Origin of the sequence: Phyllobacterium sp. SYP-B3895 (assembly GCF_009647635.1) — a bacterium.
GTDB classification, from domain to species: domain Bacteria; phylum Pseudomonadota; class Alphaproteobacteria; order Rhizobiales; family Rhizobiaceae; genus Phyllobacterium; species Phyllobacterium pellucidum.
In genome coordinates, this window is record NZ_WJIG01000001.1 from 338,947 (window position 1) to 396,617 (window position 57,671).

The 57,671-nt window shown below is 59.6% G+C and carries 47 protein-coding genes and 1 pseudogene (1 of these 48 running past the window's edge); 34 read left to right on the forward strand and 14 right to left on the reverse strand.

Annotation, left to right across the window (positions count from 1 at the left end; translation table 11 throughout):
- On the reverse strand, window positions 1–958 hold the 5' portion of the coding sequence (locus GF108_RS01690) for an alpha-D-glucose phosphate-specific phosphoglucomutase (protein WP_370462088.1). Its footprint begins 674 nt before the window's first position; the window shows 958 of its 1,632 coding nt (coding positions 1–958); its start codon is at window positions 956–958; its stop codon lies beyond the left edge, outside the window.
- Between the two features lie 271 nt (window positions 959–1,229).
- Between GF108_RS01690 and GF108_RS01695 the strand changes: the two genes are divergently transcribed.
- Window positions 1,230–4,331 carry a GH92 family glycosyl hydrolase gene (locus tag GF108_RS01695; protein ID WP_153666623.1) on the forward strand — a complete coding sequence of 1,034 codons (3,102 nt, stop codon included), beginning with the start codon at window positions 1,230–1,232 and terminating at the stop codon, window positions 4,329–4,331.
- A gap of 77 nt (window positions 4,332–4,408) precedes the next feature.
- Here GF108_RS01695 and GF108_RS01700 read toward each other — a convergent pair whose 3' ends face one another.
- Window positions 4,409–5,026, reverse strand: coding sequence for a L,D-transpeptidase (locus tag GF108_RS01700; RefSeq protein WP_027230592.1), 618 nt, complete (start codon window positions 5,024–5,026; stop codon window positions 4,409–4,411).
- 180 nt (window positions 5,027–5,206) lie between these two features.
- Between GF108_RS01700 and GF108_RS01705 the strand changes: the two genes are divergently transcribed.
- Complete coding sequence (locus GF108_RS01705; RefSeq protein WP_153666624.1) at window positions 5,207–5,701, forward strand: MmcB family DNA repair protein; 495 nt, start codon at window positions 5,207–5,209, stop codon at window positions 5,699–5,701.
- A 56-nt stretch (window positions 5,702–5,757) separates the two neighbouring features.
- On the opposite strand, the gene GF108_RS01710 is transcribed toward GF108_RS01705, so the two are convergent.
- From GF108_RS01710 to hrpB, 3 genes are all read right to left on the reverse strand, one after another.
- Window positions 5,758–6,321, reverse strand: coding sequence for an ActR/PrrA/RegA family redox response regulator transcription factor (locus tag GF108_RS01710; protein WP_027230594.1), 564 nt, complete (start codon window positions 6,319–6,321; stop codon window positions 5,758–5,760).
- Window positions 6,322–6,388: 67 nt separating this feature from the next.
- On the reverse strand, window positions 6,389–7,690 hold the full coding sequence (locus GF108_RS01715) for an ActS/PrrB/RegB family redox-sensitive histidine kinase (protein WP_153666625.1): 1,302 nt from the start codon (window positions 7,688–7,690) through the stop codon (window positions 6,389–6,391).
- Between the two features lie 83 nt (window positions 7,691–7,773).
- Window positions 7,774–10,221: an ATP-dependent helicase HrpB gene (gene hrpB / locus GF108_RS01720; protein WP_370462044.1), complete on the reverse strand. Its 2,448-nt coding sequence runs from the start codon at window positions 10,219–10,221 to the stop codon at window positions 7,774–7,776.
- A gap of 174 nt (window positions 10,222–10,395) precedes the next feature.
- Between hrpB and GF108_RS01725 the strand changes: the two genes are divergently transcribed.
- The 7 genes from GF108_RS01725 to GF108_RS01755 all read left to right on the forward strand — a co-directional run bounded on the left by GF108_RS01725 (window position 10,396) and on the right by GF108_RS01755 (window position 18,294).
- Window positions 10,396–11,508, forward strand: coding sequence for an S-(hydroxymethyl)glutathione dehydrogenase/class III alcohol dehydrogenase (locus tag GF108_RS01725; RefSeq protein WP_153666627.1), 1,113 nt, complete (start codon window positions 10,396–10,398; stop codon window positions 11,506–11,508).
- A complete protein-coding gene (locus GF108_RS01730; protein WP_153666628.1) occupies window positions 11,508–11,981 on the forward strand; it encodes a GNAT family N-acetyltransferase in 474 nt (157 codons plus the stop codon). The genes GF108_RS01725 and GF108_RS01730 overlap by 1 nt, the downstream gene beginning before the upstream one ends.
- 23 nt (window positions 11,982–12,004) lie before the next feature.
- Window positions 12,005–12,664, forward strand: coding sequence for a DUF1345 domain-containing protein (locus GF108_RS01735; protein WP_153666629.1), 660 nt, complete (start codon window positions 12,005–12,007; stop codon window positions 12,662–12,664).
- 11 nt (window positions 12,665–12,675) lie between these two features.
- On the forward strand, window positions 12,676–13,512 hold the full coding sequence (gene fghA / locus GF108_RS01740) for an S-formylglutathione hydrolase (protein WP_153666630.1): 837 nt from the start codon (window positions 12,676–12,678) through the stop codon (window positions 13,510–13,512).
- 370 nt (window positions 13,513–13,882) lie between these two features.
- The gene (locus GF108_RS01745; protein WP_153666631.1) at window positions 13,883–15,808 is read left to right on the forward strand and encodes a peptidase; all 1,926 of its coding nucleotides are present in this window, start codon (window positions 13,883–13,885) and stop codon (window positions 15,806–15,808) included.
- A 146-nt stretch (window positions 15,809–15,954) separates the two neighbouring features.
- Window positions 15,955–17,892 (forward strand): hypothetical protein, encoded by a 1,938-nt coding sequence (locus GF108_RS01750; RefSeq protein WP_210386046.1) that lies wholly within the window; start codon window positions 15,955–15,957, stop codon window positions 17,890–17,892.
- A 12-nt stretch (window positions 17,893–17,904) separates the two neighbouring features.
- The gene (locus GF108_RS01755; RefSeq protein WP_153666632.1) at window positions 17,905–18,294 is read left to right on the forward strand and encodes a hypothetical protein; all 390 of its coding nucleotides are present in this window, start codon (window positions 17,905–17,907) and stop codon (window positions 18,292–18,294) included.
- A gap of 518 nt (window positions 18,295–18,812) precedes the next feature.
- Here the strand turns inward: GF108_RS01755 and GF108_RS01760 are convergent.
- From GF108_RS01760 to GF108_RS01770, 3 genes are all read right to left on the reverse strand, one after another.
- Window positions 18,813–20,012 (reverse strand): Mrp/NBP35 family ATP-binding protein, encoded by a 1,200-nt coding sequence (locus GF108_RS01760; protein ID WP_153666633.1) that lies wholly within the window; start codon window positions 20,010–20,012, stop codon window positions 18,813–18,815.
- Window positions 20,013–20,110: 98 nt separating this feature from the next.
- Window positions 20,111–20,812: a GntR family transcriptional regulator gene (locus GF108_RS01765; protein ID WP_370462045.1), complete on the reverse strand. Its 702-nt coding sequence runs from the start codon at window positions 20,810–20,812 to the stop codon at window positions 20,111–20,113.
- Window positions 20,809–22,191, reverse strand: a complete 1,383-nt coding sequence (locus GF108_RS01770) for a formimidoylglutamate deiminase (protein WP_153666634.1) — start codon at window positions 22,189–22,191, stop codon at window positions 20,809–20,811. Before GF108_RS01770 ends, GF108_RS01765 begins: the two co-directional genes overlap by 4 nt.
- Window positions 22,192–22,275: 84 nt before the next feature.
- Between GF108_RS01770 and hutI the strand changes: the two genes are divergently transcribed.
- From hutI to GF108_RS01860, 18 genes are all read left to right on the forward strand, one after another.
- Window positions 22,276–23,469, forward strand: coding sequence for an imidazolonepropionase (hutI, locus tag GF108_RS01775; protein ID WP_153666635.1), 1,194 nt, complete (start codon window positions 22,276–22,278; stop codon window positions 23,467–23,469).
- 2 nt (window positions 23,470–23,471) lie between these two features.
- The gene (gene hutH / locus GF108_RS01780) at window positions 23,472–25,013 is read left to right on the forward strand and encodes a histidine ammonia-lyase (RefSeq protein ID WP_153666636.1); all 1,542 of its coding nucleotides are present in this window, start codon (window positions 23,472–23,474) and stop codon (window positions 25,011–25,013) included.
- Window positions 25,010–25,813: an N-formylglutamate deformylase gene (gene hutG / locus GF108_RS01785; RefSeq protein WP_153666637.1), complete on the forward strand. Its 804-nt coding sequence runs from the start codon at window positions 25,010–25,012 to the stop codon at window positions 25,811–25,813. Before hutH ends, hutG begins: the two co-directional genes overlap by 4 nt.
- On the forward strand, window positions 25,813–27,483 hold the full coding sequence (gene hutU / locus GF108_RS01790) for a urocanate hydratase (protein WP_153666638.1): 1,671 nt from the start codon (window positions 25,813–25,815) through the stop codon (window positions 27,481–27,483). The genes hutG and hutU overlap by 1 nt, the downstream gene beginning before the upstream one ends.
- A complete protein-coding gene (locus tag GF108_RS01795) occupies window positions 27,483–28,028 on the forward strand; it encodes a HutD family protein (RefSeq protein ID WP_153666639.1) in 546 nt (181 codons plus the stop codon). Before hutU ends, GF108_RS01795 begins: the two co-directional genes overlap by 1 nt.
- 78 nt (window positions 28,029–28,106) lie before the next feature.
- Entirely contained in the window at window positions 28,107–28,487 is a 381-nt protein-coding gene (locus GF108_RS01800) for a hypothetical protein (protein WP_153666640.1), read from the forward strand.
- Between the two features lie 81 nt (window positions 28,488–28,568).
- Entirely contained in the window at window positions 28,569–29,930 is a 1,362-nt protein-coding gene (locus GF108_RS01805) for a PepSY domain-containing protein (protein WP_153666641.1), read from the forward strand.
- A 23-nt stretch (window positions 29,931–29,953) separates the two neighbouring features.
- Window positions 29,954–30,478 carry a copper chaperone PCu(A)C gene (locus GF108_RS01810; RefSeq protein ID WP_153666642.1) on the forward strand — a complete coding sequence of 175 codons (525 nt, stop codon included), beginning with the start codon at window positions 29,954–29,956 and terminating at the stop codon, window positions 30,476–30,478.
- Window position 30,479: 1 nt separating this feature from the next.
- On the forward strand, window positions 30,480–31,070 hold the full coding sequence (locus GF108_RS01815) for an SCO family protein (RefSeq protein ID WP_153666643.1): 591 nt from the start codon (window positions 30,480–30,482) through the stop codon (window positions 31,068–31,070).
- 434 nt (window positions 31,071–31,504) lie between these two features.
- Complete coding sequence (locus tag GF108_RS01820) at window positions 31,505–32,011, forward strand: hypothetical protein (RefSeq protein WP_153666644.1); 507 nt, start codon at window positions 31,505–31,507, stop codon at window positions 32,009–32,011.
- A gap of 12 nt (window positions 32,012–32,023) precedes the next feature.
- On the forward strand, window positions 32,024–32,218 hold the full coding sequence (locus tag GF108_RS01825) for a hypothetical protein (RefSeq protein ID WP_153666645.1): 195 nt from the start codon (window positions 32,024–32,026) through the stop codon (window positions 32,216–32,218).
- Between the two features lie 301 nt (window positions 32,219–32,519).
- Window positions 32,520–33,551, forward strand: a complete 1,032-nt coding sequence (locus GF108_RS01830; RefSeq protein WP_113281183.1) for a sulfate ABC transporter substrate-binding protein — start codon at window positions 32,520–32,522, stop codon at window positions 33,549–33,551.
- Between the two features lie 4 nt (window positions 33,552–33,555).
- Window positions 33,556–34,416, forward strand: a complete 861-nt coding sequence (gene cysT, locus GF108_RS01835; protein ID WP_027230615.1) for a sulfate ABC transporter permease subunit CysT — start codon at window positions 33,556–33,558, stop codon at window positions 34,414–34,416.
- Window positions 34,406–35,290: a sulfate ABC transporter permease subunit CysW gene (cysW, locus tag GF108_RS01840; RefSeq protein WP_027230616.1), complete on the forward strand. Its 885-nt coding sequence runs from the start codon at window positions 34,406–34,408 to the stop codon at window positions 35,288–35,290. The genes cysT and cysW overlap by 11 nt, the downstream gene beginning before the upstream one ends.
- Window positions 35,291–35,301: 11 nt before the next feature.
- Window positions 35,302–36,339 carry a sulfate/molybdate ABC transporter ATP-binding protein gene (locus GF108_RS01845; protein WP_153666646.1) on the forward strand — a complete coding sequence of 346 codons (1,038 nt, stop codon included), beginning with the start codon at window positions 35,302–35,304 and terminating at the stop codon, window positions 36,337–36,339.
- Between the two features lie 283 nt (window positions 36,340–36,622).
- Window positions 36,623–45,256 carry a GH36-type glycosyl hydrolase domain-containing protein gene (locus tag GF108_RS01850; RefSeq protein ID WP_153666647.1) on the forward strand — a complete coding sequence of 2,878 codons (8,634 nt, stop codon included), beginning with the start codon at window positions 36,623–36,625 and terminating at the stop codon, window positions 45,254–45,256.
- A 117-nt stretch (window positions 45,257–45,373) separates the two neighbouring features.
- Window positions 45,374–45,808, forward strand: a complete 435-nt coding sequence (locus tag GF108_RS01855; RefSeq protein ID WP_027230617.1) for a Fur family transcriptional regulator — start codon at window positions 45,374–45,376, stop codon at window positions 45,806–45,808.
- Window positions 45,809–46,000: 192 nt separating this feature from the next.
- Window positions 46,001–46,477: a hypothetical protein gene (locus tag GF108_RS01860; protein WP_153666648.1), complete on the forward strand. Its 477-nt coding sequence runs from the start codon at window positions 46,001–46,003 to the stop codon at window positions 46,475–46,477.
- Window positions 46,478–46,509: 32 nt separating this feature from the next.
- On the opposite strand, the gene ptsN is transcribed toward GF108_RS01860, so the two are convergent.
- From ptsN to lptC, 6 genes and pseudogenes are all read right to left on the reverse strand, one after another.
- Window positions 46,510–46,974 carry a PTS IIA-like nitrogen regulatory protein PtsN gene (gene ptsN / locus GF108_RS01865; protein WP_027230619.1) on the reverse strand — a complete coding sequence of 155 codons (465 nt, stop codon included), beginning with the start codon at window positions 46,972–46,974 and terminating at the stop codon, window positions 46,510–46,512.
- 63 nt (window positions 46,975–47,037) lie between these two features.
- Window positions 47,038–47,631, reverse strand: a complete 594-nt coding sequence (hpf, locus tag GF108_RS01870) for a ribosome hibernation-promoting factor, HPF/YfiA family (RefSeq protein WP_036813481.1) — start codon at window positions 47,629–47,631, stop codon at window positions 47,038–47,040.
- A 215-nt stretch (window positions 47,632–47,846) separates the two neighbouring features.
- Window positions 47,847–49,484: an RNA polymerase factor sigma-54 gene (gene rpoN / locus GF108_RS01875; RefSeq protein ID WP_153666649.1), complete on the reverse strand. Its 1,638-nt coding sequence runs from the start codon at window positions 49,482–49,484 to the stop codon at window positions 47,847–47,849.
- A 155-nt stretch (window positions 49,485–49,639) separates the two neighbouring features.
- Window positions 49,640–50,368, reverse strand: a pseudogene (lptB, locus tag GF108_RS01880) (LPS export ABC transporter ATP-binding protein); the annotation flags it as partial.
- Between the two features lie 118 nt (window positions 50,369–50,486).
- Window positions 50,487–51,083 carry an LptA/OstA family protein gene (locus GF108_RS01885; protein ID WP_153666650.1) on the reverse strand — a complete coding sequence of 199 codons (597 nt, stop codon included), beginning with the start codon at window positions 51,081–51,083 and terminating at the stop codon, window positions 50,487–50,489.
- A gap of 56 nt (window positions 51,084–51,139) precedes the next feature.
- Complete coding sequence (gene lptC, locus GF108_RS01890; RefSeq protein WP_091920303.1) at window positions 51,140–51,877, reverse strand: LPS export ABC transporter periplasmic protein LptC; 738 nt, start codon at window positions 51,875–51,877, stop codon at window positions 51,140–51,142.
- A gap of 258 nt (window positions 51,878–52,135) precedes the next feature.
- Between lptC and sppA the strand changes: the two genes are divergently transcribed.
- The 7 genes from sppA to lspA all read left to right on the forward strand — a co-directional run bounded on the left by sppA (window position 52,136) and on the right by lspA (window position 57,438).
- A complete protein-coding gene (gene sppA / locus GF108_RS01895) occupies window positions 52,136–53,122 on the forward strand; it encodes a signal peptide peptidase SppA (protein ID WP_153666651.1) in 987 nt (328 codons plus the stop codon).
- Window positions 53,123–53,207: 85 nt separating this feature from the next.
- Complete coding sequence (locus GF108_RS01900; RefSeq protein ID WP_027230624.1) at window positions 53,208–53,492, forward strand: integration host factor subunit beta; 285 nt, start codon at window positions 53,208–53,210, stop codon at window positions 53,490–53,492.
- Window positions 53,493–53,533: 41 nt separating this feature from the next.
- On the forward strand, window positions 53,534–53,866 hold the full coding sequence (locus GF108_RS01905; protein ID WP_153666652.1) for a lipopolysaccharide assembly protein LapA domain-containing protein: 333 nt from the start codon (window positions 53,534–53,536) through the stop codon (window positions 53,864–53,866).
- Window positions 53,867–53,899: 33 nt separating this feature from the next.
- The gene (locus GF108_RS01910) at window positions 53,900–54,877 is read left to right on the forward strand and encodes an ornithine cyclodeaminase family protein (protein WP_153666653.1); all 978 of its coding nucleotides are present in this window, start codon (window positions 53,900–53,902) and stop codon (window positions 54,875–54,877) included.
- 144 nt (window positions 54,878–55,021) lie between these two features.
- Window positions 55,022–56,056, forward strand: a complete 1,035-nt coding sequence (locus GF108_RS01915; RefSeq protein WP_370462089.1) for a class I SAM-dependent methyltransferase — start codon at window positions 55,022–55,024, stop codon at window positions 56,054–56,056.
- Entirely contained in the window at window positions 56,053–56,922 is an 870-nt protein-coding gene (locus GF108_RS01920) for an RNA methyltransferase (RefSeq protein ID WP_153666655.1), read from the forward strand. The genes GF108_RS01915 and GF108_RS01920 overlap by 4 nt, the downstream gene beginning before the upstream one ends.
- 12 nt (window positions 56,923–56,934) lie before the next feature.
- The gene (gene lspA / locus GF108_RS01925) at window positions 56,935–57,438 is read left to right on the forward strand and encodes a signal peptidase II (RefSeq protein ID WP_153666656.1); all 504 of its coding nucleotides are present in this window, start codon (window positions 56,935–56,937) and stop codon (window positions 57,436–57,438) included.
- Window positions 57,439–57,671: the final 233 nt, after the last annotated feature.

Consider the following 57,671-nt stretch of genomic DNA (forward strand, 5'->3'; position numbering starts at 1 on the left):
GCGCAATGCCCTTGAGGCCCGCCTTGTAGCCGGGGGCCAGATGGGCATTGGCTGCAAGCATCGCCAGCGAATCGGATGGAGTGATGAAGATGCCCTTGCCGATGATCAGGTTGCGGTCGCCGTCACCGTCGGACGCGGCCCCGAAATCCGGGCCGTCCGGCGACATCAAAAGGTCATAGAGATCCTTGGCGTAGACGAGATTGGGATCGGGATGATGCCCGCCGAAATCGGGCAGCGGCACGAAGTTGACGCATGTGCCTTCCGGCGCGCCAAGGCGCTTTTCAAGAATCTCCTTGCCATAGGGGCCGGTCACCGCGTGCATCGAATCAAAGCGGAAGGTGAAACCAGATTTGATGAGATCGCGTATCGCATCAAAGTCGAAGAGCTGTTCCATAAGCGCCGCATAGTCGGCAACCGGATCGATGATTTCGACCTGCATGCCGGCGATTTCGCGCTTGCCGATCGTATCGATATCGATATCTGCAGCTTCCGCTATAACATATTGCTTGATCGCCTTCGAACGCGCGAAAATCGCCTCGGTGATCTTCTCCGGCGCCGGCCCGCCATTGCCGATATTGTACTTTATGCCGAAATCCTCGTTCGGACCGCCTGGATTGTGGCTGGCCGAAAGAACGAGGCCGCCAAAGGCCTTGTATTTACGGATCACGTTCGATGCCGCGGGCGTCGAGAGGATGCCGCCCTGCCCGACGAGCACGCGGCCGAAGCCGTTGGCGGCCGCCATCTTCAAGGCAATCTGCACCACATCGCGGTTGTAGTAACGGCCGTCGCCGCCGATAACGAGCGTCTCACCCTTATATCCTTCAAGCGCATCGAAAACCGACTGGATAAAGTTTTCGACATAGTTCTTCTGCTGGAAGACCGGGACTTTCTTGCGCAAGCCGGACGTTCCGGGCTTCTGGTCGTCGAATGGTGTGGTGGCAATGGTTTTGAACATGATGACCTTCCAGTTTCTGCGCATCTGCCTCAATCTATTGGGGCGGGACGTAGCAGGTCAACATGACGATTTTCAGATGAGCCAAGCATGTTTACGACCTTCGTAGAATTGACAGGCCTTACGCCCTTGGTGCCTTTCGCTAACCAGGAGGTAAATTGGCGAGGCGCCCGTCCGGTCGCAGATTTCGAACCGGCGAGGATGTTGATATTGTCCGGCGATTACCGCCGACGGATGTTCATCTTGCACATCATACTTAATTCATTGGGAGGAAATTATGAGATCACGGACCGCATTCGTGGCGGGTCTGGTTGGAGTATCGTTGCTGGCGGGTTGCAATAACGACAGCAAGACAGACAGCAACAACGACACAAGCAGTTTCGAACAGACGATTGCCCAGCAGGCCGGCGAGATTCAAAGCCTGAAGGATGGCCAGAGCAAGCTTGAGGCGGCAGCCGGCAGTTTGGGCACAACGCTAACGCAAGGCGTTGCAGACCTGGAGCGCGCGCAGACCGTCATCACCGAGATGCAGGCAAAACTTGCAGCCAAACCTGACGGCGATCCGGAGGCCATCAAGGCACTGCAGGCGACGCTGACGCAATTGCAGAACGACCTTGCGGCAAAACCTGCCGGTGATCCAAAGGCTGTCAAGGCGCTTCAGGACACACTTGCTGAGGTGCAGGCGAAACTTGCAGCCAAACTGGACGGCGATCCCGTCGCTGTCAAGGCGCTTCAGGACACAATTACCGAGGTGCAGGCGAAACTTGCAGCCAAACCTGACGGCGATCCTGTCGCTGTCAAGGCGTTGCAGAACGCGCTTGCCGAGGTGCAGGCGAAACTTGCAGCCAAACCTGATGGCGATCCAGTCGCTATCAAGGCGTTGCAGGACGCGCTTGCCCAGGTTCAGAAGGACCTTCTGGCCAAACCGAGCGGCGATCCGGAGGCCATCAAGGCGCTGCAGGCGACGCTCGCGCAGTTGCAGAAGGATCTTGCAGCCAAACCGGCGGGCGATCCTGCAACACTGAAAAACATCCTCGCCCGTCTTGCCGAAATCGAGATGACTCTACGACGTCCGGATCAATCGGACATGGCACTAACCCAGTTTGTCGATCCGATGATCGGAACCGGGCAGGTCCCTCCGACCGATACCGGAAGCAAGGAGGACCTGCTTGGTGGGTTCACTACGCCATCGGCAAATGCCCCATTCGGAATGATTGCATGGGGTCCCGATACGCCGGGAGTTCCAGGAACGTGGAGCCCGCCCGGCTATCACTACCCGCAAGCATCGATCACCGGTTTCAGCATGACACATCTCAGCGGCGTCGGTTGTCCTTCCGGCGGCGCTATTCCCATCATGCCGCAGATCGACGCAAAAGAAGGCACCATTCCCTTCAGCCACAATGACGAGGTTGCAAGGGCGGGATACTACTCTGTCAAAATGTCGAATGCCATTCGAACAGAACTGACAAGTACAGTGCGCAGTGGATTGGGACGCTTCACCTATCCCGAGGGCAAACCCGCGCTCTTGAAAATTAAGGCCAGCACGAACTACACCGGATCCTCTTCATCCATCGCAGCCAGCGAAGCAGACCGCACCGTCTCCGGTTATGCAACTGGAGGCGCGTTTTGTGGCAGCGGAAGCAGTTACAAGATATATTTCTATGCCACGCTCGACCAGGCTTTCACCGCGGCTCAAAGCGGCAACAGTATCACGCTCACCTTCGCGGCGCCCCCGCCGTCCGCTCCGGTCAAGGCGTTGATGAAGGTCGGCATTTCCTATGTCAGCGTCGCCAATGCCAAGGCAAACCTCGAAGCGGAGGGCGGACCGCTTACTTTCGAACAGGCCCGCGAGCAAGCGGATGCGGCATGGAACAAGCGGCTGAATGCAATCCAGGTTACCGGTGGGACCAGGGACGAAAAGACGAAATTTTATTCGGCCATGTATCATGCTTTCCTGGCGCCATCCGTATTCAGCGATGTGAACGGCGAGTACATCAGCTTCAATGACGCCGGCACCACAAAAAAGGCCCCGGAGGGCCATGTCCAATATACAACTTTTTCGAGTTGGGACACGTACAGGTCGCTTGCGCCGCTCCAGGCTCTGCTTGCGCCCGATGAAGTCGGGGACATGATGCAGTCGCTGGTTTTCGACGCGGAAGATTGCGGCGGGACATTCCCGATGTGGGCGGAGGGAAATACCAGCAGCAACATCATGCCTGGTGACGGCGCGTCGATTATCGTCGCCCAATCGAACGCCTTCGGCGCATCAGGCTTCGACAGGCAGAAGGCGCGCAAGATCATGCTCGATACGGCGTTTGGCCGCGCCACAGAATGCCGGACTACGACCAACCTGCCGGGTCTCAAGGGCTATATGGAGCGAGGCTATCTCGCCGGGGGTGACGGCGAGGGTCAGCCGACATCCACAAACATGGAATATGCCAGCAGCGACTTTGCCGTCTCTCGATACGCGAGCGGCGTCGCTGCGACGGATCCCCAGATCGTCGCCGGAGCAGAAGCGGACGAGCCGAAGACCCTTCTTTCGCGTTCGGGCAACTGGGCCAACCTGTTCAACCCGAACTGGCGCAATGTCGTTGGACAGCCCTATCCGCAACTGCAACCAAGGAACAAGGACGGAACCTGGCGATCATATCTACCAGTCTCAAGCTGGGATAATGACTACCGCGAAGGCAATGCCGAGCAATATACCTTCATGGTCCCGCACGACATTCGCGGCATGCTCGCCAAGCTGGTGATCGATACGGACAAAGACAAGGGAACCGAAAAGGACGGGATTGCCCGCCTGGATGAGTTCACAAAGAACCTCAATGGCGGCTGGAGCTATCAACCCGCGAGATTGTGGATTGGCAACGAACCGGGCTTCCTTACGCCGTGGCTCTACAACTGGACGAGCCAGCCATACAAGACGCAGGCGTTGGTCCGGCGCATCGTTGACGAGCAGTTCGCGGTTTCGCCTTCGGGGTTGCCGGGAAATGATGATGAAGGCGCGATGTCCGGCGTCTATATCTGGGGAGCCCTCGGCCTTTATCCGGAAATACCCGCTGTATCCGGCTTCGCGCTGCACAGCCCGCTATTTTCCGAGGCGAGGATCAAGCTCGGCAACGGCAAGGTCCTCACGATCGCGGCCGACAAGACACCGCTCAAATATATCCAGAAACTGACGGTGAACGGGGCAGCCCATGACAGTCCATGGATCGACCTCGACAAACTATCATCGGGTGCGCGCCTGGAGTTCACGTTGAGCGACAAGCCAAGTTGCTGGGGTTCAAACCCGCCGGCCGCGCTGCTGCCGCCATCCTTCGCACCGGACGGCACACAGACGCCGCGGCTGAAGCCGGAGAAGGAGTGTGCCCTCAACTGACGCAGAAGCGTTCGCAGGACAAAAAAGGAGGGCTCCGACCATGCCGGAGCCCTTCGCTTTTTACATGCCGGGGAATGCTAGCGGACGATGACCTTGGCGCCAACTTCGGCGCGATTGTAGAGGTCGATGATGTCCTGGTTCATCAGGCGGATGCAGCCCGACGACATCGCCTTGCCGATCGACCACCATTCCGGCGTGCCATGCAGACGATAGCCGGTATCGCCGCCCTTGTTGAACAGATAGAGGGCGCGGGCACCGAGAGGATTGCTCAGGCCCGGATCCATGCCGTCGCGGAACTCGGCGAGCTTCGGCTGGCGTGCAATCATTTCCCTCGGAGGGGTCCATGTCGGCCATTCGCGCTTCAAGGCAATGCGGGCGCTGCCCGACCATTCGAAGCCTTGCTTGCCGACACCGATGCCGTAGCGCATCGCGCGGCCGTCGCCCAGGACGTAGTAGAGATATTTTGCCTTGGTATCGACAATGATCGTTCCCGGCGCTTCGCCGCCGTCGTAGTTGACTTCCTGGCGCAGATATTGCGGCGGGATCTTGGTGCGCGGAACCGCTGGAATGACGTATCCCGCATCAACGACGGAATTATAGGACGCGGTCGAATAGCTGAGCCCGATTGTCGAACAACCGGTCAAGGCGGTTGCACTCATCAGTCCAACCGCAAGGACGATAGTCTTCAGTTGCATGGTTACCCCAGTGAATAATTGTGCGCGAATCGGCGTTTGGTTTAGCTGTTGCCTCTCTTGCGCCAATATTGTTAATGCCTGATTAACTGTAAAGCGCAGTGTTTCGTTAACCATGTTTTGCTCAACCTGGCGATTGGTTTTCCTACCCATGGTTGCAGTTTTGTCGGTATTGTCTCGTTTATGCCACTCGTCTCCCTAGGTCAGACAAGCCCTTTGATAGATGGCCGCCAGTCGGAAAACGCCATGCTGGTGCGCCGCGGCGTGCAGCGGCTGTTCCTCGAACTCGGCCTCGCGGTCATGCCGGAACTGCCGCTGGCCTCGGGCCGGCGCGCGGATCTTGTTGCCCTGACGCGCAGTGGTGAAATCTGGATCGTCGAAATCAAATCCTCGATCGAGGATTTCCGGGTCGATCGCAAATGGCCGGTTTACCGCCAGCATTGCGACCGGCTGTTCTTCGCGACTCACCCCGGCGTTCCCGCCGATATTTTTCCGGACGATTGCGGATTCATCCTTTCGGACGGTTATGGCGCCGAAATCATTCGCGACGCCCCCGAGCACAGGTTGCCCGGCGCTACGCGCAAGGCCATGACCCTGCGCTTTGCGCGGGTCAGTGCTGCGCGCATGACGCTCGCAGAACTCGCCGGCATCGAACTGCCCGAGACCGATGTGGAATAAAGCGTTTCGTTTCAGATAGCTAAAGAACCAGTGAGTGCTTTAATCGTCACCACGATCTAACGCGGGGCGCGCTTGGCGAGAATCCGCTGCAGCGTGCGGCGATGCATGTTGAGCCGGCGCGCCGTTTCCGAAACATTGCGGTCGCACATTTCATAGACCCGCTGAATATGCTCCCAGCGCACCCTGTCGGCCGACATCGGATTTTCTGGCGGCGCAACTTTTTCACCGGTTCGGCGCGTCAACGCGGCAAAGACTTCGTCAGCATCGGCAGGCTTTGAAAGATAGTCGATCGCCCCGATTTTGACGGCGTTTACCGCGGTCGCGATATTGCCATAGCCGGTCAGGACGATCGCGCGCGTATCCTCGCGGCGTGCGCGGATCGCCTCGATAATATCAAGGCCGTTGCCGTCGCCAAGGCGCATATCGACGACCGCATAGGCCGGCGCATTGACCTTGACGCTCGCAAGACCCGCCTCGACCGAATCGGCAATGGCGACGACGAAGCCGCGTGACTCCATGGCGCGGGCCAGCCGCTGCAAGAAGGGCTTGTCGTCATCGACCAGAAGAAGTGTTCGATCGCCGCCGATCGCTTCAATATCGTCCTGATCCGTGTTTTCCATCAGGTATTCCTGCTCATTCACTGTAAATATGGATGTTAATGGTTCGCAATGAACAAAAAGTCAAAGATTATCCATCAGTAAGCAATTGATGGCGAGGCCAGATAACAACGACTTCTGCCCCCTGCCCCGGATCGTTGCGATTGCGGAAGGTGATTGTCGCGCCTGAGCGTTCGAGCAATGTCTTGGCGATGAAGAGGCCAAGGCCGAGACCGCCACCATGCTCGTTGATCGCGCGGTCACGGCCGGTGGTGTACGGCTCGCCGATCCGGTCGAGAATATCGGGTGCAAAACCCTTGCCGTCATCGCTGATGACAATTTCGACGGTCCTGTCGCTCCAGCCCCAATTGACGTTGATGGTTTCGCGCGCGAAATCGACGGCATTTTCGACGAGATTGCCAAGACCGTAGATAATGCCGGGATTGCGGCGGATAACCGGCTCATTGCCTTCGCCGCGCATCTTCGAGACGACGATGTTGATGCCGAAATTGCGGTTGGGTTCAATGACCTCCTCGATCAGCGAAGAAATTTTCAGGCGCGACATGTGCTCTTCACTGGTCGACGACAGGCTCGTCAGCCGCTTGAGAATTTCGCGGCAACGCTCGGTCTGCGAGCGGAGAAGCTCGATATCCTCGGCGAAGCGGTCATCCTTCTTGAGACTGCGCTCCATCTCCTTGGCAACGAGCGCGATGGTTGCGAGCGGTGTGCCGAGCTCGTGCGCGGCGGCGGCGGCCAGTCCATCGAGCGCGGAGAGATGCTGCTCGCGCTGCAGGATCAGTTCGGTGGCGTTGAGCGCATCGGCGAGGAGACGGGCTTCCTCGGCGACGCGGTAGGCATAGACCGCGGTGAATGCCAGGGCCGAAACGACCGAACACCAGACGCCGGCGATCAGTACGAAGGGCAGTTGCATCGTCTCGCCCTCATACCAGGGCAAGGGCAGGTGCACGTAGGCCAGCAACGTTGCGCAGGCCGTTACCAGAAGGCCGAGTGCGGTCGTTGCATAGGCCGGCAGCGACGTCGCGGAGATGATGACTGGCACGATCATCAGCACGGCGAACGGGTTCTGCAGCCCTCCGGTCATGTAAAGCAGTCCCGCCACCTGCAATATGTCGAAGGCAAGCACGGTGATGGCGGCCCGCGGTTCGAGGCGGTGATTTATCGGATAGCGGAACGACATAAGGAGGTTCAGCCAGGCCGAGCAGGCGATCAGCGCGAAGCATATGCTGACGGGAAACGGAAACTTCAGATAGAGCGCGACGAAGAGCACGGCGATGCTCTGTCCTGCAACCGCAAGCCAGCGCAGCCGGATCAGCGTCGTCAGCCGCAGCCGGCGCGACAGATAAGATGAGCGTGTCTGGAAATCCTGGACCATGGAGGTGATTTAGAACAAAGCTCACGCAAATGGAAACATGATTCCTATGAGCCCGCTTCAGCGTCAATCGTTGGTTGTGCCGCTCAGGTTCCCCGCGGTTTCGCGCGGGCAGTGGGCACTGCATTGGCGGGGTCGTCCGGCCAAACATGCTTGGGATAGCGGCCGCGCATGTCGGAGCGCACATCGGCCCAGGAGCCTTTCCAGAAGCCCGGTAGATCGCGGGTGATCTGGATCGGCCTATGCGCCGGCGACAGCAGCTCCAGCAGCAGCGGCACCGTTCCGCTGGCAATCGCCGGGTGCGTCCCGAGCCCGAACAGTTCCTGCACGCGCACCGCGAGCACAGGCGCTTCCGCCTCATAGCGGATCGGAATATTCGAACCGGTCGGCACCTCGAAATGCGTTGGCGCCAAGGCATCGATCTTGCGCTGCAAATCATAAGGCACCAGCGCACGCAGCCCCTCGGCGATCGCATGTCCCGATATCTGGCCAAGCTGCGCCGTTCCGTTAAGGTAAGGCAACAGCCAGTCTTCGAGCTTCGCTTGCAACGACGCATCGTCCATCGCCGGCCAAGGATCGCCAAGACCCTGATGCAGCCAGGTGAGGCGACGCCGCAGGATCGCCGCTTCCCTGGACCATTGCAGGATGTCGAGGCCGTGGTCCCTGACGGCCGCAATGACGCCTCGGTCGGCTTCTTCACCAGTTGGCGCCGGCAAGGTCTTCTCCGACAACGCGATGGCGCCGATACGCGTAACTTCGCGCGCCTGCAAGGCGTTGCGGGCCGGGTCATAACTGACCTGCCTGCCATTGATGATGCGATCGCCGAGAGCGGCGCGTATGTCCGATTCGGAGATTTCCGCTACCGAAAGAATGCGTGCGCGGCCCGCCCGCCCCGCCAGATCGGCGACGACGAGCCATGGCGATTTTGCCAGCGAGGTGGCGGGGTCGAGTTCGCCGCCACGGCCATTGGCGAGCGTAAACTGGCCATTGCCGCGAGCCTTGGCGATACGGTCCGGGTAAGCGTCTATGAGAAGCCGCCCGGCACTCTCCTGCGCGTCTGCCTCGCCTGTATCCTTGCCAGCCAGGCGTTTCGCCAGTCCGCGCGCGCGTGCCGCCCGATCGCCGCGCTCGCGTTCAAAGCGCACCAGTCGCGTTTCGATGTCGACGTCGTTGCCGCCAAGGCCGCGCTCCGTCAAAAGCACAGCGATTTCGGCAGCGCGCGTGCCTTGCCCGCGCTCGCGTGCCGCGAGCACCATATGGGCCAAACGGACGGGCAAAGCGAGATTGCGCATGGCCTCGCCCATCGGCGTGATGCGATCATCGTGGAGCGCCCCAAGTTCGTTGAGCAACGCCTTTGCTTCTTTGACCGCGGGCACTGGCGGCATGTCGAGAAATGCAAGGCTGGCCGGATCTTTGACGCCCCATGCGGCGCAATCGAGGACAAGGCCGGAAAGATCGGCCTCCAGTATTTCCGGCGGCGAGAAGGCCTCGAGTGCCGCAGTCTGTTCCGCCCGCCATAGACGCAATGCAACACCGGGCTCCGTGCGTCCGGCACGCCCGGCGCGTTGCTCGACGGCAGCGCGCGACGCCCGCACCGTTTCGAGCCGGGTGAGCCCGGTCGCCGGCTCGAATTTCGGCAGGCGCGCAAGGCCGCTGTCGATGACGGCGCGCACGCCATCGATTGTTATGGAGGTTTCGGCAATCGAAGTCGCGAGCACCACCTTGCGTTTGCCGGGAGGTGGCGGGCTGATGGCGGCATCCTGGTCACGACCCTCCAGCGCGCCATAAAGCGGCGTGACGAAGGTGTCCGCCGGAACACGCCCCTCGAGTGCTGCGATGGTCCTTTCGATTTCGCGTTGTCCGGGGAGGAAAGCGAGAATGCTGCCACTCTCCCCGGCGAGCGTGTCCCGCACCGCCCGCGCCATTGCATCTTCGATCTTTTCATCGGGCTTGCGCTCGCGATAGCGGATATCGACGGGGAAGGACCTGCCCTTGCTTTCGAGGACTGGCGCACTGCCGAGGAGTTTGGCCACGCGCGCGCCGTCGAGCGTCGCCGACATGACCAGAAGCTTCAGGTCGGGCCGCAATGCAGCCTGCACATCGAGCGCCAGGGCCAGGCCGAAATCCGCATCGAGGCTACGCTCGTGAAACTCATCGAAAAGCACGACGGAAGTGCCCGAGAGCCCCGGATCATCGAGGATCATGCGGGCGAACACACCTTCCGTCACCACGAGTATGCGCGTCTTCGCCGAGACCTTGTTTTCAAGCCGCATGAGATACCCGACGGTTTGACCCACACTCTCGCCAAGGAGGCTCGCTATGCGGTTGGCGGCAGCGCGGGCAGCGAGGCGGCGCGGCTCCAGCAGGACGATCGTGCCATCCCCCCGCCATGACGCACCAAGCAGGTGCAGCGGCACGAGCGTGGTCTTGCCCGCGCCGGGAGGGGCAACGAGCACGGCAGCGCTTCCATGCGCCAGCGCATCATCGAGCGCCGGCAGGATTTCGGTGACAGGAAGGGGCGGCAGTTCTTTCACGTACAGGTCCGATATCTAAGTGCAGGCTTTTTGGCAGGCTTCTTATCAGGGAGTCCAGTGGGATGATGTTGACGACGAGAAATGTCGCGGTTCGGATTGACGACCCTGTGCCCCTTCCCGATAGTGCGCCAAAGCAAATCACATTGCTGATCGAGACGCATCAGGGAGACAATAATGAAATCGCGCGCCGCCGTCGCCTGGGAGGCCAAAAAGCCGCTCACCATCGAAACGATCGAGATCAGCGGCCCCAAGCCCGGTGAAGTGCTCGTCGAGATCATGGCGACCGGGGTCTGCCACACCGATGCCTACACGCTTTCCGGGCTTGATTCCGAAGGGAAGTTCCCGGCGATTCTCGGGCATGAGGGCGCAGGAATCGTGCGCGAGATTGGCGCGGGCGTGACCTCGCTGAAGGTCGGCGACCATGTCATTCCGCTCTATACGCCCGAATGCCGCCAGTGCAAGACATGCCTTTCGCAGCGCTCGAACCTGTGCACAGCCATCCGCTCGACGCAGGGGCAAGGCGTCATGCCCGACGGCACCAGCCGCTTTTCCTGCGAAGGCGGTGAGGTCTTCCACTATATGGGCTGCTCGACTTTCTCCAACTTCACCGTGCTGCCCGAAATCGCCCTTGCCAAGGTGCGCGAGGACGCGCCATTCGACAAGATCTGCTACATCGGCTGCGGCGTCACCACCGGCATCGGCGCCGTCATCTATACGGGCAAGGTGTGGCCCGGCGCGAATGTCGTCGTCTTCGGGCTCGGCGGCATCGGCCTTAATGTGATTCAGGGTGCACGCATGGTCGGCGCCGACAAGATCATCGGTGTCGACATCAATCCCGGCAAGGTGGCGATGGCGAAAAAATTCGGCATGACCGATTTCGTCAATCCGAACGAAGTAGGCAATGACAGGGTCGTTCAGGCAATCCAAGAGTTGACGGATGGCGGCGCCGATTTTTCCTTCGACGCCACCGGCAATACCAATGTCATGCGCCAGGCGCTCGAATGCTGCCATCGCGGCTGGGGCACCAGCATCGTCATCGGCGTTGCCGAGGCCGGCAAGGAAATTTCGACGCGGCCGTTCCAGCTCGTCACCGGTCGCAACTGGCGCGGCACGGCTTTTGGCGGCGCGCGCGGGCGCACCGATGTGCCGAAGATCGTCGACTGGTACATGGAGGGCAAGATCGATATCGACTCGTTGATCACCCACACAATGCCGCTCGACGAAATCAATACTGCATTCGATCTCATGCATGAGGGCAAGTCGATCCGTTCGGTCGTCACTTTCTGATGCAACCCGGTCCGTATAAAGTGATCCTCAGCGGGCTGGACGAACTCAGCCCGCGCGAACTCTATGATATGCTCAAGATGCGAGTCGACGTCTTCGTCGTCGAGCAGAAATGTCCCTACCCCGAGCTCGACGGAAAGGATGTCGATGCGCTGCACCTGCGCCTGATGGATGGCAAGACGCTGGTCGGTGGCGCCCGCATCCGCAAGCCGGAAAAGGACGAGCCAGCGGCCCGGATCGGCCGCGTCGTCGTCTCTCCGGATCATCGCGGCAAACGCCTTGGCGAGCGGCTGATGGTCGAGGCCATTGCCCAATGCGAGCGGCTTTATGCCGAACGCCCGATCAATCTTTCGGCGCAGAGCCACCTCAAGGGCTTCTATGAATCCTTCGGCTTCGTGCCGGTGTCGGAGGAGTATCTCGAGGACGACATTCCGCATATCGACATGCAGCGCCCCGCTGCGGTCGCAACAGACTAGCTGTCGTTCGACAAAGGGCCCACATGTGGAAACGCCATAATCCCTTTTACATTGCCGCCGTCGTCGGGATCGCCGTATTCGCAGTTGCGGTGTTCCTGCTCTCGTCGCGCATTGCCGCTGTCATTGCCGCCAATGCGTTTTTCGTCATCTACCTGCTCCTGTCGGCATTCAAGGTTCACAGGCTCACGCCAGACTACCTTCGCAACAATGCGGCCAAATCGGACGAGCCTGTGGGCATCATCTTCGCCGTCACTTTTTGCACGGTGCTCGTCGCAGTCGGCTCGCTGTTTGCGCTGATCAATTCCGGGCAGGACAAGCACCCGCTCGACCTGACGCTGACGCTTTTCGCAGTCCCGCTCGGCTGGCTGACGATCCACATGATGACGGCGATCCACTATGCCCATATGTACTGGCAGCCGGGCGAAGATGCCGATGGCGTGAAAGACAAGCCGCGCCACCACGCCGGCGGTCTCGACTTTCCTGGCGACAAGGAGCCCGGCGGCATCGAATTCGTCTACTTCTCCTATATTATCGGCATGACGGCGCAGACGTCCGACACCGCGATCACCAGTTCGCAGATGCGCCGGATCAATCTCGTCCACGCCATCGTTTCGTTCTTCTTCAATACGGTGCTGGTCGCAGCCGCGGTGAATGTCGCCGTCGCCCTCGGCCAACCGCAATAAATCGGGATCCCATGGAAACGCTATCCACCGCCACGAGCTTCGAGGGAATTCAGGGCGTCTATCGCCATCGCAGCGAAGCCTGCCAATGCGACATGACCTTTGCCGTATTCCTGCCGCCGCAGGCGAAGGACGGTCCGGTGCCGCTCCTCTGGTACCTCTCGGGGCTTACCTGCACGCATCAGAACGTGATGGACAAAGGCGAATATCGCCGCGCCGCAGCCGAACACGGTGTCGCCATCATCTGTCCGGATACGAGCCCGCGCGGCGAGAATGTGCCGGACGAAAAAGACAACTGGCAATTCGGCAGCGGCGCCGGCTTTTATCTCGACGCCACGCAAGCGCCCTGGTCGACCAACTATCGGATGGCAAGTTATATCGGCGAGGAACTTCCGGCGCTGGTGGCGACCAACTTCCCCGTGGATATGGAGCGTCAGGGCATATTCGGTCATTCCATGGGCGGCCATGGCGCGATCACACAAGCCCTGAAGCACAAGGGACGTTTCAAATCCGTTTCAGCGTTCGCGCCGATCGCGCGGCCCATGGTCGCCGGCTGGTCACGCCCGGCCTTCGAGAAATATCTCGGGCCGGACGAAGCGGCGTGGCGGGCCTATGACAGCGTTGCGCTCATCGAGGATGGCGCGCGCGTGGCGGAATTGCTGGTCGATCAGGGCAAGGCCGACGGATTTCTTGACGATGGCCTGCGCCCCTGGCTGCTGGAAGAGGCCTGCGCCAAGGCCGGCATTCCACTGACGCTCAATATGCGCGACGGCTACGATCATTCCTACTTTTTCATCTCAACCTTTATGGCTGATCACATTGCCTGGCACGCACAGCGCGTGACGGGCTGAGCGTTTCAGATGCAGAGGGGCGTAGCGGCGTTGACGGCCCGCGTCGTTGCCCATAATCGACACTTAGGCACGGGTCACTTCCGTTCAGAAACAAGCGATGCGGATTGCTTGGAGAGACGTGTATGCCACCGCTCTCGCTGTTGTCTAATCTACTATCTACCTTATCGCGCCACCAGATCCTCCTGGAATGGAATTACAGTTAGTGCCGCCAAAATAGGTGGCGGATGGACTGGATCATCGGTTTCAAGGAGCTTCGAAAACCCAACTGCGTAATCTTCAGTCATAACAAACCATTGATTAAACTTTCGGCTAATTGACGCGGCCGCAGTTGTTTTTAAAGGTTAGATTTTTAATCGAGGAATTAGCGCCAATGAATTTTAGATATTCAGTTCTTGCCCTGCTCGTTGCACTTGCGGCGTGCGACGATTCAAAGACTGCCGAGGACCAGTCACAAGCGCCGAGCACGTTTGCAGCCTCTGAAGCCACGGCCGCCACAGCACCAGTTGCCGTTACGGGCGCGCCGGTAATCGTCGCTCCAAATCCCGAAACGCCGCCCGCTGTCGTCACCGAGGATCCACTCGCTGCGGTGCGACGCGAGGCAGCCGTCCTCAAGGGGAATGGCAAGTTTGAAGATGCGGCAAGCAAATTGTCTGCCGCGGGTCTCCTGGATGAGGCCGGAGCCCTTCTCGCGGATGCGGGCCTCGAAGAAGAAGCTTTTGATCTCCTCGTGCCCGAGGATCACAGCGTCAATGATACTACCGGCTACGACACGGGTCCGGACGGTTTGATCATGCGATGGCAGATCGACGAGACCACATCGGTCAAGCGCGGTTCCCTGAAGGTGGGCGCCAAGACGGTACCGTTTACTGCACGCGCGGGCCATCTGATTGCCTACGCGCCCGAAGATCCGACATCCCGACAGCAAGATGCCCAGGCCGCAATCTTTTATACAGCCTATACCCGTGACGGCCTGCCGAAGGGCAACCGCCCCATAACCTTCGTATGGGATAACGGGGCCTCCTCACTCTGGTTGCACATGGCCTCGTGGGGACCTAACCGGCTTAGAGTTGACGCACCCATACCCCAGGCATTTTACCAGAAGGTGCCAACTACGTTTCCGCTTGAGGAAAACAGTCTTACGCTTCTCGACAAGACGGATCTCGTCTTCATCGATCCCGTGGGAATGGGCTATTCGACTGCCATCGCCCCATTTACCAACAAGAACTTCGCGCCAGCTGACACATCGAGCGTCGTCATCCGCGATTTCATAATTCGCTACAACAATGTGAATGATCGCCAGAGTTCGCCAAAATACCTTCTTAGCGAATCCTCTGGTTCAACAAGCGCCTCAAGGGTTGCAAACCTGCTCCTCAATGCAGGTACCGGCCGTTTCACACCGGACAAGTCGGGCAAGCCAGCCATTGCATTGTCGGGTCTCGTCCTCGGTTCGCCAAACCTCGATCCGGTGGAGCGCTGTGACATATACCGCGGTACCTACCAGACCTGCGCCAGCTACCTGCCATCCTTCGCAATGGTTGGCGATTATCACAAGCTCGGCGCTGGACGCGGCACCGCAACACGGGAGGCATATCTCCAAGCAGTTAAAAAATTCGTTACGGAGACGTATTTACCAGCCCATGAGGCGCACCCGGAAGAGGCTCCGCAAGGAAGTGACGTCGTACCGTGGTCGACCTGGACCGCGACCGCTCCCGGCCAAGACCTCGTCAATCAACTCACGACGAAAACCGGTTATATAGGGAGTGAATGGAATGATGAGGGCTTCGTGATCCTCGACGATGTGCGGGATAACCTTGTGCCAGGCAAGCGCCTCAGCCTATTCGACGCTCGCCTGACGCTTCCAACGCCTTCTGCCTACAATCTCGATACGTATGTCAATCGTGCGTTCAGCAACGAGTTCACGACCTATATGAAAAAGTCGGTGAACTATCAAAGCAACTCAGGCTATAAGGCCTGCTGCGATGTCCGAAGCGCACGGGAATATATGCCTGCCACCTCGCGTCCTGCGAGCACTCCCGATCTCAGTGAGGCTCTGAGGCTCTCTCCGCATCTTAAGCTGCTCATCCTGCATGGCTACGAGGATCTTGTGGCTCCCGGCTTCCAGACTGAACTCGATCTGAAGAAAGCCGCTCTCGGCGACCGGATTCCCGTTAAATGGTTCGAGGGCGGGCACATGATTTACCTGGCTGAAGAGGCGCGCGCGCCGATGAAGGCCGAACTCGACAAATTTTTCGACGATCCCCGCTATAGCCTGCCGCCAGCCCTCTCTTCTCAATAGGAAAAGAGGGTGTGCTGCAGCGCGTCACCACGCGTGCCTGCTTGCGAACGATCAAGCTTGTCGGCAAGCAGAATGCACCCTCGGCATAACTCTACCCTTCTCGATCTGAGAAGACGCCTTCATCTTAAGATAAGGATTTAACCAGAATGAATTTGAGAAATTGCGCTCTCGCCACCTTGCTGTTGCTGACGGCTTGCGATGGTTCTGATTCTTCCGCGCCACAGCCAGATGGTGCGAGCACCTTCAATAATCCTACGTCGGGAAACGCCGCCGCAAACGTACCCTCTACCGGGGGAGGCGGCACAACCACCACCATATTAAAGCCGGCGGAGGCCATTACTGAAAATCCGACTGAGCGGGCCAAACGCGAGGCGGCGGCACTTCAGAAGGGCGGCGAGTTCGAAAAAGCCGCAGACAAGCTGGCTGCGGTTGGTCTCATCGTCGAGGCTGGGACGCTCCTTGCCGATGCCGGGCTGGAAGAGAAGGCCTTTGCCCTTCTCGCGCCGCAAGACCGTGTGCTCGATGATCCTAACATCTATGATACGAACCTTGGGGGGACGATCCTCCAATCCCAGGTGGACGAAACCACCTCGGTCAAGCGTAGTTCGATGACGATCGGCGGCAAGACGGTTCCATTTACCGCCAGCGCCGGTCACCTCATCGCCTACGGGCCCAAGGGCCCTGCTCCCGGCAAGCAAGAGGCGCAAGCCGCGATCTTCTATACAGCCTATACGCGCGACGGGCTTCCGAAGGACAAGCGGCCTGTCACATTTTTATGGAATGGTGGACCGGGGTCCGCTTCCATCTGGCTCCATATGGGCTCCTGGGCGCCGGTGCGGCTGAAATCCGATGCACCGTCGATTCCGGAAGAGTTCTACAACGAGCCACCGTCAACCCTGCCGTTGGAAGAGAATGCGATCACGCTTCTCGACAAGACGGATATCGTATTCGTCGATCCCGCGGGAACAGGCTATTCGACCGCTGTTGCCCCATACTTAAACAAAAATTTCTGGGGCACCGACTGGGATGCGGGCCTGGTTCGCGATTTCATCATCCGCTACAACAATGTCAACAACAGGCAGACATCCCCTAAATATCTCTATGGCGAGTCCTACGGCGGTATCCGCACGCCGATTGTCGCCGATCTGCTGCTCAATGAGGGTACGGCTCGATTTTTGCCGGAATCCTCCGGCAAAAAGAGCATCGTCCTTTCGGGCCTGATCCTGAATTCACCACTTCTCGACTATGCGAGCGACTGTAACATGACTGTCGGTGTCAGTTGCGCCGGATATTTGCCATCTTTTGCAATGACCGGCGATTATCATAAACGCGCCACGGCTCGGGGAAATGCATCCGCCGAAAACTATCTGCAGACCGTACGAAATTTTGTTACCGAGAAATATCTTCCATCGGTAATGGAACACCCATTGTCCCCGCCTGCCGGAAGCCCCTTGGTTCCCTGGAAGACGTTCGCCGCTACGCAACCCGGTAAGGACCTTATCGCAGAACTGAAAGCAAAGACCGGTATCCCGGCAGCCCAGTGGGCAAATGACCCAAACGTCGGGCCGGGATGGGTGCAACAAAGTCTTGTACCGGAATTCAAGTTGGGGCGATACGACGCGCGCATGAAACTTCCGTCCAATGCGCCCTACGATCCCGACGAGTACATCGATGAGGCCTTCGTCAACCAGTTCAAAAGCTATATGAAACAATCGGTGAACTACACGAATCGATCAGACTACAGTTATTGTTGCTACGCTATATATAATTGGAATTGGCCACACCGGGGTTCGGTGGGTGACTTGAGCCCCTCCAGCATTCCTGACCTTCGAGAATCAATCGCGTTGAACCCGGAGTTAAAGTTGCTCGTCCTCCATGGCTACGAGGACATCGCGACCCCTGGATTCCAGACCGAGCTTGATTTGCAGAACGCGGGAATGGCGGACCGGGTGCCGGTCAAATGGTTCGAAGGCGGCCACATGACCTACAACACCGAGGCGTCGCGCGCGCCCTTGAAGGCGGAGATCGACAAGTTTTTCGACGACCCGCGCTACAGCCTGCCGCCAGCCATTGCCTCGAACTAGGAGCAGCCAGCCATGAACCGTATAATCATATCGACATCGCTTCTGGCAGCGCTCATGCTCGCATCGCCGGCCCAGGCCTATGACGATCTGCGCAAGCCGCCGGCAGATCCATCCGGCACAGTGCGCGAGCCCTTGACCGAGACCGGCATTCAGCAGGAACTCGACCAGCGGCTCCTGCAACGCTTCAAGGCCGCGGCGGGCTCTTCTCCGCGACTGACGAAGCAGCAGGCAAAAGACGCCAATTGGGGCTTCATCGCCGATCATTTCGCCGAAATCGACACGGCTGGCGCCGGCTATGTCAGCTTCGATCAAATCCAGGCATTCATGGATGCGCGCAGCATTGGCGCAACCGCCAAGGCAAGGGTCAAGGCCCGGGCATCGACGGTGAAGACGATCGAGTGACGTGGTGCCGCGTGGAGGGGTTACAGCCCTTCACGCGGCGCCTATGCTTGGGCTTACGCCTCAGGCGTTAAGTCATTTCGGTTCAGAAAAAGCGATGTGGTCCGAGTGAAGCGGGTTTCGAGGCGCGTCGCTCACTGCGGTCGCTAACCTTGCGCACCCAAGTCCTAAACGGACCAGCATCGTCCCAACCAGCCCCAGTCTTACATTGCCCGGCACCTGCCCTCACCTCGGCGAGTCTAATTTGGCCGAGCCCTCACCCGGCGCCTAGCCCACCGAGCCTCGCTCCTAATGCCACCATCTCGCCGGCATCCCAGCACCGGGCCCCGGCCTTACGCCTGCATCCGCACAAGAGTCAGCCTCTTTGCGCAAACTGATCCCCGGGGGCTTTGACCCAAGGACCACCAGTGGCAGCGTCTGAGCGGAGAATCTGTAAAGGAGACCAACGGGCGGGCGTGGGGATCCTTGTACTAAAGTCCGAAAATACGAACGGACTTAAATGCAGACCTCAAGGAACCGACCTATTCGAACACGATCGCCGGGGCGGTGCGTCCGCCCTTGGCCGATTGCAACTCGTCCCAGACCTTCGCCGCGATCTCGCGGTAGGCCTTGGCCTGCGGACCATCGGGGTTGCTGACCACAACCGGCCTTCCGCTGTCGGATGTTTCGCGGATTTCCATGACAAGCGGCACTTCGCCGAGGAAGGGCACGCCAAGGCGCTCAGCCTCCTTGCGCGCGCCGCCATGGCCGAAAATATCGTAGCGCGCGCCGGTATCCGGAGCGATGAAATAGCTCATGTTCTCGACAATGCCGAGAAGCGGCACGTCGACCTTCTTGAACATGTTGAGGCCCTTGCGCGCATCGATCAGCGCCAGATCCTGCGGCGTCGAGACGATGACGGCGCCGGCAAGCGGCACCTGCTGCGCCATGGTCAATTGCGCGTCGCCGGTGCCCGGCGGCATATCGACGACCAGCACATCGAGATCGCCCCACTCCACCTCGCGCAGCATCTGCGTCAGCGCCGACATTACCATCGGCCCGCGCCAGATCATCGGCGTTTCCTCCTCGACGAGGAAGCCGATCGACATGACCTTGAGCCCATAGCCTTGCATCGGCTTCAGCACCCGGCCGGAAACCACTTCCGGCCTGCCATGCAGATTGAGGAGGCGCGGCATGGACGGCCCGTAAATATCAGCATCGAGAATGCCGACACGATGGCCATTGGCGCTGAGGCCGAGTGCGAGATTGACCGCCGTGGTCGACTTGCCGACGCCGCCCTTGCCCGAGGCCACCGCGATGATCGCGCCAACGCCGGGCACGCCGGCCTTCACCGGCGCGGCTCCATGGGTGTGCGGCTGTGCGCCTTGCGCCGGAACGCGCGGCGGCGGGGTGGCCCCGGCGGGTGCGGAACGTTGCGCAGGACGTGGTGAAGGCGTTGACCGCGGTGCGTCATCACTGGTCGGGCCGCCTTTCTTTTCGGCGGTCAAAGCAACGACTGCACCGGCAACGCCGGGCATCGCCTTGACGACGCGCTCGGCGGCGGACCGCAGCGGTTCCAGTTCCTGGGCGCGGGCGGCGGGGACAGTAATCGAGAAAAACACCTTGTTGTCGGCAATGAAGATATCCGAAACAAGGCCGAGCTCGACGATGTTGCTGTTGAAATCGGGGCCCGTCACAGTCTTTAGCTGTTCGAGGACCTGCTCTTTCGTCACGCCTGCCATTTAAAATTCCATCCCTGTCGTTCCTTGGGGACTCAAATAGTGCAGTTGGGACCAAACGCCAATGATCATTTGCACGGAGCAGACCCGGCGGCGCCGAATCAGAGCTGTGTCACCATGCGGTGCGAGCCAGGATGGATCATGCGAACGAAAGTGATTGGCTTTTGCGGCAGGTAGGTCAGGCGCTCGATGACGAAGACGGGATCGTTCACGCCAAGATCGAGCATTTCGGCTTCGTCCGGGTCGGCGAGCCCAGCATGGAACACGATTTCCGCCTGCGAAAACGGCGAGTGGGTAACAAGCCATTCGTTCGGGCTGACGGTCTCGAAAGTCTCGTGGCGAATGGCCGGCACTGCATCCAGATTGGTCCAGCGGTCCTCATACTGGTAGGGCTTTTCATCGGAAAGGTGCAGACAGCGCACATGCAGCATGTCCTTGGCCTTGGTGATGCCAAGGCGCATCGTCACGCATGCGGGCGCCTTTTCCACCACATTGGAAACGAGGCGAAACTGATAGGTGCCGCCCTTGTTCTCGATCTCCTGGCGCACGATCGGGATGACGAAACGTGCCTCGCGCATCGGATGCAGCGCAACACGCGTGCCGGCCTTGCGCTTGCGCACCAGAACGCCGCCGCGCGCAAGTTCCTGCAGCGCCCGGTTTACGGTGGCGCGGGCGCAGCCAAACTCGACGGCAAGCACCTCCTCGCCGGGTATCAGCGCGCCGGGCGCCCAGACACGCTCGGCAATGCGGCGCGCCATCTCGGCCTTGATCGCATGGAACGATTTGCGCGCGGTTGCCGTCACACTCTCTCCAGAATCGACGCGAGGCGCGCCTTGTAGGCTTTAAATATCGAAGCGCGATCGCGATGCCTGCCTTCGCGCACGACGTGGCGTCCGGCCGACCAGACGTCGCTTACCGCATCTCTGTCGCCAGCAAATATCCAGCCGTCAAGCAGCCTGTCGCCGGTAAGGCCTAAAACCGCTGCGTTATCAACATCAAGGGCAATCATATCCGCCCATTTGCCAACTTCAAGGCTGCCACTCGCCCGCCCGAGTGCCTGAGCTCCGCCCAGCAACGCGGCGTCGTAAAGCGTGCGGCCGCAGGATTTTCCGTCGCGCGAAAGCGTGACGCGCGAAACGTCGCGCAGACGCTGGCTGTATTCGAGCTGGCGCAGCTCCTCGGAAGGCGCAATACGAATATTGGAATCGGAGCCGGTGCCGAACCGTCCGCCAGCGTTCAGATATTGGACGCCGTTGAAAATGCCGTCGCCAAGATTGGCTTCGGTGATCGGACACAGGCCGACAACCGCGCCGCTCGCCGCGACGCGCAGCGTCTCGTCCTCATTCATGTGGGTCGAATGGATGAGGCACCAGCGCTCGGCGACGGGCAGATGATCAAGCAACCAGCTCATCGAGCGCTGGCCATAGGCGGCTTCGACTTCCTGAAGTTCCGGTATCTGCTCGGCAATATGGATATGGAAGGGAACGCCCGGAAAATGCTGTTCCAGCGCCTTCAAATCGCGTTCGTTCACGGCGCGGATGGAATGCGGCGCGACGCCGAAACCGGCATCGGGGCTGACGCTGGCCGCAGCTTTCTTTGCCTCTTCAGCCAGCGGCACATAGCGGTCGAGCTGGTTTCCGAACCGAAGCTGACCGCCGGCAAGCGCACGGCCGTCGACGCCGCCCTGCATATAGGCGACCGGTAAAATCGTCAGCCCGATGCCGGTTGCGCTGGCGGCGGCGGCAATGCGTTCCGACAATTCCCCGAGCTTTGCATAAGTCGCACCGCCGGGCTGATGGTGCACATATTGAAACTCGGCGACACTGGAATATCCAGACTCCAGCATTTCGACGAAGGCGAAGGCGGCAATCGCCTCAATATCCTCAGGATCGAGAATATCGAGAAAGCGATACATGACTTCGCGCCACGTCCAGAAGCTGTCGCGCCCGGCTGGGCTGCGTGCCTCCGACAAGCCCGCCATGGCGCGCTGAAAGGTGTGACTGTGCAGGTTGCTTTGCGCGGGAAGCAAGGCATCGACGGTATAAGCGCCTGATTCTGCGATAGTTTCCGGCGTCACCGACGCGATGCGTCCGCTCGCGTCGACGCGGATGAGCACGTTGTTTTCCCAGCCATTGGCCGTCAGGGCCCTGCGCGCAAAAACTGATTTCGTGGCCTCGCTCATTTCTTCTCCTGCACCCGATTGACATAATATGTATATACATAATAATGGTATGAGCAAGACCATAATGGGACACGGCCAACGCCAATGAGAAAAATCCTTTCGGGACTTCGCATCGCAACGCTGGAAGACATCGGAGCGCCTTACGGCTTGATCGAGGATGGCGTAATCGGCGTCGAAGGCGACCGCATCGCCTGGGTTGGCAAAGACGTTCCGGGCGACTGGAACAATGTAGAAATCGAGGATTTCGGTGGCAGGCTGGCAACCCCGGCGCTTGTCGATTGTCACACCCACCTCGTTTTCGGCGGCAACCGTGCCCGCGAGTTCGAAATGCGCCTTGAAGGCGCAACCTATGAGGAAATCGCGCGCGCCGGTGGCGGCATCGTGTCGTCGGTCAAGTCAACCAATGCGCTCAGCGAGGATGAACTGGTGGCGCAAAGCCTGCCGCGCCTCGACACGCTGCTGGCCGAGGGGATTTCGACGATCGAGATCAAATCCGGTTATGGCCTGAATATCGAAGCCGAACTCAAGATGCTGCGCGTTGCGCGCAGGCTCGCGACGCTGCGCCCGGTCCGGATCAAGACGAGCTATCTCGGCGCGCACGCCGTGCCGCCCGAATACAAGGGACGCTCGGATGATTACATCGCCGAAGTCGCCCTGCCGGGTCTCGAAGCGGCGCACGCGGAAGGACTGGTCGATGCGGTGGACGGTTTTTGCGAAGGCATCGCCTTTTCGCCGGCACAGATCGCGCGCGTGTTCGACAAGGCCAAAAGTCTTGGCCTGCCTGTGAAACTTCATGCCGAGCAATTGTCCAATCTCGGCGGCGCAAAGCTTGCGGCATCCTACGGCGCCCTGTCGGCCGACCATCTTGAATATCTCGACGCCGAGGGCGCCAATGCCCTGGCCGAAGCCGGTACCGTTGCCGTGCTCCTGCCCGGCGCCTTCTACGCCCTGCGCGAGGAACGGGCTCCTCCCTTAAAGTTGCTACGAGAAGCGGGCGTACACATCGCCGTTGCCACCGACTGCAATCCCGGCACGTCGCCGCTCACCTCCTTGCTTCTGACGATGAACATGGCGTGTACTCTGTTTCGCCTCACCGTCGAGGAAGCACTCGCCGGCGCAACCCGCGAGGCAGCGCGCGCACTCGGGCTTCACAACGACATCGGCACGATCGCGCCCGGAAAACGGGCCGAGATTGCGATCTGGAATGCAGAGCAACCGGCGGAGCTCTGTTACCGCATTGGCTTCAACCCGCTTCACCAGCTCTTCTTGAAAGCGTAACCATGACCGTTGTTCTCCACCCCGGCTCCGTGCCTATTTCAGTATTGGAAACCATCTATTGGCAGGGCGAGGCCGTACGGCTGGACCAATCGTTCAAGGCCGGGATCGAGGCTGCAGCGGCACGCATCGCCGAGATTGCGCGGGGCAACGCTCCCGTTTACGGGATCAATACCGGCTTCGGAAAGCTTGCCAGTATCAAGATCGATGCGGCTGATGTGGCGACCCTGCAACGCAACCTCATCCTTTCCCATTGCTGCGGCGTCGGCAATGCGCTGCCCGAAAACATCGTGCGCCTGATCATGGCGCTGAAGCTGATCTCGCTCGGTCGCGGCGCTTCCGGCGTCCGTCCCGAACTCATCAGCCTGATTGAGGGAGTGCTCGACAAGGGCGTCATCCCCGTCATTCCGGAAAAGGGCTCGGTCGGCGCATCGGGCGATCTCGCTCCGCTCGCGCACATGGCCGCAGCCATGATCGGCGAAGGCGACGTCGTCTTTGGCGGCGAGCGGATGCCGGCAGGCGATGGCCTTGCCAAGGCCGGGCTGAAGCCCGTCGTTCTTGCCGCCAAGGAAGGGCTTGCCCTGATCAACGGCACCCAAGTTTCCACCGCGCTCGCCCTTGCAGGCCTGTTCCGTACTCACCGGGCTGCCCAGTCCGCTTTGATCACCGGAGCGCTCTCGACCGACGCGGCCATGGGCTCGTCCGCGCCGTTTCACCCTGATATCCATACCTTGCGCGGGCATCGCGGCCAGATCGACACCGGGGCAGCGCTTCGCCGCCTCCTCGAAAATTCACCGATCCGCGAAAGTCACATCGAAGGCGACGAGCGCGTGCAGGATCCATACTGCATCCGCTGCCAGCCGCAGGTTGACGGGGCGTGCCTCGATCTCTTGCGCATGGCCGCGCGCACGCTCGAAATCGAGGCCAATGCCGTCACCGACAACCCGCTGGTCCTCAGCGATGGTTCCGTCGTCTCGGGCGGCAACTTCCATGCTGAGCCGGTCGCGTTCGCGGCGGACCAGATCGCGCTTGCCATCTGCGAAATCGGCGCGATCGCCCAGCGCCGCATCGCATTGCTGGTCGATCCAGCCTTGAGCTATGGCCTGCCGGCATTTCTTGCGCGCAAACCCGGCCTCAACTCCGGATTGATGATCGCAGAGGTCACCTCCGCTGCGCTTATGTCGGAAAACAAGCAGATGTCGCATCCGGCGTCGGTCGATTCGACGCCAACGTCGGCCAACCAGGAAGATCACGTTTCCATGGCCTGCCATGGAGCCCGCCGGCTTCTGCAGATGACGGACAATCTGTTCTCGATCATCGGCATCGAGGCGCTGACGGCGGCGCAAGGCATCGACCTGCGCAGCCCGCTCGCAACCAGCCCGGAACTCACCCGCGCCCACGGCGTTATCCGCTCAGCGGTGCCGACACTTGACGACGACCGCTATATGGCGCCGGACCTTCAGGCCGTAAGCGAGCTTGTTGCCTCAGGCGCACTGAACGCCGCGATTTCGGCCGAAATTCTCCCAGTTCTGGATACGCGTCTATGAGCATTGTCGAGGTCAAACAGGGATCGCTGCCGATCATCCTCGGATTTCCGCACACAGGCACGGATGTGCCTGCCGAAATCTGGTCGCGTCTCAACGAAAACGGACAGCGTCTCGCCGACACCGACTGGCATGTGGACCAACTTTATGATGGCCTCCTGCTAGGCGTCTCGACCGTCAGGGCGACGTTCCACCGCTACGTCATCGATGCGAACCGCGATCCTGCGGGTGGCAGTCTCTATCCAGGCCAGAACACCACGGCGCTCATTCCGGAAACTGATTTCGACGGGAAAGCCATCTGGCGCGACGGCGAAATGCCGACGTCAGCCGATACGAAGCTGAGGCTCGACCAGTTTCATCGCCCTTATCATGAGGCCCTGTTTGAGGAAATCCAGCGGGTGCGCAAGACGCATGGGCTGGCCATCCTCTACGATTGCCACTCCATCCGCTCGCATATCCCGTTCCTGTTTGCAGGGAAGTTGCCGGATTTCAACATCGGCACCAATGAGGGCACAAGCTGCTCGCCGGAAATTGCCTCTGCGGTTGGCCGCATTGCTTTTGCCGCCCGCGGCTACGACGCCGTGATCAATGGCCGCTTCAAAGGCGGCTGGACGACACGCCATTATGGCAAGCCCTCCTCAAATATTCACGCCATCCAGATGGAGCTGACGCAATCGTCGCATCTTGCGACCGAAGCGCCACCCTTCGACTACGACGAAGGCAAGGCCGAGAAGTTGCGCAGGCATCTCAAGGACATACTCGAAATCATCGCACAGACCGCCATTAAACTGGGGAGCAAGTAATGAACAATCCGAGGCACAATATCCGGGAAATCCGCAGTCCCCGGGGCAATGAGCTCAACACCAAATCCTGGATGACCGAAGCGCCCCTGCGGATGCTGATGAATAATCTCGATCCGGACGTTGCCGAGAACCCCAACGAACTCGTCGTCTACGGCGGCATTGGCCGCGCTGCGCGCACCTGGGACGACTTCGACAAGATCGTTTCGACGCTGAAGACCCTCAACGAGGACGAAACGCTGCTCGTCCAGTCCGGCAAGCCCGTAGGCGTATTCAAGACGCATTCCAACGCGCCGCGTGTTCTCATTGCCAATTCAAATCTGGTGCCGCATTGGGCGACCTGGGATCATTTCAACGAACTCGACAAGAAGGGTCTCGCCATGTACGGGCAGATGACCGCGGGTTCGTGGATCTACATTGGCACGCAGGGCATCGTGCAGGGTACCTATGAAACCTTCGTCGAGGCCGGCCGGCAGCATTATGACGGCAACCTCAAGGGCAAATGGATTCTCACGGGCGGCCTTGGCGGCATGGGCGGCGCACAACCGCTCGCCGCGGTCATGGCCGGCGCCTGCTGCCTCGCCGTCGAATGCAATCCGGATTCGATCGATTTCCGCCTACGCACCCGCTATGTCGACGCCAAGGCGGAGACGCTCGACGAGGCGCTGGAGATGATCGATCGCTGGACCAAGGCCGGCGAAGCCAAATCGGTTGGTCTTCTTGGCAATGCCGCGGATGTTCTACCGGAACTCGTACGTCGCGGCGTACGGCCTGACATGGTGACCGACCAGACCTCGGCGCACGATCCGATCAACGGTTATCTGCCCAAGGGCTGGACCCTTGCCGAATGGCGTGAGAAGCGCGAGAGCGACCCAAAGGCCGTCGAAAAGGCCGCGCGGGCCTCCATGCGCGTGCATGTGGAAGCCATGCTCGCGTTCTGGAACCAGGGTATTCCCACGCTCGACTACGGCAATAATATCCGGCAGGTCGCCAAGGATGAAGGCCTTGAAAACGCCTTTGCTTTCCCCGGCTTCGTGCCGGCCTACATCCGTCCGCTCTTCTGCCGCGGCATCGGTCCGTTCCGCTGGGTCGCCCTGTCGGGTGATCCGGAAGACATCTACAAGACGGACGCCAAGGTGAAGGAACTGACGCCAGGCAATACGCATCTGCACAACTGGCTCGACATGGCACGCGATCGCATCGCCTTCCAGGGGCTGCCGGCGCGCATCTGCTGGGTCGGCCTCGGCGATCGCCACCGCCTCGGCCTTGCCTTCAACGAAATGGTGCGAAACGGCGAACTGAAAGCACCAATCGTCATCGGCCGTGATCACCTCGATTCCGGTTCCGTTGCTTCGCCGAACCGCGAGACGGAAGCGATGAAGGACGGGTCGGACGCCGTCTCCGACTGGCCGCTGCTCAATGCGCTCCTCAACACCGCGTCCGGGGCGACCTGGGTTTCGCTTCACCACGGCGGCGGTGTCGGCATGGGCTATTCGCAGCATTCCGGCATGGTGATCTGCTGTGACGGCACGGACGATGCCGCCGAGCGGATCGGCCGCGTGCTCTGGAACGACCCGGCCACCGGCGTCATGCGCCATGCCGATGCGGGCTACGAGATCGCAATCGAATGCGCCAAGGAAAAGGGCCTTAACCTGCCCGGTATCCTCGGCTGATGCGTATATTACGCGCCGGCGTCCATAAGCGCATGCCATGGAAGAATGGCGCCGGCGTTACCACTGAGATCGCCATAGCGCCGGAAGGGGCTGCAATCGACGGCTTCGATTGGCGCATCAGCATGGCGAAGGTGCCGGATACCGGCCCCTTTTCCGCCTTTTCCGGCATCGACAGGGTACTGGCGGTGCTCGACGGCGCCATGAATTTGCAAGTTGGCGCCGGCACGCCCGTGAAACTGGACTCAACTTCGCCGGCAATACCGTTTCCCGGTGATATTCCGACGCGCGCCGATGTCATCGAGACGGTAACCGATCTCAACGTCATGTTGCGCCGCGGCCGTTTTACCGCCCGTGTTACACTGCTCGAACGCCAGGAGCTGACAGCGGAAGCCAAGGAAACATTTCTGCTGCTTCGCTCAAAAGCTGCGTTGCACACGGGCGAGACCGTCGAAATCGACGATGCGATCCACCTTGCTCGCGGTGAAACGCTGGCCTTCGTCCGCAAACCCGAAAGTTGCTGGCTGATCGAGATCGACGCCTCCTGATTTCATTGTCGCTTTGCCGCATAGATTTTGAGCTGACGCTGATGTATTTGATTGGCTCGAACTGGAATCGGGGCGTTGATGCGCGGAATTTGGCACGACTGGCGAACGGCATTGCGCATACTTTGCGCCATTGCGCTCGTATGCGTTACCTTCGCGCATAAGCCGGTTGCCGCCGAGGCCCAGCCAATCGATCTTGCTGCCTATACGCTTCCCGACGGCACCGTTCCTGTCCTCTGCCTCCCCGGCAGCGGCGGCGAGGACAACCACAAGAGCGTCTGGCATGGCACGGGCTGCGAAGCGTGCCGGCTGGCCGCATCGTTCATCCTGGCTATTCCGCCATTTGTATCGGAAGCGAAATTCCAGCCCGCGCAATCGATAGCGATAGCGCGCAAATCGATCCTGATCGCGCGCAGCCTCTATCCGCCTTCGGCACCACCGCAAGCCCCACCTTTCGCCTGACACAGTTCGTGCCGTAGGGCACGTCACGACGGCCTGCGTTTGCAGTTCGTCATGCTTTATCGTCAGACGATTGGATTACCAATGACCATTTCGAGCGTGGCTTCCGCGAAGCCCAATACAATTAGCCTATCCCTTTACCGGGCCGTGTGGCGCTGGCATTTCTTTGCCGGCCTGCTGGTCATCCCCTTCATGCTCAACCTCGCCATCACCGGCGGCCTTTATCTGTTCAATGACGAGATCGACAATACGGTCTTTGCCTATCGCAATGTCGTCGAGCCGACGGGGACCGCTCTTGCGCCGTCGCTCTTGACTGAAACCGCCAAGGCAGCCGTGCCGGGCTCCAAGGTCCTGCGCTATCGCGCGCCGACCGAGCCGAGCAAGTCCGTGCGCGTCATCGTTGGCACGAAAGCCGGAAAAACCTACGTCTTTCTCAACCCATATACCGGCGCGGTTCTCGGCACGGTTGCAGAGAAGGAAGAGTTCAACTGGGTCGACAAGAAGATCCACAGCCTCGAATATTTCGGCCTCCCCTTCAACCGTATCGTCGAAGCGGTGGGCGGGCTTGCCCTCATTCTCGTCGTCACCGGTTTCTACCTCTGGTGGCCGCGCAAACAAACCGGCGGCGTCGTCAGTGTTCGCGGCACACCGCAGAAGCGCGTGTTCTGGCGCGACCTGCATGCCGTGACCGGAGCTGGCGCAGGGGCGCTGATCTTCTTCCTTGCGATCTCCGGCATGCCCTGGTCCGGCTATTGGGGCGATAAAGCCAACTCCGTCCTTGCCAATGCCGGCCTCGGTTATCCGACCCAGCTTTGGGACGAGGTTCCGAGTTCTGAGGTGCCGACCAAGGATGTCCTGACCAATGCCGGCTGGACGGTCGAAAACGCGCCAGTTCCTACATCCTCGCCGAGCAGTGCTTCGCCGGTAGGTCTCGACAGCATCGTGGCGTCGGCCAACGCGGCTGGCCTGACCCCGGGATTCGAGGTGTCGCTGCCCTCAGGCAAAACCGGCGTCTACACCGCTGCGATCTTCCCAGACGATATCGCAAAGCAGCGGACCATTCACTACGACCAGTACAGCGGCAAGCCCCTCATCGACCTGAAATTCGGCGATTATGGCGCGGGCGCCAAGGCGATGGAATTCGGCATCGGCGTTCACATGGGCCAGTATTACGGGGTCGCCAACCAGATCGTCATGCTCATGACCTGCCTCGCCATCGTCCTGACCTCGGTGACCGCTGTCGTCATGTGGTGGAAGCGCCGCCCGTCCGGTCGGCTGGGCGTGCCGCCCATGCCCACGCAGAAAAGTGTTTTCGCTGTCCTGACCCTTGTGATCCTTGGCTTCGGCGTACTCTTTCCCCTCACCGGGTTCGCCATTCTCGCAATGTTGATCCTGGATCAGTTGCTCACGCGCATACCCTCGCCCCTCAAACGTGTATTCTCTTGAAATCCGAAGTGGAGACCCATTCCATGAAAACACTATCAACAATTGCCGCGGCGCTTCTCGTGTCCGCTTCCTTCGCCCTCACAGCGGCCGCCCATGATCACTCGGCAATGCAGGCTGGCACGGAAATGACTGACGGCGGCGCGATGGAGCCGGTGAAGGCCGGCGACCTCACCTTGAGCGATGCCTTCACTCGCGCCACTCTGCCCGGAGCCAAGGTTGGCGGCGGCTACGTGACGATCGCCAACGGATCGAAGGAAGCCGACCGCCTTATCGGCGGCTCCACGCCCGTTGCGGAGCGGGTCGAGGTTCATGAAATGAAGATGGATGGCAGCGTCATGAAGATGCGCCAGCTGAAGGAAGGCCTCGAAATTCCGGCTGGCGAGACGGTAAAGCTGGCGCCGGGCGGCCTGCACCTCATGATGATGGGCTTGAAATCGCCGCTCAAGGAGGGCGACATGGTTCCTGTTACCCTGGAGTTCGCCAAGGCCGGCAAGGTGGACCTGCAATTGATGGTCGGCGCGGCCAACGCCACCGACATGGGACACTGAAATGGGAATTCGGCTTCTGCGCTATGGGCTGTGGGCGGCTATTGCCGTCCTCTCCCTTTTGCTGGTCATCACCTATGTCAATACCCGTCTTGGCAGCCAATCTGCGGGGGTGAAACTCGGCACGCCCTTCAACCTCACCGACCAGAATGGAGCGCCCATCACCGAAGCCGCATTCGAGGGCCATCCAAGCGTGCTCTTTTTTGGCTTCACGCATTGTCCCGAAGTTTGCCCGACAACGCTTTTCGAGATGTCGGGGTGGCTGAAGGACCTTGGCGAAGAGGGCAAGGACCTGCGGGTTTTCTTCATCTCCGTCGATCCGGAGCGTGACACGCCGGATGTCATGAAAGGCTACACCACGGCGTTCACCGACAGGATCACCGGCATTACCGGCAAGCCGGGCGAAATCGAGAAAGTGCTGAAAGCATGGAAGATTTACGCTCGCAAGGTGCCGACCGAGAACGGCGACTACACGATGGACCATACGGCCTCGGTAATCCTGCTCGATCGCGATGGAAGACTGAAGAGCACGATTGACTACAAGGAGAGCAAGGACGTCGCCCTCAAGAAGTTGCGCCTGCTCATCGAAAGCTGATGAGACGTGATTTCTCGTCGCGCTTTTCTGGCCCGGCGAGAAACCCTGCCACAGGAAGACCGTTCCATATTTTGTGGCGTTTGTAACAATTGTATACTAAAACACTCATAATTTCCTAGAATAATTCTAACCTATTGATATTTTTAATAGTTTTAAAGATTTAGTGTTTGACTTTATCAGGTTCGCCAGCCTTTATGCGAACTGGCGCGAGGTGCGCCGGCATCCCACGGATGCATCCCTTTGATGTCTGGGCCTTGAACCCTTTCGATTGGAGGACCTTATGATTGGTCTTTTTCTACCACGCCTGCGCGTGGTTTCCCTGCTGCCACGGCAGCAACTGCTTTTATCCTCCAGTCCGAAGCGGCTGGCCGATATTCTTCCAGGTCGCCGCAGAGGCTCTTTCGCTGCAACACGCAATCACGAAAGGGCAGGCGATGTATCCGCATCTGACTGAATCTAATGGCGGCAACGGCTGTTATTTCGACCGAACTCCGGAGAAGCTCGTTCTCGAAGGTTATCGCCGTTGGACTGCGGGCTTCGAAACCGGATCGGTAATCGCCTGGGAGATGGCTTTCGGTCTCTACAGCGAGCTCCTCGGCAGCCGCAACGGCAATCGGGCGCTGTCGGAACTATCGTATTTCATCCGCACCTTGCGTCATTGCGCACTGTGCCCGTTGAAGACATTTCCATTCGGTTCGCACCATGTATGCCGGGAGGAATGCCTGACTTTGGGCCTGATCGCGGGCTTACAAAATTGTGACATGGTTGCGGCCAGAACTTGCCTCAATGCCATGGCATGTCCTTCCCGTCAGGAGGATGTGGAGAACGCTGCGATCACCTTTGCCGAAACGCTGGTCGAATTGGACCAGGTGCTTTTGCCGATACCGAAATTCGCAATCGACGACATTATTTCGCGCCCGCAGCGCGCGAGCCTGCACTAAAGGGACGAGACAATGATCATCAGTTCACGGCTGGAACGCCGCCTTTCCATCACTGCGACTGCGCTTCTGACGGCAGCCGCCTTCGCCATGCCGATCAAGACCCGGACATTCACTGAAAGCCGGCCATCCGCAAACTATGTGAATGTCGCCGAGGCCGGGACGATCGACAGAACCTACCGCGACCACGGCAGGGCGCGGCCTCGTTAAGAGTGGTTCGGCCCCGTGAATTGCGGGGCCGCTCCCGTAAAGTCCGGCATCCCGTTAGACAACTATTCCACGATAGTATGATTTTTCAGGAACGGGGCGAAATCAGGCCCCTCATTCCCAATTTTCCGATCGTGCCCAGCGGATCAGGAATCCTGTGCTACGGCCCATTAGACGACCGTTTCGATAGACTAAGGCGCTTGCGGTAGAATATTCTAATTTTCCCCTGTAAAAGGAATTCTTTCTAACGCCCCTAATTTTGGGGCCTCTGCTACGCTTCAGTTCTCATCATACGGAGGCAGGCATGAAAAATTCCCGATTTTCCCTAACATTCGCGGCAGCGTTGCTTACAGCAACGATCGCCGTTCAACCGATGTCTGCTGCCTTTGCGGACACCACCCTTCTCAACGTCTCCTACGATCCGACGCGCGAGTTCTACAAGGATTTCAACGCGGCCTTCGCGGCGAAGTGGAAAGCCGACACCGGCGAGACCATCACCATCCAGAGTTCACATGGCGGATCGGGCAAGCAGGCGCGCGCTGTGATCGACGGACTTGATGCCGATGTTGTGACGCTCGCGCTCGAAAGCGACATTACGGCGATTGCCGAGGCGACGAAGAAAATCAATCCCGATTGGCGCACCAAATATCCGCACAATGCGGCGCCCTACACCTCGACCATCGTGTTTCTGGTTCGCAAGGGAAACCCCAAGGGCATCAAGGACTGGGGCGACCTGATCAAGGATGACGTGCAGGTCATTACCCCAAATCCGAAGACCTCGGGCGGCGCCCGCTGGAATTATCTGGCAGCCTGGGCCTGGGCCTATGGCCAGTACGGCGGCGACGAAGCCAAGATCAAGGAATATATCGCGACGTTGTTCCAGCACGTTCCGGTCCTCGATACCGGCGCCCGCGGCTCGACGACGACCTTCGCCCAGCGCGAACTTGGCGACGTCCTGCTTGCTTGGGAAAACGAAGCCTATTTGTCGCTGGCTGAATTCGGCGAGGACAAATTCGATATCGTCGTACCGCCGCAGTCGATCCTTGCCGAACCGCCGGTTGCCGTCGTCGACGGTAACGTCGATGCCAAGGGCACGCGCAAGGCTGCCGAGGCCTATCTCCAGTATCTCTACTCCGAAGAGGGCCAGACCCTCGCCGCCAAGCATTTCTATCGTCCGGCCGAACCGGAACTGGTCGCTCCAGACCTCATCAAGAAATTGCCGGAGTTGAAACTGGTGAAGATCGATGATCCTATCTTCGGCGGTTGGGCCAAGGCGCAGCCCTACCACTTCGGAGATGGCGGAACGTTTGACCAGATTTACAAGCCGAAACAGTAACAGCATGATTTCCAACCTCGCGAAAGCAGGTTGGCGGTTTAAGAGGCCGAGTGTCATTCCGGGATTTGGAATGACACTCGGCTTCACTCTTGCCTACCTCGCATTAATTGTTCTTATTCCTTTAACGGGTCTCGCATGGCGTTCCGCATCCCTTGGCTGGGCCGGGCTATGGCATGTCGCGACCGATCCCCGCACCCTCAACGCACTCAAGATCAGCTTTGGCACGGCCTTTGTCGCGGCTCTGATCAACGTCTTTTTCGGCGTAGTCGTTGCCTGGGTGCTGGTGCGCTATCGTTTTCCGGGTCGCCGCATCATCGATGCGATTGTCGATCTACCCTTCGCCCTGCCGACTGCCGTGGCCGGTATCGCGCTGACGTCGATCTACGCCAAGAATGGCTGGATCGGGCGCTGGCTTGATCCGCTCGGCATCAAGGTTGCGTTCACGCCGATCGGCATCACCATCGCGTTGATCTTCGTCGGCCTGCCTTTCGTGGTGCGCACGGTGCAGCCGGTGATGGAAGAAATCCGCACGGAGGTCGAGGAGGCTGCGGCCACGCTCGGCGCCAACCGGTTCCAGACGATCACGCGTGTGTTGCTGCCCGGTCTTCAGCCGGCGATCCTCACCGGCTTTGCCCTCGCCTTCGCCCGGGCCGTCGGCGAATACGGTTCGGTGATCTTCATCGCCGGCAACCTGCCTTACGTGTCGGAGATTGCGCCGCTCCTCATCGTCATCCGGCTTGAGGAATTCGACTATGCCGGCGCGACGGCGATCGCGGCAATCATGCTGCTGATCTCATTCGCCATGCTCTTCATCATCAATCTAATTCAGGCGTGGAGCCGCAGGAGGTATGGCTATGGTACATGACCTGTCCCAGACCGCGGCCCCCGCAGCGGCGACCTGGCACCCGGCAACGACCGAGAGCCGCGGCTCACGCTATGTGCTGATCGGCATCACGCTGGTGTTTCTCGGATTGTTCCTCGTCCTGCCGCTCGTTTCGGTTTTCGTCGAGGCATTCCGCAAAGGACCGGCCGAATATTTCACCGCGCTCATAGAGCCCGACGCGCAGGCTGCCATCCGCCTGACGCTGCTCGTCGCCGCGATCGCCGTACCGCTTAATCTCGTCTTCGGCGTGGTCGCCGCGTGGACGATCGCCAAGTTCGAATTCAAGGGCAAGGCGTTCCTGACAACGCTCATCGACCTGCCGTTCTCGGTCTCGCCGGTAATTTCCGGCCTGGTTTATGTGCTGCTTTTCAGTTCGCACAGTCTGCTTGGACCATGGTTCAAATCGCATGGCATCGAGATACTCTTTGCCGTGCCCGGCATCGTTCTTGCGACGGTTTTCGTGACCTTTCCCTTCGTTGCCCGTGAATTGATCCCGCTGATGCAGCATCAGGGCACGACCGACGAGGAAGCCGCGCTATCGCTCGGGGCCAATGGCTGGCAGACTTTCTGGCATGTGACATTGCCGAACATCAAATGGGGCTTGCTCTACGGCGTGCTTTTGTGCAACGCCCGCGCCATGGGGGAATTCGGCGCCGTGTCCGTCGTATCAGGCCACATTCGCGGGCTGACCAATACGATGCCGCTGCATGTCGAAATTCTTTACAACGAATATAATTTTGTCGCTGCGTTCGCAGTAGCTTCGCTTCTGGCGCTGCTGGCGCTGGTCACGCTTATTCTCAAGTCATTGCTTGAGATGCGATACGGCGCGGAGCTGCGGGCAGCAGGCGGACACTGAGAGGGTTTGAAATGGATGTTCGCGTAAGTGGTGTGCGCAAGGAATTCGATCGCTTTCCGGCGCTGCACGACGTTTCACTGGAAATAAAGTCGGGCGAACTTATCGCCCTGCTTGGCCCGTCCGGGTCGGGCAAGACAACTCTGCTGCGCCTGATCGCCGGGCTGGAATCCCCCACCGAGGGCAAGGTGTTCTTCGGCGATGAGGACGCCTCGCTGAAGTCGGTCCAGGAGCGCAATGTCGGTTTCGTGTTCCAGCATTATGCTCTGTTCCGGCACATGACGGTCATCGACAATGTCGGCTTCGGGCTGAAGGTGCGGCCCTCGAACACGCGGCCCGCCAAGGACGAGATCCGGCGCCGTTCATCGGAGCTTCTCGACTTCGTCCAGCTTTCAGGTCTGGAGAAGCGCTACCCCGCGCAGCTGTCGGGTGGCCAGCGCCAGCGCGTCGCCCTCGCTCGCGCGATGGCAATCGAGCCGCGCGTTCTGCTGCTCGACGAGCCATTCGGCGCCCTCGACGCCAAAGTTCGCAAGGAACTTCGGCGCTGGCTGCGCGAAATCCACGACAAGACCAAGCATACGACCGTCTTCGTGACCCATGATCAGGATGAGGCGCTTGAGCTTGCCGATCGCGTCGTGGTGATGAGCCAGGGCAGCATCGAGCAGGTCGGCACGCCGGACGAAGTCTACGACAAGCCGAACTCGCCATTCGTCTATGGCTTCATCGGTGAATCAAGCCGCCTGCCGGTTCGCATCGAGAACGGAACTGTCTGGATCGGCGAGAAGTCGCTTGGCCTTAAGGCCGACCGGCCCGATGGCGACGGCATGCTCTATTTCCGCCCGCACGATGTCGAGCTCGTGGACGGCTCCAACGGCTGCATCGCGGGTACGGTCGTGGCGAGCCGCCGTGTCGGCGCAACGCGGCGCGTCGAACTGATGGTCGCGGGTGCTGAGCAGCGTATCGAAATCGGCATTGATGCCGACCACCCTGCAACTGAACTCTCCGGCATCGCTTTCAGGCCGAGACATTTTCGCGTCTTTGCCCGCGATTGAAGCAGGTAATGCGGCGTTGGCGGGATCAATCCGATCCCGCCTTGTTTGTTTAAGGCCACCCCTTGCAACCAAAGCCTGCCTTAACAGTTTCCGGCTGAATTACGCCAAAAGCCCAATGGAAATCTGACTCATTTTCATCAAAACTGATCGCTAGAGGCGAAAGTGCTTCTAGCGTCATTGCCTTGAGCCGATTAGATCGTAAACTGTTCGTGAGGGGGAACGATCCCGAGCGAACCTTGTGCTGCAATCAGAAGATTATTTCTTCCAACCGAAATGATGGCAAATGCCCGCATTGAGTTTCATTCAAGCTTTCACATCCCAGAAAAACACAGCCGGCCAGGTCCTTTCTGCCCAGCCGAACCCCATCAGGGCCCATTACAAATCGATCGACGACTTGCGGGATCTGGGAGCGCGGGTAGCGAAGGGCGAAGACGTCCGCCTGCCCGACTATGAACCGATGGTGTTCGAGCAGCGCACCGTCGAAAACGCCAAGCTCATTCTGCATTCCTATCGCTCGTCCGATGCGGCAGCACGCAAAGGTGAAACGATCACGCCAGCCGCCCAGTGGCTGCTCGATAATTACTATCTCGTCGACCAGAATATCCAGCAGGTCGAGCGCGATCTGCCGAAGAAGTTCTTCCGGCAACTGCCGCCGCTCGCCAACAATCCCGGCATTCCGCGCGTCATGGCCCTTGCCTGGCTCTACGTTGCCCATACGGACAGCCAGTTTTCGCTGAACAGTCTCAGCGCAATCGTCGAAGGCTTCCAGACGGTCGAGCCGCTGCATATCGGCGAACTCTGGGCCTTGCCCTCCGCCGTGCGGTTCATCCTTATCGAAAATGCCCGCCGGCTCTCCCTTCGCGTCGAGCGCGCCCGCCGCATGCGCGCCTTCGCCAATACGGTTGCCGACGAGATCACCCTTTACGCTGACAAGGACGCGCTGCCGCAACTGCTTGCGCAATATGCGCCGGCGGCGCGTGACAGCACCTTCGCTACGCACCTCCTCTATCGTCTGCGCGGCGGCGCGACCCATTCGGGCGCCGCTGTTGCATGGCTGGAAGAAGAGCTTGAGAAGAACGGCAGCGATGCCGAAGACGCTATCATCCAGGAACATACGCGCCAGTCCACCGGCGGCGTGACCATGGGCAACCTGATCCGGAGCCTCAAGTCCATCGACGACGTCGACTGGATCACATGGTTCGAGACGGTCAGCGGTGTCGATGCCGTCCTGCGCGAAAATTCGAATTTCGACGCGCTCGACTTCCATTCGCGCAATGCCTACCGCGTTGCCATTGAAAAAATCGCACGCCGTTCCGGCAAGAGCGAGCATGATATCACCCTCGAAGCGCTGGACCTTGCCCAAAAGAGCGCCGAAGAGACCGGCGGTGGCGATGCCGTCACCGAACAGCGCAAGCGCGACGTCGGCTACTACCTCTCCGGGGATGGCCGGCCCGAACTCGAGGCGAAGTGCGATTATTCACCGACGGTGCTGGAGCGCTGGGTCCGCTTCTATCGGAAGCTCGGCCTTGCCGGGCTCTGGGTGCCAGCATCTTTCTTCTCCATCGCCATCCTGCTTCTGATCCACTATTGGCTCCGTCATGCCGGTCTGTCGAACGGCATGACGCTGCTTTTCACGGTGCTCGCGGTTTTCCCGGCGATGGAAACCGCCAACGGCTTCGTCAACTGGATCATACCGATGTTCATGCCGCCGACGCGGCTTATCGGCTTCGAATACAAGAACGGACTGCCGCCCGAGGCAAAGACCCTCGTCGCCGTGCCGACATTGATCACCTCGCGCGACTCCGTCGACGAGCATATCCGCAACCTCGAAGTGCACTACCTCACCAACCCGCGCGGCGAGGTCTATTTCGCTCTCCTTACCGACTGGAAAGACAGCCAGAACGAGCAGACGGACGACGATCTCGACATATTCGACTATGCGCGCGAGAAGATCACCGCGCTGAACGAACATTATACGCAGGCCAATCCGCGCTTCTTCCTGCTTCACCGCAAGCGGCTCTACAACCCGCAGGAAGTCTGCTGGATGGGCTGGGAACGCAAGCGCGGCAAGCTGCACGAACTCAACCTGCTGCTGCGCGGCGATAAGGACACGACCTATTTCCCCTCCAACGAGGAACTGCCGACCGACATCAAGTTTGTCATGACGCTCGATTCGGACACGCGCCTGACGCCGGATTCGGTCAATCGCCTCGCCGGCAAGCTGGTGCATCCGCTCAATCGCCCGATCTACCGGGCAAAATCCGGCCGTGTCGTCAGCGGCTATTCGGTTCTGCAGCCGCGCGTGACGCCCTCGCTCACCACCGGTGACGACGCCTCGTTCCTGCAGCGCGTCTTTTCTGTCAATCGCGGCATCGACCCTTATGTCTTCGCGGTATCCGACGTCTATCAGGACGTGCTCGGTGAAGGCACCTTCACGGGCAAGGGCCTCTATGATGTCGATTTCTTCGAAGCTTCGCTCGACGGCAAGATCGGCGAGAACTCGGTGCTCAGCCACGATCTTCTCGAAGGCGGTTATGCGCGTGCCGCTCTCGTCAGCGACGTCGAGGTCGTGGAAGATTATCCTACCGGCTATAATGTCGATATTTCGCGCCATCATCGCTGGACCCGCGGCGACTGGCAGCTGTTGCCCTATCTCTTCAGCACCAAGCCGGGCGTTACGGCCGTCACGCGCTGGAAGATGGTCGACAATTTGCGCCGTTCGCTTGCGCCAATCTTCTGGCTGATTGCTGCCATTGCCGGCTGGACGTTGCTGCCGCCTGGTCTTGCCACGCTCTGGCTGTGCTTCCTCATCTTCAGCATGTTCATCGTGCCGACGATGATCCTTTTCACCAATCTTGTGCCGACAGACATGAACCTGTCGCTCAAGGGCCACTTCCAGGCGATCCTGACCGACATCTTCTCCGGCGCCGCCGATATCGCGCTTCGCATCACCTTCCTCGCCAATATGGCGGTGTTGATGGGCGATGCGATCGTGCGCACGCTTTATCGCCTCTTCGTCACGCGCAAGCACCTCCTCGAATGGCGGGCCGCGGCCCAGGCAAAGACCAGTTCGCCCGACACGCTGCAGTACTACATGCAACTGATGTGGCCGGCGACGGTCGTCGCCATCATCGCCATTGGCTTGCCTCTCGCCGGCCATAGCCGCGCATGGTTCCTGGCGGTGCCATTCGCCCTAATCTGGTTCCTGTCGCCGATGATCGCCTGGCTCGTCAGCCGTTCTGCCAAGCCCCTCGACGATCTCGCCGTCCGATCGTCGGACAAGAGCGAGCTGCGCCGCATCGCGCGCCGCACATGGCACTACTACGATACGTTCGTGACCAGGGAACAGAACTACATTCCGCCGGACAATTTCCAGGAGGATCCGCATCCGGTCATCGCAACGCGCACGTCTCCGACCAATATCGGCATGTATCTGCTATCGACGGTCGCGGCACGCGATTTCGGCTGGATCGGCTTCCATGAAACGCTGACGCGGATCGACCAGACGCTCAGCACGCTCGAGAAGATGGAGAAGTATCGCGGCCATCTCTACAACTGGTACGAGACGACGACGTTGCGGCCGCTGCTGCCGCTCTATGTCTCGGCTGTCGACAGCGGCAATCTCGCCGGCCATCTGGTTGCGCTTTCGTCGGCCCTCGAAAAATGGGCCGAAGCGCCTTCCGTCTATCTCCAGAGCGATCTCGACGGCATTCTCGATGTGAGCGACATTCTCGAAGAGGCGATCAACGATATTCCTGATGATCGCCGCGTGCTGCGGCCGCTGCGCCGCCGCCTTGAGGAGCGCGTCGCAAACTTCCGCCGTGCCATCACCACGATCAAGGAGGAGCCGGAGACGGCTTCGCTGCGCACCATCAACCTTTCACTCTTTGCCGGCGATATCCAGCGCCTCACCGAGGAGCTGCATGGCGAGCTCGAAAGCCCTGCCAGCGTCACTGCCAACGAATGGGCGCTGCTTCTCGTTAAGACCTGCCAGGCGCACACGGATGACGCCATCGGCTCGCATGAGGGCACGGACGTCTTGCGCGAACGGCTGGTGACACTCGCAACCCGCGCGCGCCAGCTGGCGTTCGACACTGACTTCACCTTCCTCGAGCGTAAGGAGCGCCGCCTGCTGTCGATCGGTTTCCGCGTCGAAAGCAACGAACTCGACGCAAGCTGCTATGACCTTTTGGCCTCGGAAGCCCGACTTGCGAGCCTCTTTGCCATTGCCAAGGGCGATATTCCCGTCGATCACTGGTTCCGCCTTGGGCGCCTGCTCGTTCCTGTTGGCTGGCGCGGCGCCCTGATCTCATGGTCGGGCTCAATGTTCGAATATCTCATGCCGCCGCTCGTCATGATCGAGCCGCTCGGCAGCATGCTCGACCAGACCAACAAGCTGATCGTCCAGCGCCAGATCGAATATGGGGCATCTAAAGACCTGCCCTGGGGTATATCGGAAGCCGCCTATAACGCGCGCGACCCGGAGATGAACTACCAGTACACCAACTTCGGCGTGCCGACGCTCGGTTTGAAGCGCGGCCTGTCGAAGAACTATGTGGTGGCGCCCTATGCCAGCATCATGGCCAGCCAATATCAGCCGGCCGAAGCTGTAAAGAACCTGAAGCGTCTGCGCGCGCTTGGCGCCCTTGGCCAGTACGGTTTCTACGATGCCGTGGACTTCACCAAGTCGCGCGTTCGCGAAGGCGAGGACTACGCGGTGGTGCGCAACTACATGGCTCACCATCACGGCATGTCGATCGTCGCGGTCAACAACGTCGTATTTGAAGGGCGTATGCGCGAACGCTTCCACTCGGATCCCGTCATCGAAGCCGCCGAACTCCTGCTCCAGGAAAAGGCGCCGCGGGAAATCCCGGTTCTCCAGGCCAAGGCCGAGAATCCGATGCGCAAGGCCGTGGAAAGCAGCGAAGAAACACCCTCGATCCACATCATCGACAATCCGCTCGGCGCTCCGCGCGCAACGCAGGTCATGTCCAACGGCCATTATTCAGTGATGGTCACCGCCAATGGTGGCGGTTACAGCCGCTGGAACGGGCTCGCAATAACACGTTTCCAGCCGGACATTCTCGAAAGCGGCTACGGCACCTTCCTCTTCCTGCGCGATATGGAGAGCGGCGACTGGTGGTCGGCGACTGGCGATCCAGTGCGGGCCACCGGCGAAAAGAGCATGACGATCTTTGCCGACTACAAGGCCGAATTCATCAAGGAGGCGGGCACGCTGCACACGACGGTGGAAACCATCGTCGCGTCGGATTCCGACGGCGAAGGCCGGCGCATCGTGATCACCAATACGGGCAGCAAGGATCGCATCATCGAAGTGACCTCCTATGCTGAACTCGTATTGACCAATGACGACGCGGATACGGCCCACCCGGCATTCGCCAAGATGTTCGTCGAGACCGAGATCGACAAGCGCGGCGATACGATCTATGCGACGCGTCGCAAGCGCAACAATGACGAACCTGACATCCACGTCGCCCACATGGTCAGCGACAGTTCCGGAACCATGCGCGAGGTTCAGGCGGAGACCGACCGGCGGGCCTTCATCGGCCGCGGCCGCACGCTGCGCAACCCCGCCGCATTCGACGAGGGCGCGACCCTTACCGGCTCGCAGGGCTTCGTGCTCGATCCCATTGCGTCGCTGCGCTGCCGCGTCCGCGTGCCTGCCCACAAGAAGGTGACGCTCGTCTTCTGGACGCTCGTGCGCCCCAACCGCCAGGAACTCGAGGACGTCGTCGGCCGCTTCCGCCATCCGGATTGCTTCGCACGCGAATTCTCGCTGTCATGGACAAGTTCGCAGGTCCGTCTGCATCATATCGGCATCAACCCCGATGAAGCGCAGGTTTTCCAACGTGTAGCAACCAGCCTGATCTACCCGGACAAGGCACTGCGGATGCCGTCCGAAAGCATCGCCAGCGGCCTCGGCAGCCAGTCCGAACTCTGGCCGATGTCCATTTCCGGCGACTTCCCCATCCTTGCCCTGCGCATCGATGACGAAGCCGATATGGAAACGCTCAAGAATCTGCTCCGCGCCCACGAGTACTGGCGCGCGAAAGGCTTGGTCGTCGATGTCGTCGTCATCAACGAACGCTCCTTCTCCTATGCGCAGGATTTCCAGCGGGGTCTTGAAGCAATCTGCGAGAACAGCCGGGCGCGCGGTGCGCAGCTCGGACCGCGCGTTCATATCTTCACGGTCCGCCGCGACCAGATGAGCGATCCCAGCTATAATACATTGCTCGCCTCGGCGCGCATCGTCATGCATGCGCAGAACGGCTCCCTGTCCGAACAGCTGAAGCGCATGGAGGGCCTCAGCGCCGACCTCGCGCCCACAGCGGACGCAGCCGCCGGCAAGGTCAACGCGACGGTCGACACGGGCAGCATCGAGGAGATGCGCAACATCGCGCCGGCGCCGACGCAGTTGATGCGGACGCGCAACCCGAAAATATCGGGCGACGATCTGGCATTCTGGAACGGCTTTGGCGGCTTTGACCTCGCAAGCGGCGAATATGTCGTCCGTCTAGGAGGGATCACCCAGACGCCGCAACCCTGGATCAACGTCATTTCGAATTCCAGCTTCGGCTTCCACGTTGCCGCGGAGGGTGCTGGCTTTACCTGGTCCGGCAATAGCCGCGATTATCAGTTGACCCAGTGGTCGAACGACCCCGTCAGCAACCGTTCCGGCGAAGCGATCTATATTGTCGATCTTGACAAGAATGTCGCGTTCGCTCCCACGGCTTCGGTATTGCGTGATCCGTCCGTTCAGTACGAAGCGCGCCACGGCCAGGGCTATTCGACGTTCACGTCGCGCCATGGCAATATCGGGCTTGAACTTACGCACACCATCCATGTCGAACTGCCCGTGCGCGTGTCGCGGCTCAAGCTGACCAACCATGGCGGCTCGGCGAAGCGCCTGCGCGTCTACGGTTTTGTCGAATGGATGCTCGGCAATTCCCGCGCCAAGACCGCTCCGTTTATCGTGCCGTCCTGGGATGCCGAAACCGGCGTGCTCATGGCGCGCAACCCGTATGGCATCGACCGTCGCAACAATGTCGCCTTCTATGCAACGAGCATGAAGCCGAATTCGGTGACATCGGATCGCGCCGAGTTCTTTGGAACGCTCGGCTCCGTCGATCGGCCAGCTGCGGTTCTGCAGGCAAGGACGCTCTCCAACGTCGTCGAGGCAGGCGGCGATCCCTGCGCTGCGCTCAACGTCGATATCACGCTTGCGGCCGGCGAGACGAAGGAACTGCTGTTCTATATGGGCGATGCCGGTAGTGCCGATGAGGCACGGCGTATCCTGCGCGAACAGAGCAAGCAGGGCTTCGACGAGACGCTCGGCGCTTCCAGATCGCTGTGGTCGAACTTCCTCGGCGGCCTGCAGGTCGAAACGCCCGACGAAGCGTTCAACCTGATGGTCAATCGCTGGCTGCCCTACCAGAGCCTTGCCTGCCGCATCTGGGCGCGGTCGGCCTTCTATCAGGCAAGCGGCGCCTTCGGCTTCCGTGACCAGCTGCAGGATACGCTGTCGATGCTGATCCTCGATCCGTCGCTGGCGAGGAAGCAGATTCTCAACGTATCGGCGCGCCAGTTCAAGGAGGGAGATGTCCAGCATTGGTGGCTGCCGACGAGCGGCGCCGGCGTTAGAACGAAAATCTCCGACGATGTCGTCTGGCTCGGCTATGCGATTGCCCATTACACGACGGTCACCGGCGACATGAGCATTCTCAACGAGCAGGTTGCCTTCATCGACGGTCCGGCGCTTAACGAGGGCCAGCACGACGCCTTCTACCAGCCGACCATCACCAGCGAGAAGGTAAGCGTCTACGAACATGCTGCGCGCGCCCTCGATCTCGCCGTGGCGCGGACCGGGGCACACGGCCTGCCGCTGATGCTCACCGGCGACTGGAATGACGGCATGAACCGGGTCGGTGAAGACGGCAAGGGCGAGAGCGTCTGGCTCGGCTGGTTCCTCATCAGCACGCTGCGCGACGTGATCCCGATTGCCAGAACCTTCAAGGATACGGCCCGCATCGAGCGTTGGGAGGCCCACATAGAGCGCCTCAAGGCAGCACTCGAAAAGGATGGCTGGGACGGCGAATGGTATCGTCGCGGCTATTTCGACGACGGATCGCCGCTCGGCTCCAAGAAGAGCGAGGAATGCAGGATCGACTCGATCGCGCAATCCTGGAGCGTTCTCTCCGGTTTTGGGGATCCGTCGCGGGCGCGCCAAGCCATGAAATCGGTGGCCACGCATCTGATCGATGACGAAGCCGAGATCATCAAGCTGTTCAATCCGCCGTTCAACAAGTCGCGGCATGATCCCGGCTATATCAAGAGCTATCCCGTCGGCGTTCGCGAGAACGGCGGCCAGTACACGCATGCCGCGACCTGGGCGGTGCTTGCCATGGCGAGACTCGGGGACGCCGATGAAGCCTATCGCTGGTTCAAGAAGCTTAACCCTGTGAACCATGCGCTGAGCGCCGAAAAGGCCGAGTTCTACCGTGTGGAACCCTATGTCGTCGCAGCCGACGTCTATTCGGTCGATCCGATGCGCGGACGCGGCGGCTGGACCTGGTACACCGGTTCGGCCGGCTGGCTCTACCGCGTTGCTACCGAGGGAATCCTTGGCATCACGCGGCAGAACGACCGCCTGTTCGTCGATCCCGCCCTTCCCTCGGATTGGGATGGTTTCAGCTTCGTGCTGCGTAACGGCGATGCCCGGTACTCGATCGAGGTCCGGCCTGCGGGCAAGGGTGGCAAGAAGATTACGGTCAACGGCAAGAAACTCACCAAGGCAGAAGGCGGCATTCCGCTTGAGACCAAAGGCGAACACAAGGTCGTTGTCGAGGTTCCGGCGGGCGGCGTATCGATCGATGCCGTCGCGACCGCGGCAAAATGAATTCTGACGTGCCGCCGGCCCAGCGCCGGCGGCACAGCCACTTGCTCTGCGGTACACCCGCAAAATTCCAGTTGAGAATCTTTGCAACTGACGCGGATCTGACGCATAATCGCGGCCATGAAAAATATCATGAATCAGAAGCCGGATTACGAAAAGGAGTTGCGCAACGCTGGCATCCGCATCACCCGCCCGCGGCGCATCATTCTCGATATCCTGACATCGACCGAAGACCATCCGGACGCGATGAAGATTTTCCATCGCGCCAGCGAGATCGACGACAGCATCTCGCTCTCGACCGTCTATCGAACGATGAACTTGCTCGAAGAGATGGGTGCGATACACCGGCACGCATTCAGCGGTGGCCCATCACGTTTCGAACAGGCGCATGGCGAGCATCACGACCACCTGATCGATATCGATACGGGTGCCGTGATCGAATTCAAATCGGAGAAAATCGAGCAGTTGCAGGAAGAAATCGCCCGATCGCTCGGGTACGATATCGTGCATCACCGGCTTGAGCTTTACGCGCGAAAGATCAATCGATCTTCATAGGAAATAGCTTAACAATCCTCCACATGGCGTGGTTGACCGCGTTAGTCTGCGATGCAGCAATATTACAACTCAATGCACGCGACTTATAGTTGCAAATATTCTCATTTTTTCTGTTTCCATTCTTGTTAATTGCTTCGAGGTGGAAATGCGATTATCTTCAATATTATTTTATTTTTTATTTTGGGAACGCGTATGGCAAATCTATTTGACCCTCTTCGGTTGCCTGATCCTCCTGGTAAATATTCTTCATCGCTGGCTATCAAAAAACGCTCCGCAATTCGTCTGGCGGGCGGGTGGCGTTTTGATCCGTACTGGAGCCTTTTTCCTGGTTCAGAGGGAAGGACGCCAATGATTAAGTGCGTTTTTATGATAGCGGCACTTTCCCTAGTGAGTCCCGCTTCAGCCGGCGGCATGGACTCTATGACAATTGCCAACAAGCTCGGCACTATGCTTGCTGCCGAGGATGCGTGCGGTCTCTCGTTCGATCAGGCCGCCATCGAAACCTACATCGAGAAAAATGTGAAAGCGGCCGACATGGATTTTCCATCGACGTTGCAATTGATGACCAGCGGCGCGGAAGCCCAATTACGCGACCTAAGCAACTCGGCCAAGACCGCTCATTGTGTTCAGATCAAACGGTCGGCAAAGGCCAACGGCTTCATCAAGTAGGCAATTTCCGCATCCATTGGAGATCGTCGCTATCACGCCGCGTTCGACGTTGGCTGGTCCGTGAGAAGCTCATAAAGCAGGCTTGCGTCGTGGGCCGTGCGCAGCTTGGCGACACGTTCCGGGTCGCGCAGCGTCCGGGCAATGCGCGACAGGGCCTTCAGGTGATCCGCGCCGGCATTTTCCGGGGCAAGCAGCAGAAAGACAATATCAACGGGCTGGTCGTCCAGCGCCTCGAAATCGATCGGCGCATCGAGCTGAGCAAAGACGCCGGTGATACGCTTCACGCTATTGAGCTTGCCGTGAGGGATCGCAATTCCGTTGCCGACGCCGGTCGAACCGAGGCGCTCGCGCTGCAAGACCGTATCAAACACTTCACGCTCGCTCAGGCCAGTCAAGGCGGCTGCCTTTTCCGACATGGCTTGCAGGAGTTGCTTCTTGGAGTTGACTTTCAATGCGGGCAGGACAGCATCGGGCTGAATGAGATCACCCAGATCCATTATCTCTCTTCCTTCCAGTTACCGTCCGCGCCCATTTCGGGCGCGGGCAGTAGTTCACGTTTGTTATCCACGGGCCGCACTTTGACCCGCTACGGTCGATGGATCGATCCAACCGATGTTTCCGTCAGGGCGGCGATATACGATATTTACCTGCGTACTTCCAGAGTTGCGGAAGACGACCACAGGGCTGTCCTTCAAATCGAGCTCGACCACCGCCGAAGCCACACTCATGCTGCGAAGCGCCATCGACGTTTCGGCTACGATCGTCGGCGCGTAATCTTCAGGAAACTCCTCGTCATCATCGGGTACCGGCGCCATGACGCGATAGGACACGTCATCGAAGACACCATTCGATCCCGGCGCCTGATGTGACTTCAAGCGTCGCTTGTAGCGGCGCAGCCGCTTGTCCACACGTTCGCCCGCAGCGTCGAAGGCAAGCAATGGATCCTGGGCTTCACCGGCTGCCTGGAGAACCGTGCCGGTATCCAGACGGACAAGGCAGTCTGCGATGAATCTCGAACCCTGTTTTTCCACTGTGACGTGGCCGGTATATCCGCCATCGAAGTACTTGGCCACCATTTCTCCGATCCGCTCTTCGATGCGGATGCGGAATGCGTCGCCAATGTCCATATGTTTCCCAGATACACGCAGACTCATGATAGCTCACCTTCATTGTGATTTCCGTTTACCAAATCAATCTACACCGATGTTGGAAGACGAGCAAAGCCATCCCGCACAATCCGTGCGAGCGCTCCATCACATTTCGCTTGCTGATTCTTCATGTCCAAACGCGCGCTTTCGCTCCGACCGTCGCAAAGTACCGGCGCTTCTCTCTCCCTGACCAGGCTTCTTTGGCCCAGTTCATTGCCCACTCAAAAGGAGTCTACACCCGAGTGATGGAGTAATCTAGAGCCAGGATCTTTCTTGCGCACAGAAGCCTGCGCTTTCTTCTCGCGCCGCCTTTGCACCGAGGAGGCAATGTTCATCGCCTCGCGATACTTGGCGACCGTGCGCCGGGCTATGTCGATCCCCTGCTCCTTCAGCAGATCCACAAGCGTATCGTCTGAAAGGATCTCGTTTGGCGTCTCGGCATCGATGAGCTGGCAAATCTGGTGTCGAACCGACTGCGAGGAATGCTGCTCGCCGCCCTCTGTCGCCGATATGCCGGCGTTGAAGAAATAGCGAAGCTCGAAAACGCCCCGCTTGGTCAGCATGTATTTATTCGCGGTAACACGGCTTACCGTTGATTCGTGCATGCCGATGGCGTCGGCCACGGTACGCAGGTTCAAGGGCCGCAAATATGCGATACCCTGGAGGAGGAACTGTTCCTGCTGCCGCACGATTTCACTTGCAACCTTGAGGATCGTCTGGGCGCGCTGATCGAGGCTACGGGTCAACCAGTTGGCGGTCTGCAGGCATTCGCTCAGGAACGTCTTTTCCAGCGGCGAGGCCTTGGCCTTCGACAAGGTGGCGTAATAGCTATTGTTGACCAGCACGCGCGGCAGTGCGTCAGGGTTGAGTTCGATCCGCCAGGTTCCATCGGCCGCCATGTCGACGATCACGTCGGGGACAATGCTGTCGGCGATCCCCGAGGAAAACGCCGTGCCCGGCTTCGGGTCAAGTTGCTGGATTTCCCGGAGCATATCGAGAATGTCGGCTTCGCTGACCTGGCAAAGTTTTTTCAAGGTGTGGAAATCGCGCTTGGCCAGGAGCTCAAGATTTTGCAGGAGCGCCTGCATGGCAGGATCAAAGCGATTTTTTGCGCGCAGCTGGATCGCAAGGCATTCGGCGAGGTCGCGGGCAAACAGTCCGACCGGCTCGAAGCCCTGCATGGCGCCGATCAATCGCTCCACATGCGCCGCGCCGACACCCAGCCGCTCGGCGATCTCGTCGATATCGGCGCGCAGATAACCCATTTCATCGAGATGGTCGACAAGTTCCGCGGCAATGAGGCGGTCGGCAGCGCTCTCGAAGGTAAAAATAATCTGTTCGCCAACATGATCCCTCAGCGTCAACGGCGATGCCGTTACCTGTTCGATATTGTAGCCCTCGCCGGACGACACATAGCCGTCTCCCACCGACGACTTCCACTGGGAGGCGAGATCGCCGCCAATCAGATCATGCGTACCGGGATCGTCCGGGAAAATATTCTCGAGTGAACTATCGAAGGTCTCGGACATGGAGCCGGCGCTGATCGCTTCGCCGCTTTCGAGCCAATGATCGCCCTGACCGTTGGAGTGTTCGCCCGCGTCCCCATCTCCGGTGACGCTCTTGCCAAATTCGCCGTCCTCACCGGAATTACGCTCTGAATTGCTGGCCCGTTCCTCCATGCCAAGGTAGTCGCCGTTGGCGTCATCGCGATCAAGCAGAGGGTTCTTCTCGATCTCCTGTTCGATGAATTGTTCGAGCTCGACATGGGTCAGCTGCAGCAGTCGAATCGACTGCATGAGCAGCGGTGTCATCACCAGTGCCTGGGTTTGCCTGAGATCGAGTTTTGGCGATAAAGCCATGAGGATGGGACCACTCCTGTACCAAAGTACAAAACTGGCCCAATCCTTGCTTGTCAATCGCAAGGCGCTCAAAAATCGCTGGCTGCGGCATTTTTGAAGCGGTGAAAAGGCAGTACTGACAGAATTTTGCGCTGAATCGCGCAAAAGCTGAAGGGTCAGAGACTGAACTGGTCGCCGAGGTAAAGCCGCCGGACGTCCGGATTGGCAATAATTTCATCCGGGCGCCCATGGGTCAGAACTTGCCCGGCGTGGATGATATAGGCCCGGTCGATCAGCTTCAGCGTCTCGCGCACATTGTGGTCGGTAATGAGCACACCGATGCCACGTCCCGTGAGATGCCGCACCAATTGCTGAATATCCGCCACGGCAATCGGATCGACGCCGGCAAACGGTTCGTCGAGCAGCATGAAATTCGGGCGCGATGCCAATGCACGGGCGATTTCGAGACGACGTCGCTCGCCGCCGGAAAGTGAAATGGCCGGTGCCTTGCGCAGATGGGCGATATGAAACTCTTCGAGCAGTGAATCGAGTTCCTGCGCCCGGGCGCTACGATCCTTCTCGACAATCTCGAGGACCGCCTTGATGTTGTTCTCCACCGAAAGGCCACGAAAGATCGACGCTTCCTGCGGCAGGTAACCGATGCCAAGGCGGGAACGGCGATACATCGGCATGGTCGTAACATCAAAACCGTCGATCTCAATCGTGCCCTTATCGACAGGAACAAGCCCGGTCACCATATAGAAGCATGTGGTCTTGCCCGCGCCGTTTGGACCAAGAATGCCGACCGCCTCGCCCGCGCGCACGCCGAACGACACGCCGTTGACGACCTGACGGCCATTATAGCCCTTGGTTATGCCGCGCGCGACGAGCGTGCCCTTCATGCGGTCGATGGCTGCCGGATCGGCAGGACGCATCTCATGCGAAAGACTGGATTCCGGCCGCGCGGCGCTGTTGGCTTTTGTGCGACGTGAAAAAAATGACACTTACAGCTGTTCCGCCGGTTCAGTTCTTTGGTTGGTTGTTGGGGGCGACCACAATCGAGACGCGCCCGGTCTGGCCGCTCTTGCAGCTTTCAAGCTGGGCTTCGCCGGTCTTGAGTTGCGCGGTCAGCTTGCAGCCTACGGCGACATTGTCGCCCTGGGTCAGAACCACCTTGTTGCCCGTCAGCACAAGCACCTCCGACTTCATGTCGAACGTGCCGTGATCGCCGGTTGCCACCTGATCGTTGGATTTGACGTAGACCTTGTCGTTGACCTCGAGGTGATCGATATCCTGCGAGCCGCCAAGTCCGCCCGTCTTCGGCGCATCCGCGGCGGGGGCCGGATCGCCCTCTTTCTTCTTGACGTAGTAGACGATCATCGAGCCGGCCTTGAGCAGGGTCGCGCCCTGGACGACGGTGACGTTGCCCGTGAAGGTAGCTGTTCCCTCCTTGTCATGGACGACGAGCTTGTCGGCGTCGATCTGGATCGGCTGATCGCCGGAGAGCTTGATGCCGCCGCCGGGCGCATTTTCCTGCGCGACGGCGGATGCGACCATCGATGATGCCAACAATCCCAATGCAACAGTCGAAATGCCTATCAGTCTTGCCCCGCGCGACATCGTTCTCTCCTAAAAATTCGGATATTCCCACAACTCTCAGTGAGCGAGCGTCAATACTACTCGACTGATTTGACTGCGTCTGTACCTTCTTGCCGTTTTGTGGGCTGAATGACAAGCCTTACTCGCTTCTCAAAGGTCATTACCTTGCCGCTTTCGCTGATCTGCATCGTATCGGCGGTAATACTTGAAGTGCCATTGCGTATAGTGACCGGATCTTTGGTGGACATGGAATTGCCGGCAATATCGATATCGGCCGATTTCATCTGGGCACTGATGCCATCAGACGTCGTGAAATTGATCTCGCTGTCGAGTTTCAACTGCCGGTTGGCATTGTCGAATACGCCGGACTTGGCCTGGACATTGGCGCGCATATCCTTACCGAGCGGAAGCTCGGCGCTGATGCCCTGCAGCGAGATGACGTTGGTGTTGCCGACTTCCTGCAACGCCTTGACGGCGCTCATCTTGTAGGGAAGCTTGTCCTTGGTGAACCCGTCGAGCTTGGGGTTCGTCATGACGAGCTTGCCGTTTTCCAGCGCGGCATTCTCGAGCGAGATATTGCTCGGCATGTTTGTCGTCGAGAAGAACGTGAACCACGAAAAGACGGCCGCGCCGACGATCGCCGCGGCAGGGAGCGCAAATTTCAGGATTCGCACGCGGCGCGAATGGCGTTCCGCCGCACGAAAAACACCGGAATCCTTGTCGGACGCCGCAAATTGACGTGCCACCTCTGCGTGGTGATCGGCACCAGCGGCAGCCTGGACGTGCGGATGCGTATCGTTTCTCTGAACTGACATGGCCTGGCTGTTACTACGTAATGACAATAGTATGGCTACTTGGCGCCAATATGGTTATTTTTCGATGAAACGGGCGAATAGATAAACGCGCGAGTTGCACCGCACCACAAGTATGACGTTGGCGTGCGAGATACAAGGTCCTAGCGCATTTCTAATGAAGCGCGAGGAGATGCCGGCGCAGGAACCTTACCCTAGACTTCCCTCTCGTGATGTCGCAGAGATTGTTTTTACCGACGTTGAGAATGAATGGACAAATCGATGGCAAACACGGCTGACGCGATTATTGACAGACGGCGCCTGCGCCGAAAACTGACATTCTGGCGCATCCTGGCGCTGTTGATTGTCGCTCTCGCACTGATTTTGTTTTATTTTTCGGTGGCAGGATCGGATGTGTTTTCCAGCAGGTCATCGCCGCACATCGCCAAGGTCCGCATTGAAGGCACGATCTTCGAGAACGAGGAACTGCTGAAGCGGCTGAAGGACGTCACCGATTCCAACGCCGTGAGGGGCGTCATCCTGTCGGTCGATTCCCCCGGCGGAACGACAGCGGGCGGAGAAGCGATCTATGAGGCCGTGCGCAAGCTTGCCGTTAAAAAGCCGGTGGTCGCGCAAGTCGGAACGCTTGCGGCGTCAGCAGGCTACATGATCGCCAGCGCATCCGACCATATCGTAGCACGCCAATCGTCGATCGTCGGCTCCATTGGCGTGTTGTTCCAATACCCCGACATTTCGCAGCTTCTGACCAAGCTCGGTGTCAAAGTCGAGACTATCAAGTCGAGTCCGCTCAAGGCCGAACCCAATTTTTTCAATCCGGCAAGCGATGAAGCCAAGGAAATGATCCACCGCATGATCATCGATTCCTATGACTGGTTCGTCGGGCTCGTGCAGGAAAGGCGCAAGTTCACGCATGAGCAGGCGCTGGCGCTGGCGGATGGATCGGTCTTCACCGGCCGGCAGGCCATCGCCAATAAACTCATTGACGAACTCGGCGGCGAGGATACGGCGATCGCCTGGCTGAAGACCAAAGGCGTCAACGACAAACTGCCGGTTGTCGAATGGAAGCCCGTGGAAAAATCCTCGCTCGGCCTGTTCTTCTCAAATTCAGCGACAAAAATGCTCGCCCGCTATCTCGGCCTGCCGGAGGAGAGCGCCGGAATGCTGAATCAGCTCACCGGAGACCGCATGTTCCTTGACGGACTCGTTTCTGTTTGGCACGTTGACGGCAAGCCTGCCGGGGCGCAATAAAAGAATATTAAACATATAAGATCAGTGACATAGTCTTGAGGTGGGGCCTATGTCCTCCTGGTCTTGAACCGAAAGGGAACTCGCTGTGATCAAATCAGAGCTCGTGCAGATCATTGCCAACCGCAACCCGCATCTGTTTCAGCGCGACGTCGAGAATATAGTCGGCGCGATCTTCGATGAGATCACGGATGCACTGGCAGAGGGCAATCGCGTCGAGCTTCGGGGTTTCGGTGCGTTCTCGGTCAAAAACCGCCCTGCACGCAGTGGCCGCAACCCGCGTACCGGCGAAAGCGTCGAGGTTGAAGAAAAATGGGTGCCCTTTTTCAAGACCGGCAAGGAACTTCGCGACCGTCTCAATGCCAATAGCTGAGGTTCATCGAACGGGCGGGTGAAGCGCGCCGGGAGGAATACATGATCAATCGCATTATCATCGTCCTCGTGCTGGTGCCGCTTGCAATCGTTCTCATAGCGCTGTCGGTTGCGAACCGCGCGCCAATTCAACTGACGATCGATCCGTTCAATCCTGGAAACCCCGCGCTTTCCTACACGGCCCCGCTCTTCGTGTGGCTGTTCGCTGCCTTGATCGCCGGACTCATCCTCGGCAGTTTCGCTACCTGGTTCAACCAAGGGAAACATAGGAAACTATCGCGCCAGCGTAAACTCGAAGCGGAACTCCTGCGCAAGGAAGCCAAGAAAGCATCGGCCGATAGCGGTGCGACGCCGAACCTGCCCTCGCTCCACTAGGGCACAATTACAAGAAAACCCAAGGAACAAGACATGAAACTGATCTCCCCGGCCGAGGTCGACAGGCTATTGAATTGGCCGGATATGATCGACGCCATTGAACAGGCGTTCCGCCAGGGCGTCATTCAGCCCGTGCGCCATCACCACACAGTCGAGCGGCCGGATGGCGTGGCATCGACCTTGCTGCTCATGCCGGCCTGGTCGGATTTCCATGCCCTCGGCGACTCCTCCAAGGGCTATATGGGCGTCAAGATCGTCACCGTATCGCCCGATAACGGCGCCGTGGCGAAGCCCGCAGTCATGGGCGTCTACCTGCTTCTCGACGGCAAGACCGGCGAACCAAAGGCACTCATAGATGGGCAGCGGCTGACCATCTGGCGCACGGCCGGGGCATCGGCGCTCGCCGCGCGCTACCTTGCGCGCGAAGACGCATCGAAGCTCGTCGTCCTCGGCGCCGGCGCGCTGTCGGGGTTTCTTGCCCGTGCCCACAGCGCCGTGCGGCCGATCAAGGAAATCTCGATCTGGAACCGCAACCTCGCCAATGCCGAAAAAGTGGCGGCGGACCTTGCCGCCGACGGCTTCAATGCAAAAGCCGTTTCGGACAAGGATGCGGCAATCGCCGAGGCGGACATCATCACCGCCGGGACGCTCTCGACCGAACCGCTTGTCCTCGGCAGGCACCTGAAGCCAGGCGCACATGTCGATCTCATCGGTGCGTTCACCCCGACCATGCGGGAGAGCGACGATGAGTGCGTCCGTCGCGCCCGGGTGTTTGTCGACACCAGGGATGGCGCACTCAAGGAAGGCGGCGACATCGTACAGCCGATCAAAGCTGGTGTGGTGGGCAAGGAGCATGTCATCGGCGACCTGTTCGACCTCACCCGCGGCACGATGAAGGGCCGTCAGTCCGCCGAGGAAATCACGCTGTTCAAATCGGTCGGTGCCGCACTTGAGGATCTGGCCGCCGGAATTCTTGTTTTTGAGAAGGCAAACGCTGCATCACAAGCCTAACGGCTCGGATTTCGCTTTCGCCCTGCAACGTCTTGGCTTAGAGCGTTCTAGCCAAGACAGGGAAAGCGAGACTTGAAACCATCCGGCGGAAAAACAAGAAAGACCAAGGGCGCTGCCAGCAAGGCCAACCCCGCTAAGGGGACTGTGCAATGGCAAAGCCCGGTAAAGCCGCGACCGCAATTTGCCAAGCAGGTGCGCACGCCCGCCATCGACGCTCCCGCGCAGGGGGGCGCACGTCAGGATGCGTCGCCACGACGCGTGCTTGTGCGCCGGTCAGGGGCACGTCCGGAGGAGCAAACCGGCCTTATCCTCGAAACCCTGCCTTCGGAGGACTACGCGCTCCTCGATAGCGGCAATGGCCTGAAGCTGGAGCAATATGGCCCCTACCGCATCGTGCGTCCCGAAGGCCAGGCGATCTGGCTGCCGGCCTGGGACAAGGCCGAATGGGACAAGGCGGATGCGGTCTTTACCGGCAATACGGATGAGGAAGGCGTCGGCCGCTGGCACTTTCCGAAAGTGCCGCTCGGTGAAACCTGGCCGCTCGCTTTCGACGGACTGCCGTTCTATGGCCGTTTCACTTCCTTCCGGCATGTTGGCGTTTTTCCCGAGCAGGGCACCCATTGGGCGCATATGGACAGGCTGATCCGAAACGCCAAACGGCCGGTCAAGGTGCTCAATCTCTTCGGCTATACCGGCGTTGCCTCGCTCGTTGCCGCGCGGGCCGGGGCAGAGGTCACCCATGTGGACGCCTCGAAGAAAGCCATCGCCTGGGCGCGCGAAAACCAGGAAATGGCCGGCCTTTCCAGCAAGCCCATCCGTTGGATCTGCGAAGATGCGATGAAATTCGTCATGCGCGAGGAACGGCGTGGCAGCACCTACGATATCATCCTGCTCGACCCCCCGGCCTATGGCCGCGGGCCGGGCGGCGAGGTATGGCAACTCTTCGACAATCTTCCCGACATGGTCGATATCTGCCGCTCCATCCTCTCCCCCGATGCGCTCAGCGTCGTGTTGACCGCCTATTCGATCCGCGCCTCGTTTTTCGCGATCCACGAATTGATGCGCGATGCGTTCACTGGCCTCGGCGGCACGGTGGAATCGGGCGAACTTATCCTGCGCGAACGTTCCTCGGGACGCGCGCTTTCCACCTCGCTGTTCAGCCGTTGGGAAAATACATGACGCGACACGACGACCACACTCGAGGCACCGGACTCGCACGGCCCGGCAGGGTCAAGGAAGTGACCAGCCTCACCAACCCGATCGTGAAGGATTTGCGCGCACTCGCGATGAAAAAATATCGCGATCAGGAGGGTGTCTTTCTCGCCGAAGGGCTGAAGCTGATCATCGACGCACTCGATCTCGGCTGGAAGATCCGCACTCTCGTCTTTTCCAAGGCAGGCAAGGGCAATTCACTTGTCGAGCAGGTGGCGGCGCGCACCATCGCCAAGGGCGGCGATGTCCTCGAAGTCAGTGAAAAGGTCATTGCCGCCATTACCCGGCGCGACAATCCGCAAATGGTGGTCGGCGTCCTCGAACAGCGGACCCAGCCGCTTGCTGCACTGAGGCCGCAAGGCAACGAGGTCTATGTGGCGCTCGACCGGGTCCGCGATCCCGGCAATCTAGGGACGATCATTCGTACCGCCGACGCCGTCGGCGCCAAGGGCATCATCCTGATCGGCGATACAACCGATCCATTCTCGCTCGAAACCGTGCGGGCCACAATGGGTTCGGTCTTCGCGGTACCGCTCATGCGCGCCACCGAGGCCGAGTTCCTGGCCTGGCGCAAAGGCTTTGCCGGGCTCGTCGTTGGTACGCACCTCAAAGGCGCCGTCGATTACCGCACCATTCCTTATGCGAACCGTCCCGTTGTCCTTTTGATGGGCAACGAGCAGCAGGGACTGCCGGACCAACTCGCGGCCGACTGTGACAAGCTTGCCCGCATACCGCAGGAGGGCCGCGCGGATTCGCTTAATCTTGCCATTGCAACCGGGATCATGCTGTTCGAGATAAGGCGCGACGCGCTCAAGCTCGATGGCGGAAACTGAAACAAGAGAACGATGAAAACCAAAGCCCTTTACAATCTCTTGGCCGTCGTCGCCTTTGCGGTCGTCAGCGACCAGATCATCAAATATCTGGTCGAGACCGGCATGGACTACCAGCAGCAGATCGACGTGTTGCCGTTCCTCGCACTGTTTCGCGTTCACAACAATGGCATTGCCTTTTCCATGCTCAGCGGGCTGCACGACCTTGCGCTGATTGCGCTGACGCTCGTCATCATCTGCTTCGTCAGCTATCTCTGGTGGACGACGGCTGCGACCCGCTGGATTTCGCGCTTCGGCTTCGCCCTGATCATCGGTGGCGCGATCGGCAATCTGATCGACCGCAGCATTCACGGTTACGTTATCGATTACGTTCTTTTCCATCTGCCGACCTGGTCGTTTGCCGTCTTCAACCTTGCCGATGCCTATATTTCAGTCGGCGCGGCGCTGGTCGTGCTTGAGGAAGTGCTCGCCTGGATGCGCGAACGCCGGGCTTCGAAGGGTGAACCCGGGAAGAACTGAGATAAGGCGGGTCGTCGCGCTTGGCCGAAGGATCCGGGCCGGTGTTCTCGGGTCATCTTCCGATACTACCTTCTCCGTGTTCCTTCGACTGCAGGTCATGTGACCCGAGGATTCACGTGGCGGCACGAGAGGCCCCAAGCCTGCCACCGTCACGTCATGCTGCCGTCATCGATTTGTAGTATTCAGGAGGCGACCTTACCACCGATCAACCTCCCTTAAGAGCGAATCGACAT

Coding starts and splice junctions, on each gene's coding strand:
- GF108_RS01695 (WP_153666623.1), top strand. CDS start 1,230: ATGAGATCACGGACCGCATTCGTGGCGGGTCTGGTTGGAGTATCGTTG.
- GF108_RS01700 (WP_027230592.1), bottom strand. CDS start 5,026: ATGCAACTGAAGACTATCGTCCTTGCGGTTGGACTGATGAGTGCAACC.
- GF108_RS01705 (WP_153666624.1), top strand. CDS start 5,207: ATGCCACTCGTCTCCCTAGGTCAGACAAGCCCTTTGATAGATGGCCGC.
- GF108_RS01710 (WP_027230594.1), bottom strand. CDS start 6,321: ATGGAAAACACGGATCAGGACGATATTGAAGCGATCGGCGGCGATCGA.
- GF108_RS01715 (WP_153666625.1), bottom strand. CDS start 7,690: ATGGTCCAGGATTTCCAGACACGCTCATCTTATCTGTCGCGCCGGCTG.
- GF108_RS01725 (WP_153666627.1), top strand. CDS start 10,396: ATGAAATCGCGCGCCGCCGTCGCCTGGGAGGCCAAAAAGCCGCTCACC.
- GF108_RS01730 (WP_153666628.1), top strand. CDS start 11,508: ATGCAACCCGGTCCGTATAAAGTGATCCTCAGCGGGCTGGACGAACTC.
- GF108_RS01735 (WP_153666629.1), top strand. CDS start 12,005: ATGTGGAAACGCCATAATCCCTTTTACATTGCCGCCGTCGTCGGGATC.
- fghA (WP_153666630.1), top strand. CDS start 12,676: ATGGAAACGCTATCCACCGCCACGAGCTTCGAGGGAATTCAGGGCGTC.
- GF108_RS01745 (WP_153666631.1), top strand. CDS start 13,883: ATGAATTTTAGATATTCAGTTCTTGCCCTGCTCGTTGCACTTGCGGCG.
- GF108_RS01750 (WP_210386046.1), top strand. CDS start 15,955: ATGAATTTGAGAAATTGCGCTCTCGCCACCTTGCTGTTGCTGACGGCT.
- GF108_RS01755 (WP_153666632.1), top strand. CDS start 17,905: ATGAACCGTATAATCATATCGACATCGCTTCTGGCAGCGCTCATGCTC.
- GF108_RS01760 (WP_153666633.1), bottom strand. CDS start 20,012: ATGGCAGGCGTGACGAAAGAGCAGGTCCTCGAACAGCTAAAGACTGTG.
- GF108_RS01770 (WP_153666634.1), bottom strand. CDS start 22,191: ATGAGCGAGGCCACGAAATCAGTTTTTGCGCGCAGGGCCCTGACGGCC.
- hutI (WP_153666635.1), top strand. CDS start 22,276: ATGAGAAAAATCCTTTCGGGACTTCGCATCGCAACGCTGGAAGACATC.
- hutH (WP_153666636.1), top strand. CDS start 23,472: ATGACCGTTGTTCTCCACCCCGGCTCCGTGCCTATTTCAGTATTGGAA.
- hutG (WP_153666637.1), top strand. CDS start 25,010: ATGAGCATTGTCGAGGTCAAACAGGGATCGCTGCCGATCATCCTCGGA.
- hutU (WP_153666638.1), top strand. CDS start 25,813: ATGAACAATCCGAGGCACAATATCCGGGAAATCCGCAGTCCCCGGGGC.
- GF108_RS01795 (WP_153666639.1), top strand. CDS start 27,483: ATGCGTATATTACGCGCCGGCGTCCATAAGCGCATGCCATGGAAGAAT.
- GF108_RS01800 (WP_153666640.1), top strand. CDS start 28,107: ATGCGCGGAATTTGGCACGACTGGCGAACGGCATTGCGCATACTTTGC.
- GF108_RS01805 (WP_153666641.1), top strand. CDS start 28,569: ATGACCATTTCGAGCGTGGCTTCCGCGAAGCCCAATACAATTAGCCTA.
- GF108_RS01810 (WP_153666642.1), top strand. CDS start 29,954: ATGAAAACACTATCAACAATTGCCGCGGCGCTTCTCGTGTCCGCTTCC.
- GF108_RS01815 (WP_153666643.1), top strand. CDS start 30,480: ATGGGAATTCGGCTTCTGCGCTATGGGCTGTGGGCGGCTATTGCCGTC.
- GF108_RS01820 (WP_153666644.1), top strand. CDS start 31,505: ATGTATCCGCATCTGACTGAATCTAATGGCGGCAACGGCTGTTATTTC.
- GF108_RS01825 (WP_153666645.1), top strand. CDS start 32,024: ATGATCATCAGTTCACGGCTGGAACGCCGCCTTTCCATCACTGCGACT.
- GF108_RS01830 (WP_113281183.1), top strand. CDS start 32,520: ATGAAAAATTCCCGATTTTCCCTAACATTCGCGGCAGCGTTGCTTACA.
- cysT (WP_027230615.1), top strand. CDS start 33,556: ATGATTTCCAACCTCGCGAAAGCAGGTTGGCGGTTTAAGAGGCCGAGT.
- cysW (WP_027230616.1), top strand. CDS start 34,406: ATGGTACATGACCTGTCCCAGACCGCGGCCCCCGCAGCGGCGACCTGG.
- GF108_RS01845 (WP_153666646.1), top strand. CDS start 35,302: ATGGATGTTCGCGTAAGTGGTGTGCGCAAGGAATTCGATCGCTTTCCG.
- GF108_RS01850 (WP_153666647.1), top strand. CDS start 36,623: ATGCCCGCATTGAGTTTCATTCAAGCTTTCACATCCCAGAAAAACACA.
- GF108_RS01855 (WP_027230617.1), top strand. CDS start 45,374: ATGAAAAATATCATGAATCAGAAGCCGGATTACGAAAAGGAGTTGCGC.
- GF108_RS01860 (WP_153666648.1), top strand. CDS start 46,001: ATGGCAAATCTATTTGACCCTCTTCGGTTGCCTGATCCTCCTGGTAAA.
- ptsN (WP_027230619.1), bottom strand. CDS start 46,974: ATGGATCTGGGTGATCTCATTCAGCCCGATGCTGTCCTGCCCGCATTG.
- hpf (WP_036813481.1), bottom strand. CDS start 47,631: ATGAGTCTGCGTGTATCTGGGAAACATATGGACATTGGCGACGCATTC.
- rpoN (WP_153666649.1), bottom strand. CDS start 49,484: ATGGCTTTATCGCCAAAACTCGATCTCAGGCAAACCCAGGCACTGGTG.
- GF108_RS01885 (WP_153666650.1), bottom strand. CDS start 51,083: ATGTCGCGCGGGGCAAGACTGATAGGCATTTCGACTGTTGCATTGGGA.
- lptC (WP_091920303.1), bottom strand. CDS start 51,877: ATGTCAGTTCAGAGAAACGATACGCATCCGCACGTCCAGGCTGCCGCT.
- sppA (WP_153666651.1), top strand. CDS start 52,136: ATGGCAAACACGGCTGACGCGATTATTGACAGACGGCGCCTGCGCCGA.
- GF108_RS01905 (WP_153666652.1), top strand. CDS start 53,534: ATGATCAATCGCATTATCATCGTCCTCGTGCTGGTGCCGCTTGCAATC.
- GF108_RS01910 (WP_153666653.1), top strand. CDS start 53,900: ATGAAACTGATCTCCCCGGCCGAGGTCGACAGGCTATTGAATTGGCCG.
- GF108_RS01920 (WP_153666655.1), top strand. CDS start 56,053: ATGACGCGACACGACGACCACACTCGAGGCACCGGACTCGCACGGCCC.
- lspA (WP_153666656.1), top strand. CDS start 56,935: ATGAAAACCAAAGCCCTTTACAATCTCTTGGCCGTCGTCGCCTTTGCG.